Origin of the sequence: Chromobacterium aquaticum (genome assembly GCF_021129195.1) — a bacterium.
Lineage (GTDB): Bacteria > Pseudomonadota > Gammaproteobacteria > Burkholderiales > Chromobacteriaceae > Chromobacterium > Chromobacterium aquaticum.
The window spans coordinates 1-56346 of sequence record NZ_JAJOHW010000092.1 but is presented as its reverse complement, the minus strand read 5'-3'; the positions used below and the strand labels follow the sequence as shown (position 1 = coordinate 56346).

General features: G+C 65.0%; 50 protein-coding genes and 4 tRNA genes. 26 read left to right on the top strand and 28 right to left on the bottom strand.

Annotation, left to right across the window (positions count from 1 at the left end; all coding sequences use genetic code 11):
- Positions 1–23: 23 nt before the first annotated feature.
- From LQT98_RS14705 to LQT98_RS14695, 3 genes are all read left to right on the top strand, one after another.
- Entirely contained in the window at positions 24–1352 is a 1329-nt protein-coding gene (locus LQT98_RS14705) for a sodium-dependent transporter (protein ID WP_048410485.1), read from the top strand.
- Positions 1353–1562: 210 nt separating this feature from the next.
- Positions 1563–2675, top strand: a complete 1113-nt coding sequence (locus LQT98_RS14700; protein ID WP_231463194.1) for a DUF1615 domain-containing protein — start codon at positions 1563–1565, stop codon at positions 2673–2675.
- A gap of 215 nt (positions 2676–2890) precedes the next feature.
- Positions 2891–4735 carry a methyl-accepting chemotaxis protein gene (locus LQT98_RS14695; RefSeq protein WP_231463191.1) on the top strand — a complete coding sequence of 615 codons (1845 nt, stop codon included), beginning with the start codon at positions 2891–2893 and terminating at the stop codon, positions 4733–4735.
- Here LQT98_RS14695 and LQT98_RS14690 read toward each other — a convergent pair.
- The 4 genes from LQT98_RS14690 to LQT98_RS14675 form a co-directional block, all read right to left on the bottom strand.
- Positions 4732–5733: an ABC transporter ATP-binding protein gene (locus tag LQT98_RS14690; RefSeq protein WP_231463190.1), complete on the bottom strand. Its 1002-nt coding sequence runs from the start codon at positions 5731–5733 to the stop codon at positions 4732–4734. The two genes, LQT98_RS14695 and LQT98_RS14690, sit on opposite strands and share 4 nt — an antisense overlap.
- A 20-nt stretch (positions 5734–5753) precedes the next feature.
- Positions 5754–6569 (bottom strand): ABC transporter permease, encoded by an 816-nt coding sequence (locus LQT98_RS14685; RefSeq protein ID WP_231463188.1) that lies wholly within the window; start codon positions 6567–6569, stop codon positions 5754–5756.
- Complete coding sequence (locus LQT98_RS14680; RefSeq protein ID WP_231463186.1) at positions 6566–7477, bottom strand: ABC transporter permease; 912 nt, start codon at positions 7475–7477, stop codon at positions 6566–6568. Before LQT98_RS14680 ends, LQT98_RS14685 begins: the two co-directional genes overlap by 4 nt.
- A gap of 67 nt (positions 7478–7544) precedes the next feature.
- Positions 7545–8639 carry an ABC transporter substrate-binding protein gene (locus LQT98_RS14675; RefSeq protein ID WP_231463185.1) on the bottom strand — a complete coding sequence of 365 codons (1095 nt, stop codon included), beginning with the start codon at positions 8637–8639 and terminating at the stop codon, positions 7545–7547.
- Positions 8640–8848: 209 nt separating this feature from the next.
- On the opposite strand from LQT98_RS14675, the gene LQT98_RS14670 reads away from it, so the two are divergent.
- The 11 genes from LQT98_RS14670 (at position 8849) to LQT98_RS14620 (ending at position 17409) form a co-directional block, all read left to right on the top strand.
- Entirely contained in the window at positions 8849–9565 is a 717-nt protein-coding gene (locus LQT98_RS14670) for a UTRA domain-containing protein (protein WP_231463183.1), read from the top strand.
- Between the two features lie 199 nt (positions 9566–9764).
- Complete coding sequence (locus tag LQT98_RS14665) at positions 9765–10274, top strand: hypothetical protein (protein WP_231463181.1); 510 nt, start codon at positions 9765–9767, stop codon at positions 10272–10274.
- Positions 10275–10447: 173 nt separating this feature from the next.
- The gene (locus LQT98_RS14660; RefSeq protein WP_231463179.1) at positions 10448–10951 is read left to right on the top strand and encodes a hypothetical protein; all 504 of its coding nucleotides are present in this window, start codon (positions 10448–10450) and stop codon (positions 10949–10951) included.
- Between the two features lie 185 nt (positions 10952–11136).
- Positions 11137–12135, top strand: a complete 999-nt coding sequence (locus tag LQT98_RS14655) for an asparaginase (RefSeq protein WP_231463177.1) — start codon at positions 11137–11139, stop codon at positions 12133–12135.
- A gap of 491 nt (positions 12136–12626) precedes the next feature.
- Positions 12627–13190, top strand: a complete 564-nt coding sequence (locus LQT98_RS14650; protein WP_231463175.1) for an AAA family ATPase — start codon at positions 12627–12629, stop codon at positions 13188–13190.
- 200 nt (positions 13191–13390) lie between these two features.
- Complete coding sequence (locus LQT98_RS14645) at positions 13391–13606, top strand: RNA-binding S4 domain-containing protein (RefSeq protein WP_231463173.1); 216 nt, start codon at positions 13391–13393, stop codon at positions 13604–13606.
- The gene (locus LQT98_RS14640; protein ID WP_019101808.1) at positions 13603–13791 is read left to right on the top strand and encodes an oxidoreductase-like domain-containing protein; all 189 of its coding nucleotides are present in this window, start codon (positions 13603–13605) and stop codon (positions 13789–13791) included. Before LQT98_RS14645 ends, LQT98_RS14640 begins: the two co-directional genes overlap by 4 nt.
- Positions 13792–13793: 2 nt before the next feature.
- Positions 13794–14663 (top strand): 3',5'-nucleoside bisphosphate phosphatase, encoded by an 870-nt coding sequence (locus LQT98_RS14635; RefSeq protein WP_231463171.1) that lies wholly within the window; start codon positions 13794–13796, stop codon positions 14661–14663.
- A gap of 6 nt (positions 14664–14669) precedes the next feature.
- Positions 14670–15290 carry an L-threonylcarbamoyladenylate synthase gene (locus tag LQT98_RS14630; protein WP_048410477.1) on the top strand — a complete coding sequence of 207 codons (621 nt, stop codon included), beginning with the start codon at positions 14670–14672 and terminating at the stop codon, positions 15288–15290.
- A 196-nt stretch (positions 15291–15486) separates the two neighbouring features.
- Positions 15487–16128, top strand: a complete 642-nt coding sequence (locus LQT98_RS14625; protein WP_231463170.1) for a site-2 protease family protein — start codon at positions 15487–15489, stop codon at positions 16126–16128.
- A gap of 84 nt (positions 16129–16212) precedes the next feature.
- Entirely contained in the window at positions 16213–17409 is a 1197-nt protein-coding gene (locus tag LQT98_RS14620) for a tryptophan--tRNA ligase (RefSeq protein ID WP_231463168.1), read from the top strand.
- A gap of 671 nt (positions 17410–18080) precedes the next feature.
- On the opposite strand, the gene LQT98_RS14615 is transcribed toward LQT98_RS14620, so the two are convergent.
- The 3 genes from LQT98_RS14615 to LQT98_RS14605 all read right to left on the bottom strand — a co-directional run bounded on the left by LQT98_RS14615 (position 18081) and on the right by LQT98_RS14605 (position 20362).
- Positions 18081–18548 carry a YbaK/EbsC family protein gene (locus LQT98_RS14615; protein ID WP_043641076.1) on the bottom strand — a complete coding sequence of 156 codons (468 nt, stop codon included), beginning with the start codon at positions 18546–18548 and terminating at the stop codon, positions 18081–18083.
- Positions 18549–18620: 72 nt separating this feature from the next.
- The gene (locus LQT98_RS14610; RefSeq protein WP_231463166.1) at positions 18621–19748 is read right to left on the bottom strand and encodes a methyl-accepting chemotaxis protein; all 1128 of its coding nucleotides are present in this window, start codon (positions 19746–19748) and stop codon (positions 18621–18623) included.
- A 125-nt stretch (positions 19749–19873) separates the two neighbouring features.
- Entirely contained in the window at positions 19874–20362 is a 489-nt protein-coding gene (locus LQT98_RS14605; RefSeq protein ID WP_048410473.1) for a winged helix-turn-helix transcriptional regulator, read from the bottom strand.
- Between the two features lie 136 nt (positions 20363–20498).
- On the opposite strand from LQT98_RS14605, the gene LQT98_RS14600 reads away from it, so the two are divergent.
- The 4 genes from LQT98_RS14600 (at position 20499) to LQT98_RS14585 (ending at position 29993) form a co-directional block, all read left to right on the top strand.
- On the top strand, positions 20499–21806 hold the full coding sequence (locus tag LQT98_RS14600; protein WP_231463164.1) for a D-amino acid dehydrogenase: 1308 nt from the start codon (positions 20499–20501) through the stop codon (positions 21804–21806).
- A gap of 2 nt (positions 21807–21808) precedes the next feature.
- On the top strand, positions 21809–22876 hold the full coding sequence (alr, locus tag LQT98_RS14595) for an alanine racemase (RefSeq protein ID WP_231463162.1): 1068 nt from the start codon (positions 21809–21811) through the stop codon (positions 22874–22876).
- A 226-nt stretch (positions 22877–23102) separates the two neighbouring features.
- Entirely contained in the window at positions 23103–24809 is a 1707-nt protein-coding gene (locus tag LQT98_RS14590; RefSeq protein WP_048410500.1) for a ShlB/FhaC/HecB family hemolysin secretion/activation protein, read from the top strand.
- A gap of 246 nt (positions 24810–25055) precedes the next feature.
- Positions 25056–29993 carry a hemagglutinin repeat-containing protein gene (locus tag LQT98_RS14585; RefSeq protein ID WP_231463160.1) on the top strand — a complete coding sequence of 1646 codons (4938 nt, stop codon included), beginning with the start codon at positions 25056–25058 and terminating at the stop codon, positions 29991–29993.
- A gap of 68 nt (positions 29994–30061) precedes the next feature.
- Here LQT98_RS14585 and LQT98_RS14580 read toward each other — a convergent pair whose 3' ends face one another.
- The 7 genes from LQT98_RS14580 to LQT98_RS14550 all read right to left on the bottom strand — a co-directional run bounded on the left by LQT98_RS14580 (position 30062) and on the right by LQT98_RS14550 (position 33168).
- Complete coding sequence (locus LQT98_RS14580; protein ID WP_231463158.1) at positions 30062–30922, bottom strand: pirin family protein; 861 nt, start codon at positions 30920–30922, stop codon at positions 30062–30064.
- Positions 30923–30948: 26 nt separating this feature from the next.
- Positions 30949–31797 carry a pirin family protein gene (locus LQT98_RS14575; RefSeq protein WP_231463156.1) on the bottom strand — a complete coding sequence of 283 codons (849 nt, stop codon included), beginning with the start codon at positions 31795–31797 and terminating at the stop codon, positions 30949–30951.
- A 130-nt stretch (positions 31798–31927) separates the two neighbouring features.
- Complete coding sequence (locus tag LQT98_RS14570) at positions 31928–32611, bottom strand: GntR family transcriptional regulator (protein WP_231463154.1); 684 nt, start codon at positions 32609–32611, stop codon at positions 31928–31930.
- Positions 32612–32756: 145 nt separating this feature from the next.
- Positions 32757–32832, bottom strand: a tRNA-His gene (locus LQT98_RS14565).
- Between the two features lie 47 nt (positions 32833–32879).
- Positions 32880–32955: transfer RNA gene (locus LQT98_RS14560), tRNA-His, on the bottom strand.
- Positions 32956–32991: 36 nt separating this feature from the next.
- A tRNA-Arg gene (locus LQT98_RS14555) sits at positions 32992–33068 on the bottom strand.
- Positions 33069–33091: 23 nt separating this feature from the next.
- Positions 33092–33168: transfer RNA gene (locus LQT98_RS14550), tRNA-Pro, on the bottom strand.
- A gap of 229 nt (positions 33169–33397) precedes the next feature.
- Here LQT98_RS14550 and folD point away from each other — a divergent pair.
- The 3 genes from folD to LQT98_RS14535 all read left to right on the top strand — a co-directional run bounded on the left by folD (position 33398) and on the right by LQT98_RS14535 (position 35870).
- Positions 33398–34249, top strand: a complete 852-nt coding sequence (folD, locus tag LQT98_RS14545) for a bifunctional methylenetetrahydrofolate dehydrogenase/methenyltetrahydrofolate cyclohydrolase FolD (RefSeq protein WP_231463152.1) — start codon at positions 33398–33400, stop codon at positions 34247–34249.
- A 167-nt stretch (positions 34250–34416) separates the two neighbouring features.
- Positions 34417–35280 carry a formyltetrahydrofolate deformylase gene (gene purU / locus LQT98_RS14540; protein WP_048410466.1) on the top strand — a complete coding sequence of 288 codons (864 nt, stop codon included), beginning with the start codon at positions 34417–34419 and terminating at the stop codon, positions 35278–35280.
- An 8-nt stretch (positions 35281–35288) separates the two neighbouring features.
- Positions 35289–35870 (top strand): hypothetical protein, encoded by a 582-nt coding sequence (locus LQT98_RS14535; RefSeq protein ID WP_048410465.1) that lies wholly within the window; start codon positions 35289–35291, stop codon positions 35868–35870.
- A gap of 71 nt (positions 35871–35941) precedes the next feature.
- Here LQT98_RS14535 and LQT98_RS14530 read toward each other — a convergent pair whose 3' ends face one another.
- The 3 genes from LQT98_RS14530 to LQT98_RS14520 form a co-directional block, all read right to left on the bottom strand.
- Positions 35942–36412, bottom strand: coding sequence for an NUDIX hydrolase (locus tag LQT98_RS14530; protein ID WP_048410464.1), 471 nt, complete (start codon positions 36410–36412; stop codon positions 35942–35944).
- A 165-nt stretch (positions 36413–36577) separates the two neighbouring features.
- Entirely contained in the window at positions 36578–37399 is an 822-nt protein-coding gene (locus LQT98_RS14525) for an undecaprenyl-diphosphate phosphatase (protein ID WP_231463150.1), read from the bottom strand.
- Between the two features lie 93 nt (positions 37400–37492).
- Positions 37493–38110, bottom strand: coding sequence for a UPF0149 family protein (locus tag LQT98_RS14520; protein ID WP_048410462.1), 618 nt, complete (start codon positions 38108–38110; stop codon positions 37493–37495).
- Positions 38111–38253: 143 nt separating this feature from the next.
- On the opposite strand from LQT98_RS14520, the gene cysS reads away from it, so the two are divergent.
- From cysS to LQT98_RS14500, 4 genes are all read left to right on the top strand, one after another.
- Entirely contained in the window at positions 38254–39627 is a 1374-nt protein-coding gene (gene cysS, locus LQT98_RS14515) for a cysteine--tRNA ligase (protein WP_231463147.1), read from the top strand.
- A gap of 122 nt (positions 39628–39749) precedes the next feature.
- Positions 39750–39965 (top strand): 50S ribosomal protein L31, encoded by a 216-nt coding sequence (gene rpmE / locus LQT98_RS14510; RefSeq protein ID WP_043593861.1) that lies wholly within the window; start codon positions 39750–39752, stop codon positions 39963–39965.
- A 150-nt stretch (positions 39966–40115) separates the two neighbouring features.
- Positions 40116–41042 carry a hypothetical protein gene (locus LQT98_RS14505; protein ID WP_231463144.1) on the top strand — a complete coding sequence of 309 codons (927 nt, stop codon included), beginning with the start codon at positions 40116–40118 and terminating at the stop codon, positions 41040–41042.
- A 90-nt stretch (positions 41043–41132) separates the two neighbouring features.
- On the top strand, positions 41133–42782 hold the full coding sequence (locus tag LQT98_RS14500) for an ArnT family glycosyltransferase (RefSeq protein WP_231463141.1): 1650 nt from the start codon (positions 41133–41135) through the stop codon (positions 42780–42782).
- A 70-nt stretch (positions 42783–42852) separates the two neighbouring features.
- Here LQT98_RS14500 and LQT98_RS14495 read toward each other — a convergent pair whose 3' ends face one another.
- The 8 genes from LQT98_RS14495 to LQT98_RS14460 form a co-directional block, all read right to left on the bottom strand.
- Positions 42853–44811 carry an acetoacetate--CoA ligase gene (locus tag LQT98_RS14495; protein ID WP_231463138.1) on the bottom strand — a complete coding sequence of 653 codons (1959 nt, stop codon included), beginning with the start codon at positions 44809–44811 and terminating at the stop codon, positions 42853–42855.
- A gap of 53 nt (positions 44812–44864) precedes the next feature.
- Positions 44865–45776, bottom strand: a complete 912-nt coding sequence (locus LQT98_RS14490) for a hydroxymethylglutaryl-CoA lyase (protein ID WP_231463135.1) — start codon at positions 45774–45776, stop codon at positions 44865–44867.
- A 12-nt stretch (positions 45777–45788) separates the two neighbouring features.
- Positions 45789–46301, bottom strand: a complete 513-nt coding sequence (locus LQT98_RS14485) for a GyrI-like domain-containing protein (protein ID WP_231463133.1) — start codon at positions 46299–46301, stop codon at positions 45789–45791.
- Positions 46302–46306: 5 nt separating this feature from the next.
- Positions 46307–48274, bottom strand: coding sequence for an acetyl/propionyl/methylcrotonyl-CoA carboxylase subunit alpha (locus LQT98_RS14480; protein ID WP_231463132.1), 1968 nt, complete (start codon positions 48272–48274; stop codon positions 46307–46309).
- A 103-nt stretch (positions 48275–48377) separates the two neighbouring features.
- Complete coding sequence (locus tag LQT98_RS14475) at positions 48378–49163, bottom strand: enoyl-CoA hydratase/isomerase family protein (RefSeq protein WP_231463130.1); 786 nt, start codon at positions 49161–49163, stop codon at positions 48378–48380.
- 18 nt (positions 49164–49181) lie between these two features.
- The gene (locus LQT98_RS14470) at positions 49182–50780 is read right to left on the bottom strand and encodes a carboxyl transferase domain-containing protein (protein WP_166452547.1); all 1599 of its coding nucleotides are present in this window, start codon (positions 50778–50780) and stop codon (positions 49182–49184) included.
- Between the two features lie 14 nt (positions 50781–50794).
- Positions 50795–51139 carry a nuclear transport factor 2 family protein gene (locus LQT98_RS14465; RefSeq protein ID WP_231463128.1) on the bottom strand — a complete coding sequence of 115 codons (345 nt, stop codon included), beginning with the start codon at positions 51137–51139 and terminating at the stop codon, positions 50795–50797.
- Between the two features lie 103 nt (positions 51140–51242).
- Complete coding sequence (locus tag LQT98_RS14460) at positions 51243–52412, bottom strand: isovaleryl-CoA dehydrogenase (protein ID WP_081547845.1); 1170 nt, start codon at positions 52410–52412, stop codon at positions 51243–51245.
- 125 nt (positions 52413–52537) lie between these two features.
- Between LQT98_RS14460 and LQT98_RS14455 the strand changes: the two genes are divergently transcribed.
- Positions 52538–53002 (top strand): YaiI/YqxD family protein, encoded by a 465-nt coding sequence (locus LQT98_RS14455; RefSeq protein ID WP_231463125.1) that lies wholly within the window; start codon positions 52538–52540, stop codon positions 53000–53002.
- Between the two features lie 402 nt (positions 53003–53404).
- On the opposite strand, the gene LQT98_RS14450 is transcribed toward LQT98_RS14455, so the two are convergent.
- The 3 genes from LQT98_RS14450 to LQT98_RS14440 all read right to left on the bottom strand — a co-directional run.
- On the bottom strand, positions 53405–53926 hold the full coding sequence (locus LQT98_RS14450; RefSeq protein ID WP_231463124.1) for a hypothetical protein: 522 nt from the start codon (positions 53924–53926) through the stop codon (positions 53405–53407).
- A gap of 605 nt (positions 53927–54531) precedes the next feature.
- Complete coding sequence (locus LQT98_RS14445) at positions 54532–55746, bottom strand: L-lactate MFS transporter (RefSeq protein ID WP_231463123.1); 1215 nt, start codon at positions 55744–55746, stop codon at positions 54532–54534.
- A gap of 253 nt (positions 55747–55999) precedes the next feature.
- Positions 56000–56346, bottom strand: a 347-nt coding sequence (locus tag LQT98_RS14440) for a LytTR family DNA-binding domain-containing protein (RefSeq protein WP_231463122.1), incomplete at its 5' end; no start/stop codon positions are given.

Here is a 56346-nt window from a genome sequence, read left to right as displayed (position 1 = left end):
CGGACAAAGAAGCAGACAGTATTATGGCTAGATCACAATGGGGCTCACGCCTCGGTTTCATTCTCGCGGCAGCCGGTTCGGCCATCGGCCTGGGCGCGATCTGGAAGTTTCCCTATGTCGCGGCCACCAATGGCGGCGGCGCTTTCCTGTTCATCTACCTGGGCATCTGCCTGACGCTGGGCCTGGCCCTGATGTTGTCCGAGATGGCGCTGGGCCGGGCCTCCAAGGCCGGCGCGGTGGGCGCGTTCCGGCAGCTGGCCGGCGGCGCCTGGCCCATCATCGGCTATATGAGCGTGCTGGTGTGTTTCCTGATCCTGGCGTTTTACAGCGTGGTGGGCGGCTGGACCATAGCCTATATCGTCAAGGCGCTGGGCGGCAGCATCATGACCTCCGACGCCAAGGTGCTGGGCGGCATTTTCAGCGGCTTCATCAGCGACCCGCTGCAGCCCATCGCCTATCACGCCGGTTTCGCGCTGCTGACCCTGTGGGTGGTGGCCGGCGGCGTGCAAAAGGGCATTGAGAACCTGTCGAAATTCCTGATGCCGGCCTTGTTCGTGCTGATGCTGGTGCTGATCGCCCGCGGCCTGACGCTGCCGGGCGCGTGGGAAGGCGTCAAATACTTCGTCGCGCCGGACTTCTCCAAGGTCAGCGCCGCCATGCTGGTGGACGCGTTGGGCCTGGCCTTCTTCTCGCTGTCGCTGGGCCTGGGCATCATGATCACCTACGGCTCCTACGTGAGCAAGGAATCCAATCTGCTGGGGTCGGCGCTGTGGGTGATCCTGCTGACGGTGGCGACGTGCTTCCTCGCTGGTCTGATGGTGCTGCCGGCGGTGTTCGCCTTCGGTTTCGATCCGTCCGCCGGTCCCGGCCTGACCTTCATCACCATGCCGGCGGTGTTCGCCCATCTGCCGCTGGGCCAGCTGTTCGCGGTGATGTTCTTCTGCCTGCTGTTGCTGGCGGCGCTGACTTCCTCGGTGTCCCTGCTGGAAGTGGTGACCAGCTTCGCGATCGACGAATTCGGCCTCAAGCGTGGCCAGGCGGCCTGGGTGATGACGCTGGGAATCTTCTTGCTGGGCATTCCGGCGTCCCTGTCCCTGGGCGTGTGGAGCGAGTACCAGTTGTTCGGCATGGGCTTTTTCGATCTGCTGGACTACCTGACCTCCAAGCTGCTGATGCCGCTGGGTGAACTGCTGCTGGCTCTGTTTGTGGGCTGGAAGGCGTGGCCGGTGGTGCGCCGCGAGCTGGCGGGCGACGGCGCCGGCCGCCGCATGCGGCTGATGCGCGGCTTCTGCATGGCGATGGCGCCGGCTCTGATCGGCTGGATCATGGTGGCCAGCCTGCGCGCCGGCTGATCCGGCCTGAGCGCCCGCTCAGCACGAGCCCGCCGCGAGCCGCGGCGGGCTTTGCGCTACACTTGCGGTTTTATCGCCCCATCGCAAGGAGCCGGCGTGAAGTCCTCCCTTTCCCTGGTCCTGGCAACGCTGGTGTTGACCGGCTGCGCCGCGACCGCTCCCGCGCCGGTTTCGGCGCCCGTTTCCGAACTTCCCGCGCCAGTTCCGACAATGACGCCCGAAGCCAGCACGCCGTTGGCGACGCCGGCGCCGGCTGTCACGCCGCCTCCGCCCATCGGCAAGCCGGCCAGCCGTCCGGCGCTCACGGACGCGCAGGGCGGCGAACTGCTCAACCGCCTGCTGCCGGCAGGCATTCCGGACCGCAAGGGCTGGAACGCCGACATCATCGGCGCGTTCAGCCATCTGAAGATTCCCTATACGCCGAAATATTTCTGCGCGGTGCTGGCGGTGGCCGAGCAGGAGTCCGGCTTCAGCCCGGACCCGGTGGTGCCCAATCTGTCCAAGATCGTCTGGGGCGAGATCGAACAACGGCGGCAGAAATACCTGATTCCCGGCTTCGTGGTGGACGCCGCGATGCAGAAGAAATCCCCGGACGGCCGCAGCTATAAGCAGCGGGTGGACGCGCTGCGCACCAAGCGCGAAATGAACGCGCTGTTCGAGGACATGGTGCGCGAGCTGCCGTTCGGCCAGACCATCTTCGAACACAAGAACCCGATCCGCGATGGCGGTCCGATGCAGGTCAGCGTGGCGTTCGCGGAAACCCATGTCCGCGCCTGGCCCTATCCTTATCGCTACGCCGGCAGCCTGCGCGACGAAGTGTTCACCCGGCGCGGCAGCGTGTATTTCGGCAGCGCCATCCTGCTGCAATACCCGGCGCCTTACAGCCAGATGGTCTACCGCTTCGCCGATTACAACGCCGGCCGCTACGCCAGCCGCAACGCCGCCTTCCAGCAGGCGGTGGCTCGTCTCAGCGGCCGCAAGCTGGCGCTGGATGGCGACATCATGCTGTACCGCGACAAGATGAACCGGGCCTTGTCCGGCGAGGCCAGCGAAACCCAGAAAGCGCTACAGGCCTTGTCCGGCCGGCTAGGCATGAGCGCGGACGATATGTTGCGCGACCTGCGCCTGGAGAAGCTGTCCGGCTTCGCTCAGACCGCGCTGTACCAGAAAGTCTTCGCGCTGGCCGGCGCCAGGGCGCCGCGCGAAATCATGCCGCAGATCGTGTTGGTCAGCCCCAAGTTCACCCGCCGCCTGACCACGGAGTGGTTCGCCCGGCGCGTGGATGGCCGCTATCAAAGCTGTCTGGCGCGCGCGGGGGCTTAGAACGTGTTTACGATCTAGCGAGCAAGAGCGAGACACGAGAACCGCTGGGGTTTGGTTAGCGGGTCTTAATGCTTTTGGGCTTGCCTTGCCCGGCCACCTATAGTTAGAACGTGTTTGCGATCTCGCGAGCTCGCGCGAGGCATAGAACCGATTCCTCGAACAGCCCTCCGCTTCCAAGGCGGAGTCTTCGTCCATGCACGCGAACAGGAGTTCCGATGCGCGTACGTCTGAAGCTGGCGCACAAACTGGCCTTGTTGATCGCACCGCTGGTGTTGCTGTTGCTGGGCGGTGCGCTATGGCAGGCCCATGAGCAATGGCAGCTGGCGCGCGCGTTGCAGCGCGACGAGGCGCTGGCGGACAGTGTGCGGAGCGTGGGCGAACTGATCCAGGCCTTACAGATAGAGAGGGGCTTGAGCAACCGTTTCCTGAGCGCGCATCAGCCGCCGCCGCCGGGCTTGCAGCAACAGCGGCAGCGGGCGGACGAGGCGCTGGCGTGGCTGCGCCGGCAGCGGGGCGAGGATATCTCCGCCAAGCTGGCCGGCTTTCTGGATCAGCAGTTACCAGCCTCGGCCGCGCTGGCCAGCCTGCGGCGCGAGGTGGATGCGCGGCATGTTTCGCCCTTACCGGCTTTTGATCGCTACACCGACATCATCGAAAACCTGTCCCGGGTGATCACCCTGTTTTATTCGCAGAGCGACGAGGTGCGCGCGCTGGTGCAGCAATGGGCGGCGCTGCATTGCCAGAAGGAGTACACCGGCCGCGCGCGCGGCTTGATCGGCGGCGTGCTGGTGGTGGGCAACTTCAATCTCACCGATTTCCGCCTGGCCAGCGGCATGGTGTCGCAGGAAGCCTTGTGCCGCGGCCTGTACCGGCAGAGCGGCGGCGACGAGGCCCTGCTGGCTCGGGCGCTGAACGCCAGCTCGCAATACGAGACCGCGCGCGACGGCGTGCTGGCGCGCGGTCCCGGCGCGATGCAAAGCCTGGGCAGCGAGGAGTGGTTCCAGCTGGCCAGCGCGCGGATCGACGCCTTGTTCGGGGTGCAGGGCCAGTTGCTGGACCGCATCCGCCAGGCGCTGGCGCGACAGGCGGACGCGGCGCGCTGGCAAAGCTGGCTGGCGATCGCGGTGTTGATCGGCGTGCTGGCGCCGATAGGCGCCGCGGTGTGGATGGCGCGCAATATCCTGAAAACATTGGGGGCGGAGCCGGATGAAGTGGCGCAGGGCATGCGCGAGCTGGCTGGCGGCCAACTGGACTTCCGCCTGCCGCTGGCCGCGGCCGACGACAGCAGCCTGGCCGCGCATATCCACCAGATGGGGCGGAAGCTGAGCGGAGTGATTCTGCAGGTGCAGCAGGACGCGGACGCGGTGGCCAATGCCGCGCTGCAGTTGAATAGTGCCTCACAGGGCTTGTCCGACAGCGCCTGCCGCACTTCGGCCGACATCGAGCAGACCAGTCACGCGGTGGACGAGATCGCCGGCCAGATGTTCGCGATGGCGCGCGACGCCGGCCGCAGCGGCGATATCGCCAGCGAGGCGGCGCGTCAGGCGGAAGAGGGCAAGCGGGTGGTGGGCGAAACCATAGCGGCGATGCATGTGATCGCCCAGCGCACCGAGATCATCGACGACATCGCCTACCAGACCAATCTGCTGGCGCTGAACGCCGCCATCGAGGCGGCGCGCGCCGGCGAACTGGGCAAGGGCTTCGCCGTGGTGGCCGACGAAGTGCGCAAGCTGGCGATGCGCAGCCAGGCCGCGGCCAAGGAGATAGGCCAGGTGGCCACCGGCAGCGTGCGCTTGGCGGAAGCCGCCGGCAAGAGCCTGGGCGCCATCGTCGAATCCAGCGAACTGACCCGGGAGCAGGTATCGGCCATCTCCAGGGAAGCCATCGTCCAGGCCCAGCACGTCGGCACCATCAATCAGACCATGCAGGGCCTGAGCCAGCTGTCCCAGGGCAATGCCGCCGCCAGCGAGCAACTGTCGGCCGCGGCGCAGGAAGTGTCGCAGCGGGCCGGCAGCTTGCGCCGGCAGATGGCCTATTTCCGCCGCCCTCCGGAGGTTTAGCGCACCTCGCGCATATCGTCGCGGCGGATGCGCAAGCGCACCGGCGCGCCATCGGCCAGCACGTCGGCCGGGCCGTGGTTGAGCCGGTCCACCTGCAACAGGGTGCCGGCGCTTTCCACCTGATAGCGGATGATATTGCCCAGCAACTGGCGCTGGCGCACCACCGCCGGCAGGCTGTCGCCGGCGTCGGCCTCGGTCAGCAACTGGATGGATTCGGGGCGGATCGCCAGGTGGCCCTGGATTTCCAGGCCCAGCAGCGTCCGGCTCTCGCTGGCCGACAGCAGATTGTAATTACCCATGAAGCGGGCGACGAACTCGGTGGCCGGCTGGGTGTAAATGGTCTCGGCGCAGCCTTCCTGCTCCACCTTGCCCTGGTTCATCACGAAGATGCGGTCTGACAGCGTCAGCGCTTCTTCCTGGTCATGGGTCACGAAAATGGTGGTCAGCCCCAGGCGGCGCTGGATGTCGCGGATCTGCTCACGCAGATTCTTGCGGATGCGCGCGTCCAGCGCCGACAGCGGCTCGTCCAGCAGCAGGATGCGCGGCTCCACCACCAGCGCGCGCGCCAGCGCCACCCGCTGGCGCTGACCGCCGGACAACTGGTGCGGATAGTGCGCCTCCTTGCCGGACAGCTCCACCAGCGCCAGCGCCTCCGCCACCTTGCGGCGGATGTCGGCGGCCGGCCGCTTCTGCATCTTCAGGCCGAAGGCGATGTTCTCGCCGGCGTTCATATTGGGAAACAGCGCATAGCTTTGAAACACCATGCCGATGCCGCGCTTCTGCGGCGCGCAGGCGGTGATGTCCTCGCCCTGCATGCGGATCACGCCGCCGCTGGGCGTCTCGAAGCCGGCGATCATGCGCAGCACCGTGGTTTTGCCGCAGCCGGACGGGCCCAGGAAAGTGACGAATTCGCCGGCTTCCACGCGCATATTGAAGTCGTGCACCACGGTGTGCTGGCCGTAGCGCTTGTGCAGATGTTGGATATCCAGATAAGCCATGTATGAATGCGTTCCCAAGTTCAGTGAGAGGCCGCCTCGCGCAAGGCGCGGCGATGGCGGCCGGCCACCTGCAGCAGGCCCATGGCCGCCCAGGTGATCAAAAAGGCGATGATGGCCAGCGCCGCCGGCTCATAAGCGCGGTTGGCGCCGATCAATTGCAGATACGGTCCGAAGGCCGGCCGCGCCAGCAAGCTGGCCATGGTGAATTCGCCGATGACGATGGCGAAGGTCAGGAAGGCTCCGGACAGCAGCGCGGATTTGATATTGGGGAAGATCACCCGCAGCAGGATCACCCGCCAGCCGCCGCCCAGGCTTTGCGCCGCCTCGGCCAGCGAACGCACGTCGATGGCGGACAGGCCGGCGTCGATGGAACGGTACAGATAGGGCAGCGCCAGCGTCACATAGCTGCAGACCAGCAAGAGATCGGTGCCGCGCTCGCTGCCGGTCAAGGGCAGCCAGGCGTCGCTGCCGAACAGGCGCAGATAGCCGAACACGATGACGATGGCCGGGATCACCAGCGGCAGCAGGGTGATGAATTCCACCAGCGGCCGCAGCTGCGGCAGCTTGAGCTGGATCCAGAACGCGGTGGGCGCCACCAGCAGGATGCCGATGACGATGGTGAGCAAGGCCATCAGCACCGAATAGGCGAAGCTCTGCTGAAAGCCGGGGTCCTGCAGCACCGTCTGGTAGGCGGCGAAGCTATAGCCCTCGCGCAGCATCTTCAGGCTGAACTCGAAGGTAGCCAGCAGCGGCAGCAGGAAATACAGGCCGCCCACGGCGACGGCGATCCAGGCGCCCAGCCGCGACGGCGGCTGGTGGGCAGGTTGGTGTGTCATGAGCGGCTCCTTTCCGCGCGGCTGCGCAGCCAGATATAGGCGGCGTTGGACAGGCCGGTGACCACGATCATGCCCAGCGCCAGCGCATAGCCCAGGTTCTGATCGTGCAGCACGTCGCCGCGGATTTGCGCATAGAGCAGGATGGTGACGATGTTGAGCGAACTGCCGGTCAGCGCGTAAGCGGTGGCCACCGCGCCGAAGGCGTTGGCGAACAGCAGCAGCGCCGCGCCCAGGATGCTGGGCCACAGCACCGGCAGCGCGACGCGGCTCCAGTAGGCGAAGGCGGAGCCGCCCAGGCTGTCGCAGGCCTCGCGCCATTCGGTCTTGAGGCCGTCTATGGCCGGGCTGACGATCAGCACCATCAGCGGAATCTGGAAGTACAGATACGTCAGCGTCAGGCCGCTGAAGCTGAGCACGCTGAAGCCGCCGGCGTAGAGATCGAAATCCAGGTAGCGGCGCAGCAGCACCGTCACCAGTCCCATGCGTCCCAGCGTGGCCAGGAAGGCGAAGGCCAGCGGCACGCCGGCGAAATTGGACGCCACCCCGGAAAAGGTGGTCAGCGTCGGCCGTATCCAGCCGGGCAGCCGGCCGCGGATGGCGGCCAGGGCCAGCAACAGGCCGAAGACCGCGCCCAACAGCGCCGAGGCGGCGCTGATCTGCAGGCTGATCTTGTAGGCGTCGAGAATCGCCGGCTCGAACAGCCGGGCGATATTGTTCAGCGTGAAATGGCCGTCGGCGTCCTGGAAAGCGCCCAACAGCAAGCGGGCGGTGGGCAGGAGCAGGAATAGCAGCGCGAACAGAAAGAACGGCGCCACGCCCAGCCAGGACAGCGAGACGAAGCCACCGCCGGCGCGGCGCGACGACGCCGGGCCGGAACGGGCGGCGAGGGGATCGGAAGATGCGGACATGAGGGCGTGTTTCCAAAGAGAGCCCGCGCGCGGCGGAAGCGCCGCGCGCCAATCAGGGCGAAACGGCTTACTTGACGTTGCTGCCCACCACGCTGTCCCACTGCTTGGTGATCACCGCCTTGTAGGCTTCCTGCTGCTCCAGCGTCGGGAACAGGGCCTTCTTATAGGCGCTGGCGTCCGGCATCTTGCTCAGCAAGTCCTGCGGGATTTTCTTGCGCGCGGCCAGATCGTTGAAGCGGGTGGGGTGGCAATAGCCCTTGAGCCAGCCCAACTGGCCCTCGTCGGAGAAAAGATACTCCTGCCACAGCTTGGCGGCGTTGGGGTGCGGCGCGTAGGCGCTGATGCCCTGGGCGTAGACGCCGGCGACCACGCCGCTCTTGGGCACCACCACTTCCACCTTGGGGTTGCCCTTCAGGGTGTCGCGGTCGGCCAGCGCGTTATAGTCCCAGCGGATCACGATGGGGGTGCTGCCCTGGGCCAGCGAGGCGGCCTTGCCGATCACCGGCACGAAGTTGCCGCTCTTGTTCAATTGCGCGAAGAACTTGAGGCCGGCGTCGGCGGCCTTGGCCGCATTGCCCTTGGTTTGGGACAAGCCGGCGGCGAACACGCCCTGGATCGCCTGGTTGGCGACGCGCGGATCGCCGGCCAGCGCCACCGCGTTCTTGTATTCCGGCTTCAGCAGATCGCTCCAGTCGGTCGGCGTCTTGGTGACCAGATCCTTGTTCACCTCGAAGGCCAGCACGCCGTAGTAATCGCCGTACCAATAACCGTCCTTGTCCTTGACGCTGTCCGGAATACTCTTCCAGTTGGATACCTTGTACGGCTGCAACAGGCCGGCGGCCTTGGCCTGCGGGCCGAAGGACAGGCCGACGTCGATCACATCCGGCGCCTGCGGGCCCTTGTTGTTCTTGTTGGCCTTGATCGCCTCCAGTTCGTCGGCGGAGCCGGCGTCCGGATTCAGCTCGTTCACCTTGATGCCGTACTTGGCCTTGAAGCCGGCAATCAGGCCGCCGTAGCCGCACCAATCATGGGGCAGGGCGATCACATTCAGCTCGCCTTCCTTCTTGGCGGCCTGGATCAGCGCGCTCAGGTTGTCGGCGAAAGCGGTGTTGGCCAGCAAGGCCAGCGCGCCCAGCACGGCGCAGCGCAACGGTTTGTTCATGGCATCCATCCCTTTGGACTAGGTCAAATAAAGGCGATGCTGATGGTATGCCGCCTTGATGACATTCCGGTTTACGACACATGGCAGTTTGATTGCACAACAGTGACGAATCGGTTCCGGCCCGGTTTGCGGCGCGCGCGCGCATTCATTTCCTTGTCATTTTCGCTTGTTAAAAAGCCGGCATCGATCTGATTGCTGGACTAGTCCTGATGCTTGAAGCGAAACCGCTTTCCCAGGCCGCGCGCATCCGCGCCGCCTTATTGCAGCAAATCGACGGCGGCCTGCTGCGGCCGGGCGACCGCCTGCCGTCGGAGCGCGCGCTGGCCGATCTGTTCGCCACCACCCGCATCACCTTGAAAGAGGCGCTGAGCGTGCTGGAGGCCGAAGGGCGGGTCTACCGCGAGGAAAGACGCGGCTGGTTCGTCGCTTTTCCGCGGCTGGAATACGCGCCGCTGTACGGCAACCATTTCCAGCGCATGGCCGACGCCCAGCAGCGGACGGCGGAAACCCGGCTCTTGAGCGTGGAAACCGTGCTGGCCTCGCCCGAGCTGTGCCGGGCGCTGGAAGTGCCGCCCTTGAGCTCGCTGTGGAAAATCTGCCGTCAGCGCAGCCTGGACGGCAGAGTGGCGCTCTATGTCGAGCACTTCCTGCGGCCGGAGCGCTTCCCCGGCATCCAGGAGCAGGATTTGCGCCAATCGCTGACCGGCCTGTATCGCCGTCATTACGGCATCGAATACGCGGCGGCGGCCTTCGACATCCTGCCGGCGGCGGCGCAGGGCCGCGTGGCCCAGGCGCTGATGCTGGCCGAAGGCAGCCCGGTGCTGCTGATACGCCGCGTCAATCGCGACGCCGCCGGTGCCGCGCTGGACTGCGATTACGAATACTGGCGCCACGACGCGGTGCGCGTCAGCGTGCGCAGCGCATGAAACCGGCGGCTTCTTCATCGCTGTTTGCAATTCAGGCTGCCGGCTTCACGCCTGCTTAATCACTGACGGTTTTTTGCCGGTTTCCGGCTACAAACGCTTACATGCCGACACCAGATCGCTGCTGACAGCGCGGCGCCGCCGGGCGATGCTGAATGGATCAAGCCGTTGCCATAAACGGCGTTTTTACCGGAGAGGAAACATGCCATCCCTTACCCGCCGCCTCCTGCCCGCGGCCATCGCCTTAGCTTGCCTGGGCCTCAGCGCCTGCGTGGTGACGCCGCCGCGCACCCAGATCGTCTACCGCAACCCGCCGCCGGCGCCGCATGCCTGGCACCCGGCCGAGCATCCCTATTATCTGCACGCGATGAGCGACCTGCGCATGGCGCGCGCCTATCTGGCGCGGCCGGATTACGAGCCGGTGGCCAGCGATGAGCGCCGCGCGGTGGCGGAAATCGACGCCGCGCTCGACGAAATGCGCCGCGCGGCGATCGAAGACGGCAAGAACCCGTGGCAGGGCGAGCCGCCGGACGCCAATCTGCCCGCCAGCGACCGCTTCCACAAAGCGATGTCACTGCTGGATTCGGCGCGCCGCGACGCCAGCCACGCCGAGGACGATCCCTGGGTGCGGGACTTGCAACACCGCATCGTTCACCACATCGACGAAGCGAAGCGCGCCACTCAACAAGCGGTGGCCGACGCGCTGCGCTAAGAGCCTGTTTGCGATCTAGCGAGCTAAGGCGAGACAAGGCGAGACAAGGCGAAAACGGCTGAGAAAGTGAAATGTACGCGTGGTACATGAGTATTTTGAAGCCGTACACACCGTGTAATGCCCCACGACGCGCAGCAGATCGCAAACATGTTCTAAGCCAAAAGGAGCACATCATGCAATTCACGACCGCGCGCGGCCTGCTGGCCGCCTTGATCCTGTGCGCCGCCGCCAGCCAGGCGGCCCAGGCCGCCGACCCCTGGCGCGACGGCGATCCCTGGAGCTGGGAACAGCACCACTGGCAGCCGGAGCAACACCCCTACTATCTGCACGCGATGAGCGATTTGCGCATGGCGCGCGACCTGCTGGCGCGGCCGGATTCGCCGCAGGTGAGCAATGACGAGCGCCACGCCGTCGACGAAATCAACCAGGCGCTGCGCCGGATGCGCGACGCGGCGATCAACGACGGCAAAGACCCGTTCGAGCGCATGCCGCCGGACGCCAGCTGGCGGCCGGAAGATCGCTTCCACCAATCGCTGCTGTTGCTGGACAAGGCGCGTCAGGACGCCGGCCATCGCGAGGACGATCCCTATCTGCGCTCCTTGCAGCGCGACATCGTCTACCATATCGACGCCGCCAAGCGGGCGGTGAACATCGCCATTTCCGACGCGCTGCGCTGACGGCGTTCCGCGATCATTGCTCCCGCCGCGTCGTCGCGAACCACTGCAGAAATCCGCTTCGCGGCGGCGCGGCGCATTCGTTCCACCCCTCGTCCCTTGCGCCAGGTCTGCCGCCGTCGCCGCCGCGAGCGCGGAGAATTGCGCTACCATGCCATCCCTGACATTCGCCCTTCGCAGGAGATCGCATGAGCCGCGTTTTAGTGTTGTACACCGGTGGCACCATAGGCATGACCGAAACCCCGGACGGCCTGGCGCCGTCGCCTGGGCTGCTGCCCGGCCTGCTGGAGCGCTTCCGCCGTCCCGGCCTGGATTTCGACGTGGTCGAATTCGAGGAATTGATCGACTCCTCCGCCATCGAGCCACGCCACTGGAACCGCATCATCGCCGCGCTGGCCGAGCGTTATCACGACTACGACGGCTTCGTCGTCATCCACGGCACCGACACCATGGCCTATACCGCCGGCGTACTGGCCTTCGCGCTGCGTGGCCTGGCCAAACCGGTGGTGCTGACCGGCGCGCAACTGCCGCTGCTGCACCCGCGCTCCGACGGCTGGAACAATGTCGCCGACGCGCTGGAATCGGCCTGCCAGCCGGCATTGCACGAAGTCGCCATCGCCTTCGACCGCCTGCTGCTGCGCGGCTGCCGCGCCCGCAAGCTGGACGTCGAGCATTTCGCCGGCTTTGGCGCGCCCAATGCCGAGCCGCTGGCCCGCTTCGCCATCCACCCGCATTGGAACCAGGCCGACTGGCTGCGCGGGCAGGGCGAATTCCAGGCGCTGACGCTGCGCGAAGACCTGAGCATTGCCTGCCTGTTCCTGAGCCCGGGCCAGGGCGCGGCGCTGGCCGGCCGTCTGATGGCGGACCCGGCGCTGGACGCGGCGGTGCTGATGAGCTACGGCAGCGGCAACGCGCCGGCCGATCCGACGCTGCTGGCGGGGGTGCGGGCCTTGACCGCGCGCGGCGGCGCGGTGCTCAACATCACCCAGGCGCCGCGCGGCGCGGTGGAAGTGGGCGCTTACGCCGCCAGTCAGCCGCTGGCGCGCGCCGGCGCGGTGGCCGGGGCGGACCTGACGCCGGAAGCGGCGCTGGCCAAGCTGCATGTGCTGCTGTCCGCCGGCCTCAGCGGCCCGCAGCTGGCGGCGCAATTGGCCCGGCCCTTGCGCGGCGAGATGAGCGCGCATTAAGACGCCGTTCACTATCCAGGCTGCTCATTTTTTGAGCAGCCTTTTTTTGTGCCGGTTTTTCAGGGCCTTGCCGCGCTTGTCCACAGCTCGCCCACATGGCTTTACACCTTGGGTGTGGGCAAGCGGCGCTGGCGGCCAGCCATGGCCGGCCATGGCCGAGGTGGGCGTTTTTGTATGCCGTCATCCTGAAAAGGCGTGCTGTTTTGCCTAAAAAATAAGCGGTCGAAAATGCGCTTGGCGGAACAAGGACTTGGCGGCCTTATCCACAATTGTCCCACACGGCTTTTCACGCTGGATGTGAGTAATCCAATGAATTGCCTGTTTTTTGAGCAGGTCGAACAAATCCATTTCACGGCAAGGGCTTAGCGTCATTGTCCACAGCTGGCGCACAGGGCTGTCCCCCTGGCTTGTTGAGAACAGCGGTCCGGCTGTTGATAGCGCGGCAAGCGGCGTATAATTGAACGCTTTTCCGTATGTTCGAGAGCAGCAGGATGTCAGAAGGCGCGGCGCGGCCGTTGAAGATCGCCATCGTGGGGCCGGAGTCCTGCGGCAAGACCACGCTGGCGCGCGCGCTGGCGGAAGCGTTGAACGCGGCCGGCATTGCCGCCGCCTGGGTGCCGGAATACGCGCGCGATTATTTCGCCACGCGGCCGTACCGCTCCACGCCGGAGATCATCGAGGAGGTGGCGCGCGGACAGTTGGCGGCGGAACAGTCATTGGCTGGCGGCGTCCAAGTCTTGTTGTGCGACACCACGGCGTTGAATTGCAAGATCTGGAGCGAGGTGGCGCACGGGCATTGCAGCCCCGGCTTGCTTGCGCTGTACCGGCCCGGCGATTACGCGCTGACCCTGCTGGCCGAGGCTGACATCCCCTGGGAGCCGGACCCGCTGCGCAGCCACCCGACCCAGCGCGACTGGCTGTTCGGCCTCTACCGGCAGGCGCTGCAAGACGCGGGCGTGAACGCGACGCGGGTGCATGGCGCGCACGCGCAGCGGATGGCGCAGGCGCGGACGGCGCTGGCCGCCATCTGGCCGGGCGAGTTGCCTAAATTTTGAGCGGCAAGAATAAAGCGCTGGAAATTCAGCAAATTGCCGCAATTATCCACAACAGGCCCACAAGCTTGTCCTGCCAGCGCGTGGATAGTTGTCGGCGGTAGATTAAAAAATAAGCGACAGTAAAAAGGCGTGAAAAATGAAGGCGCTGCGGCTCTTGTCCACAGCCCGCTCACAGCCCTGTCCCAATCGAGTGTGCAAAAATGAACGAAACCTTTGAATTGAGCGGCGAATACATCGCCTTGTGCGACCTGCTGAAAGCCTGCAATGTCTGCGATTCCGGCGGCGCCGCCAAGCATTTCATCGCCGAAGGCAATGTGCGCGTGGACGGCCAGGTGGAACTGCGCAAAACCTGCAAGATCCGCGTGGGCCAGCAAGTCAGCGGCGATGGCTTTGCCATCCGCGTCGTGGCGCCATGAACGACGACGACTTCGACCCGCCGCCGGAAGCGCCCGAGCCCCCGCCGGACGACGCTTGCTGCGGCAGCGGCTGCGACCCGTGCATCTGGGACAGCTATAACGCGCTGATGACGGAATACCGCGCCAAACTGGCCGCCTGGGAGTTGCGCGAAGCCGCGCGCCAGGCCGCCGCCAACGGACAATGAGCATGGCCAGCATCGATCTGCACTTTCATTCCCACGCCTCCGACGGCGCCTTGCCGCCGGAGCAGGTGATCGCGCGCGCCGCCGAGCGCGAAGCCACCCTGGTGGCGCTGACCGACCACGACTGCACCCACGGCCTGGCCGCGGCGCGGGCCGAGGCGGCGCGGCAGGGCCTGGCCTTCCTCAATGGCGTCGAAGTCTCGGTCAGCTGGGGCAAGCACACCGTGCACATCGTCGGCCTGGGCATAGACCCGGAACAGCCGACGCTGGCCGCCGGCCTGCAATCGATACGCGACGGCCGCGTCAACCGCGCGCGGCAGATGTCGGACGAACTGGTCAAGGCCGGCATTCAAGGCGCGTTCGACGGCGCGATGGCCTTGTGCGACAACCCGGAAATGATAGGCCGCACCCATTTCGCCCGCTTCCTGGTCAACAGCGGCCAGGTCAAGGACGTGCGCACCGTGTTCCGCAAATTCCTGACCCCGGGCAAGCCCGGCTATGTGGCGCATGAATGGGCCAGCCTGGAAGACGCGGTGGGCTGGATCCGCGCCGGCGGCGGCGAGGCGGTGATCGCCCATCCCGGCCGCTACGATATGGGCCGCACCCTGATCGAGCGGCTGATCAACGACTTCAAGCAGGCTGGCGGCCGCGGCATCGAAGTGGCCAGCGGCAGCCACAGCCTGGACGATATGCACAAGTTCGCGCTATTGGCGGACCGCCACGAGCTGTACTCCAGCGCCGGCAGCGATTTCCACGCGCCGGGCGAGGGCGGCCGCGACGTCGGCCGCACCGACGACCTGCCGCCGATCTGCAAACCCATCTGGAACGCGCTGGCCGCGCGCATCATCCGGCCCGCGGACCTGGCACAAGGCTGACCTTACATGGCACAGTTTTTCATGATCCACCCGGACAATCCGCAAGCGCGGCTGGTGCGCGAAGCGGTGAAGATCCTGCGCGAGGGCGGGGTGGTGGTCTATCCCACCGACTCCTGTTACGCGCTGGGCTGCATGCTGGGCGACAAGCCGGCGATGGAGCGCATCCTGGACATCCGCCAGCTGGACCTGCGTCATCACCTGACCCTGGTCTGCCACAATCTGTCCGAACTGGCCAACTACGCCAAGGTGGACAACAGCCAGTTCCGCATGCTGAAAGCCGCCACCCCCGGCAGCTACACCTTCATCCTGCAAGCCACCCGCGAAGTGCCGCGCCGCACCCTGCATCCCAAGCGCTCCACCATAGGGCTGCGGGTGCCGGACCACAAAGTGGCGCTGGCCTTGCTGGAAGAATTGGGCGAGCCGATTCTGTCCTGTACCCTGATGCTGCCCGGCGACGAGGAACCGTTGACCGATCCGTATGAAATCCGCGAGCGGCTGGAGCACGCGGTGGACGCGGTGATAGACGGCGGCTGGTGCGGCACCGATCCCACCACCGTGATCGACATGACCGAGGGCGTGGAGCTGTTGCGCCGCGGCAAGGGAGATCCGGCGCCGTTCGGTCTGTAAGAACCTGTTTACGATCTCGCGAGCTAAGGCGAGACAAGGCGAAAACGGCTGAGAAAGCGGAATGTACACGTGCTACATGAGCATTTCGAAGGTGGACTCACCGTGTCACGTTTCACGACGCGCAGCAGATCGTAAACAGGTTCTAAGCACCGCCTTTGCCTCATCACTACACTGTTTTCAACCCACAAGAGACATCATGGGCGACATTAATCTTCTGATTCAGAAAATCACTATTTACGCGCTGCCGGTGCTGTTCGCCATCACCCTGCACGAGGCCGCCCACGCTTACGCGGCGCGCCGTTACGGCGACAGCACCGCCTATATGATGGGACGGATGACGCTGAACCCGCTCAAGCACATCGACCCGATCGGCACCGTGCTGCTGCCCTTGTTGTCGGTGACGCTGGGCGGCTTCATCTTTGGCTGGGCCAAGCCGGTGCCGGTCAACTTCGGCGCGCTGCGCAAGCCGCGCGAGCATGGCCGGCTGGTGGCCGCCGCCGGGCCGGCCTCCAATCTGCTGATGATGCTGCTGTGGGTGCTGCTGTTCAAACTGGCCATCGGCATGGATACCAGCTATAGCGAGCCGCTGGCGCTGATGAGCCAGGCCGGCATCAGCATCAATATCTCGCTGATGCTGCTCAATCTGCTGCCCATTCTGCCATTGGACGGCGGCCGCATCGTGGAGAGCTTCCTGCCGCCGGGCATGGCCTGGAAATATTCCAGGCTGGAGCCCTACGGCATGTGGGTGTTGCTGGCCTTGATTTTCACCGGCCTGCTGTCCACCATTTTGCGGCCGTTCTATGGCCTGATGTACGGGCTGGTGCGCGCCCTGATTTAAAGCGGCCTGGTTCATCCCCATCCTGACGCGCCGGAAATTCGTTTCCGGCGCAGTCGCGCTCATTACCTGAAACGGAATTCACATATGTTCGCCAACCGCATTCTCTCCGGCATGCGCCCCACCGGCAGCCTGCACCTTGGCCACTACCACGGCGTGATCAAGAACTGGGTGCAATTGCAAAGCACTCACGACTGTTATTTCATGGTGGCGGACTGGCATGCGCTGACCACCAATTACGACGACGTCTCCATCATCGGCAAGAGCGTGTGGGACATGGTGATAGACTGGCTGGCCGCCGGCGTGGACCCGGAGCAGGCCACCGTCTTCATCCAGTCCAAAGTGCCGCAGCACGCGGAACTGCACCTGGCGCTGTCCATGGTGACCCCGCTGTCCTGGCTGGAGCGGGTGCCCACCTACAAGGACCAGATCGAAAAACTGTCCACCAAGGACCTGGGCACTTACGGCTTCCTCGGCTATCCGCTGCTGCAAGCCGCCGACATCCTGATCTACAAGGCCGGCCTGGTGCCGGTGGGCGAAGACCAGGTGCCGCATATCGAACTGACCCGCGAAGTGGCGCGCCGCTTCAACAACCTGTTTGGCCGCGAACCCAACTTCGAAGAACTGGCCCGCGCCGCGGTGAAGAAGATAGGCAAGGCCGGCAAGGAATTCGACCGCCTGCGCACCGCCTATCTGCAAGACGGCAACGCCGAAGCCTTGGCCGGCGCGCGCGAAATCCTGGCCGCCAGCCAGAACCTGGGCGCGGCGGACCGTGAGCGGCTGTTCGGCTGGCTGGAGAACAAGGGCAAGAGCATTCTGGCCGAATGCGAGGCGATGCTGACCGAGGCGTCCAAGATGCCGGGCCTGGACGGTCAGAAGATGTCGAAGTCCTACGGCAACACCATCACCATGCGCGAAGACCCGGCCACCGTCACCAAAAAAGTGCGGGCGATGCCGACCGATCCGGCCCGCGTGCGCCGCACCGATCCGGGCAGCCCGGACAAATGCCCGGTATGGCAGCTGCACCAGGTGTACAGCGACGCGGATACCCGCGAATGGGTGAAGCAGGGCTGTACCAGCGCCGGCATCGGTTGCCTGGACTGCAAGCAACCGGTGATAGACGGCGTACTCCGCGAACAGCAGCCGATGTTTGAACGCGCCGAGCAGTATCTGAGCAATCCCAATCTGGTCAAGGAAGTGGTGGCCGCCGGCAACGCCAAGGCCGAGCAAGTGGCGCGCGCCACCATGCAGGACGTCAAGGACGCGATGGGGCTGGGCTACTGAGCGCCGTTGTCTGGATGGATGCGAAACGCCCGGCTTGCCGGGCGTTTTTCTTGGCATGGCGGACGCCGGCGGCGCGGACCACGCCGTCTTGACTTATCCATCCGCCTCGCCAACAATCCCCGCGTGCCGTCGCAATCTCGGCACAAGTGGGTTTGACAGCTCCTAAAACATATCGGCAGACTTGCCGCCATCGTGCGACATTGTCTGTGTCGGCGCACGCATAGATGGCAGGCGCTGGCGGGGAGCCCCTCGTGGGCTGCCGGTCCCGATATGCCGGTCTGTCAACCCTGTCAGGTGCCTGCCGCTCCCGTTTGACAGCGGGAAGCAGGCTTAACCCATATCGGAGACATCATCATGATTGATTCGAATCGCGTTCCGCGAACCTTGTTTTCCCTTGATCCTGATAGGCTGAAAGCCGGCTACCGCCGCGCCTAAGCGCTGACTGCTGGCTGCGCCTGTCCGGCCTGTATGTCGCCGCGCCGCATGGGAAGACGGTGGCGGCGCCTTGGCCGGGGTGCGCGGGCGTCTCAATAGCGCGCCGGCCTGGCGTGGCAGGCGGCGGGGATTCCGCCGCGGGAAAGCTTGAGCCGTCGTTTGGCGACAAACGGCGGCTTTTTGCATCGCTTCGGCCGCGCGGCTCGGGACTAGGCGCAGCGGAGCGTAAATGGTTTCTAGGCAAAAGCCTGGCACACATCCACCCAGTCGGCCTGGGTGATGTGGTGCAGCTGCTGCGGCGATAGCCGCACCGCGCTGTGGACGGCGCCGGCGGCCGGCAGCACTTCGTCGTAGGCTTGCAGCGACACGTCCAGATAGATGGGCAGCTCGGTGGCGAGGCCAAACGGGCAGACGCCGCCCACCGGATGGCCGGTGATGGCTTCCACCTCGTCCGGCGGCAGCATCTTGCCCTTGCCGAAGGCGTCCTTGAACTTGCGGTTGTCGATGCGGGCGTCGCCGCGCGCCACCAGGATCACGTCGCGGCCGTCGTTCAGGCGGAAGGCCAGGGTCTTGGCGATGCGGCCGGGCTCCACGTCGTGGGCGGCGGCGGCTTCCGCCACGGTGGCGGTGCTGACTTCCAGCTCTATGATGGGGATGTCCAGCTGACGGGCGGCGAAAAACGCCTGGACGGACGCTAAGCTCATGTCTGGCCTCGAAGCGAAGGGTGGGGCGTTTCATTATTCCGCCCCATCCTTTGCTTGTGAAGCGTTTTTACTTCAGTCCTGCCGGGTGATGTCGCTGAGCTTATCGGCGATGTCCTGCGAGGTGGCGGCCTGTTCTTCCGCGGCGTTGGCGATTTCCACCACGAAATTGCGCATGGTGTTGATCTCGCCGACTATGGTTTGCAAGGCGCCCTCGGCGCGCTGGAAGTCGCTTTCCGTGGTCTGCACCTGTTCGCGGCCTTGCTCGATGGCGCGCACGTTTTGCTGCACCTCGCCCTGGATCGCGCGGATCATGTCGCCGATTTCCTGGGTGGCCTTGGTGGTGCGCTCGGCCAGCTTGCGCACCTCGTCCGCCACCACGGCGAAGCCGCGGCCCATCTCGCCGGCGCGCGCCGCCTCGATCGCCGCGTTCAAGGCCAAGAGATTGGTCTGGTCGGCGATATCCTTGATCACGTTGACGATGTGGCCGATGGCTTCCGAGCGTTGGCCCAGCGAGACCAGGCTGTCCGCGGTCTGGCGCACCATGGCGCCCACCTGCAGCATGCCCTGGTTGGTGTCGCTGACGATGGCCATGCTTTTCTTGGCCTCGCCCAGCATCAGCTCGGAGGATTCGGAGGCGGAGGCGGTTTGCACCGCCACGTTCTGGATGGTGGCGCTCATCGCCTGCATGTTTTCCGACAACTCGTTGATGCGGACCTCCAGGAATTCGCGGCGCTGATTGCCTTGATCCTGCAGCTGCTGGGCGCGCACTTCGGCGGACACGTCCTGAAAACTGGCCATGAAGCACAGCAGTTGATCGGGATGGGCGGTGTCCCAGATTGGAAACACCTTGGTCTTGAACATGACCTCGCCCACCGGAATCATCGCGATATGCTGGTCTATCTTGCGGCTGGCCAGATCGGCCAGGATGCGGCGGTTGTGCTCCGGGTCGCGGTGGAATTGGTGGATGCTGTGGTCGTGGGCGTTCTTGACGTCGACGCCGGCGCGGAATTTCTGGTTCATCATTTCTCGATGCCGGCCCAGAATCTCGCGCGCGGTCTTGTTCATGTAAAAGATTGTGTTGTCGCGGCTGGTGTCGCACAGCATGATCAGATTGTCGGCGTGGTCCAGCACGCTTTCCAGTTGGCGCACCTGGCGCGCCGCGTCCGCGGTCTTGTCGACCGCCTTCATGAAGCCGAACATCCTCATCTCCCGCCTAGGTAGTTTCACTCAAGCAACAGCTGCTTGTGGTTTGGCTGAGACGGAAGGGGAATGCAAGCCTTTTTTGATTTAAATCAAGTGCAATCGCATGATTTTAAAGGGTTAATTTATTCTCCCAGCGGTAGTTGCAGCGTCTCCTTGACCTCTTCCATCACCACATAGCTCTTGGATTCCTTGGCCGAGGGCAGTTGCAGCAGGATGTCGCCCAGCAGCTTGCGATACATCGACATGTCCGGGATGCGCGCCTTGATCAGGTAGTCGAATTCTCCGGACACCAGGTGGCATTCCAGGATTTCCGGGATACGCATGATTTCGCGGCGGAAGGCGTCGAAGATATTGCCGGATTTGGCTTCCAGCTTGATCTCCACGAACACCAGCAGCGCCGCGCCCATCGCATGCGGATTGAGGCGGGCGTAATAGCCTTCGATGATGCCGTCGCGCTCCATGCGGCGTACCCGCTCGGTGCACGGCGTGGTGGAAAGTCCCACCTTTTCAGAGAGTTCCGTCATCGAGATGCGGCCGTTTTTCTGCAGCAGGCGCAGGATTTTCAGGTCGGTTTTATCCAGCGCTTTGTCGCTGCTTGAACTTTTCTTCATGTTTTCACTATGTATATAAAAGTTTGCAGTTTAAAAATCTGTAGTCTGACGCTACTTTGGTGAAAAAACCCAGTGTTTCATTAATATACTACGCAAAATCACTATAGCCATGTAGTGCTGCAAACGGAGAGAGAAAATGAAGGTGATCGTGCTGGGCGGCGGTGTTCTGGGTGTGTCCACGGCTTGGTATCTGGCCAAGGCGGGCTGCGATGTGACGGTGCTGGAGCGCCAGGAAGGCGTGGCCTTGGAAACCAGCTTTGGCAATGCCGGCCAGATTTCCCCCGGATATTCCACCCCCTGGGCCGCGCCGGGCATTCCGCTGAAGGCGGCCAAATGGCTGTTCCAGCGTCACGCGCCGCTGGCGGTGAAGCCGGACGGCAGCCTGTACCAGCTGCAGTGGATCGCCAAGATGCTGGCCAACTGCAATGAAGATGCTTACGCGGTGAACAAGAGCCGGATGATGCGTCTGGCCGAATACAGCCGCGACAAGATGAAAGAGCTGCGCGTCGAAACCGGCATCGGCTACGAGGCGCGCCAGGGCGGCACGCTGCAGCTGTTCCGCAGCCAGGCCCAGGTCGATGGCGTCAGCAAGGACATCGCCGTGCTCAAGGAATGCGGCGTGGATTTCAAGGTGCTGGACCGGGACGGCTGCGCCGAGGTGGAGCCGGCGTTGGCCAGCGTCAAGCACAAGCTGACCGGCGGCCTGCAACTGCCCAATGACGAAACCGGCGATTGCAATCTGTTCACCGCCAGCCTGGCCGAGATGGCGCGCGCCAAGGGCGTGAAGTTCCGTTTCGGCGTGAGCGTGGACGGTATCGAGAGCGACGGCAAGCGCATCACCGGCATCCGCATCGGCGACGATTTGCTGACCGCCGATCACTACGTGGTGGCGATGGGCAGCTTCTCCCGCGACATGGTCAAGTCGCTGGGCATCGATATTCCGGTTTACCCGGTCAAGGGCTATTCGCTGACCGTGCCGATCACCAATCCGGCCGGCGCGCCGGTGTCCACGGTGCTGGATGAAACCTACAAGGTGGCGATCACCCGCTTCGACGACCGCATCCGCGTCGGCGGCATGGCCGAGCTGTCCGGCTACGATTTGTCGCTGAACCCGCGCCGCCGCGAAACGCTGGAAATGGTGGTGGGCGATCTGTATCCGAACGGCGGCGACATCCCGGCCGCCAGCTTCTGGACCGGTCTGCGCCCGATGACGCCGGACGGCACGCCCATCGTCGGCGGCACCCGCTTCGCCAATCTGTCGCTGAACACCGGCCACGGCACCCTGGGCTGGACCATGGGCGCCGGCTCCGGCAAGGTGCTGGCCGACATCATCACCGGCGCCAAGCCGGAGATCAGCCTGGACGGTCTGTCCATGCAGCGCTACGCCAAACAGGGCGAGACCCTGGTGGTGCCGGCCGCGCGGCCGGCCGTGGCGGGCGCTTGAGCATGCGGCCGCTGATCGCCACCATCCGCACTCAATACCTGCGCGACAACTACCTGCTGGCCAAGCGCCAGCACGGCGGGCGGGTATTGGCGGTGCTGAAGGCCAACGGCTACGGCCACGACGCGGCGCGTTGTGCCCAGGCGCTGGCCGATGTCGCCGACGGTTTCGCCGTCGCCTGTCTTGAGGAAGCGCTGCACCTGCGCGCCGCCGGCGTGAGCGCGCCCATCCTGTTGCTGGAAGGGGTGTTCGAGGCCGCCGAACTGGCCGAGGTCGAGCGCCACCGCTTGTGGCTGGTGGTGCAGAGCGAAGAACAGCTGCGCATGCTGGAGGAGTCCCAGCCTGCTGCGCCGTTCCGCGTCTGGCTGATGCTGGACAGCGGCATGCACCGCGAGGGCTTTCTGCCGCGGCATTACCGCGCGGCCTGGGAACGCTTGCAGGCCAGCGGCAAGGCGGAGAGCATCGTCAAGATGACCCACTTCGCCCGCGCCGACGAGCCGACGGTGCCGATGACCCTGGCGCAGATCGAAAGCTTCGACGCAGCCACCGCCGGCCTGCCGGGGGAGGAGAGCGTGGCCAATTCCGCCGGCATCCTGTGCCATCCGCGCGCGCGCCGCGACTGGGGCCGCGCCGGCATCCTGCTTTACGGCGCCAGCCCGCTGCCGGCGGGTTTCCCGCAGGGCGATGAGCTGAAACCGGTGATGCGGCTGAGCAGCCGCATCTTCGGCGTGCGCGAGCTGGCCGCCGGCGAGCCCATCGGCTACGGCAACAACTTCGTCACCGAACGGCCGACCCGGGTGGGCCTGATTGCCGGCGGCTACGCCGACGGCTATCCGCGGCTGGCGTCCAGCGGCAGCCCGGTGGCGGTGGACGGCCGCCGCTCGCGCATCATCGGCCGGGTGTCGATGGACATGATCACCGTGGACCTGAGCGAACTGCCCGCCGCCGGCATCGGCAGCGAGGTGGAGCTGTGGGGCGACACGGTGTCGGTCAACGAGGTGGCCGCCGCCGCCGGCAGCATTTCCTATGAATTGCTGTGCAATATCAAGCGCGCTCGCTTTATATTCGAATAAGTTTTTTCTGATCTTCTGAAAGATATTTCAGAATCAAACGACTAAGGGATAAGCCCGGCCATTGGCCGGGTTTTTTTATTCGTATTGAATTTTCTGTTGCGTTAAGGCCGCAAGGCTGGCATCAAGTCTGGGTAATAGTGTCATTATTTGATAATTATTCTCATTAGTCTGGACGCGTCATGGAATTTCTGTTTTCCTTTATTTAAAAATAGTTACGAATCCGATGATGATTAAATACAAAAAACCATCGCCAGCTCAGTTCTGGCAGATGGCGGGGATCGTCTGCTGGGGCGTGGCGGCGCAGGCCGCGGAAGTGCCCGGCATGTCTGGCAGCATGCATCAGCAGATGGAAAACGATTCGCGGCGCCTGTTGCAGGACAACAGCCGCCGTTTCGACGCCATCATCCAGCAGCAGCGCTTGCGGCAGATGCTGCCGGACAGCAATACCATGCACCGGCCGGAAGCGGCGGAGATGGGCGAGATGGACTGCCTGCGCGTCAAGGGCGTGCGCCTGGCCGGCATCAAGCTGCTGAGCCGCAAGGAAGTGGCGTCTCTGGGCGAACTGGCCAGCGACTGCCTGAACAACGAAGAGTTGAACCGCTATAGCCGCGGCTTGACCCAGCTCTATCTGAAGAAGGGCTATATCGCCGCGCGCGTGGCGGCCGAAGGGCCGGACGAGCAGGGCGTGCTGATCTTGCGCGTGCACGAAGGACGGGTGGAGAAGATCGTCAGCGACGACCGGCGCAGCAATCCGGCCACCTTGTTTCCCGGCGTGATCGGCCGGCCGCTGAACATACACGACGCCGACCAGGGGCTGGACCAGGCCAACCGCCTGCCGTCCAGCAAGGCAACGCTGGACATCCTGCCCGGCGAGACCGTGGGCGGCTCCATCCTCAGCCTGCGCAACAATAAGGACGCGCCCTGGCGCTTGAACTTCAACGCCGACAACACCGGCCGCGACAGCACCGGCCGGGTGCAGGCCGGCGTGGGCCTGTCCTGGGACAGCCCGCTGGGTCTGTCCGATTTCGTCAGCGTGTCGGCGCAGCGCACCAGCAACGACAACGCGGTGCGGCATAGCCGCAGCGAATCGCTGTTTTATTCCCTGCCTTACGGCTATTGGACTTTCAGCGCCTTCGCCAGCCGCGCCGATTATCTGAACCCGCTGCAATTGCAGTACAGCGCGGTGAATTTGTCCGGGCGCACCGCACAGAGCGGCCTGCGCGTGGACCGGGTGCTGAGCCGCGGCCAGGACCAGACCACTTCGCTGATGGCGCAACTGACGCATAAGCGGGTGCGCAATTATTTTCTCGACAGCGAGATCGAGATCACCAGCCCGACGCTGAGCGTGGCCGAACTGGGGCTGTCGCGCTTGCAATTGCTCAGCGGCGGCGTATTGATCGCTGACGCCGGCGTGCAGCGCGGCACGCGCTGGCTGGGCGCCAGCGCGCCGGACCCGCGCGCGCCGGACGGTCCCAATCCGCAGTTCACCAAGTGGAAGGCGTCGCTGAACTGGTTTCAAAGCCTGGGCCTGCCTGGCGGACCGTACCAGCTCAATAGCGCGCTGACTGGCCAGACCAGCCGCGATTATCTGCCCGGCGTCGAACAGATGGATGTGTCCGACGCCAGCGCGGTGCGTGGTTTCCGCCGCAACACCCTGGCCGGGGAAACCGGCTGGTCCTGGCGCAATACCTTGTCGCGCCGCTTCGAACTGGCCGGCATCGGCGTGACGCCGCGTATCGGTCTGGACGGCGGCCGGGTGTTGCCGCATCGCTCGGTTCAGCAATGGCAGAGTATTGCCGGCGCCAGCCTGGGTCTGGCTTTCAGCTACCGCAAGGCCAGCCTGGACCTGGAGTACAGCCGGCCCTTGTACAAGCCGGCCGGCTGGCAGCAGGAAGGACATCAGCTATTCGCCAAACTGGCGCTGTCCTGGTGATGTCGTTGTGATTTATTTTTTGACGTGAACTTTTTTTGAAAGAAATTCGCCGCGAAGGCGACTAAGCGATATTGGCAGTATTTCATTTGAATTGATTTAAAAAGAGACGTAGATTCGAAATCAAACGTATGTTTCATCGTGGACGAATCCGGCTGGCAGGCTGGAAAGGCCCACGGAACATGGGTTGTCTGGATAGACGGTTTTGGACCGAATCTGCTTGTTCTCTGAATGAACGGGACTCAAATCATGAAGAAAAAAATAAATTTCGGCTTATCGGTAACGGGGAAAGTGGCCGCGGCGCTGACCCTGGCGTTTTGGGCGGTGGAAGCCGCGATGGCGGCCGGCATCGTCGCCGGCGGCAGCGGCGCGCAGCCGCAGGTGAGCAACGCCGCCAACGGCGCGGCGGTGGTCAATATCGTGGCGCCCAGCGCCGCGGGCCTGTCGCATAACCAATACCAGGATTTCAATGTCGGCAAGCCCGGCGCGGTGTTCAACAACTCCACCGCCGGCGGCCAATCGCAACTGGCCGGCCAGTTGGGCGCCAATGTCTTGCTGGGCGGGCGCGAAGCCAGCGTGATCTTGAACGAAGTGATCAGCCGCAACCCGTCCTTGCTGCTGGGCAAGCAGGAAGTGTTCGGCAAGGCCGCCGACTATGTGCTGGCCAACCCCAACGGCATCACTTGCAGCGGCTGCGGCTTTATCAACACGCCGCGTGCGTCGCTGCTGGTGGGCAACGCCAATATCGAAAACGGCGCCATCACCTCCTTGCAGGCGGCGATGAACGGCAACGCGCTCAGCGTCAACGGCGCCGGCCTGAGCGGCGTCAATGTGCTGGACCTGATCGCGCCGCGCATCGATGTGCGCGGCAATGTCGCCGCGCGCGAGCAGTTGAATGTCCGCGCCGGCTTCAACCTGGTGGATTACCAGGGCAAGGACGCCAAGGTGTTGCGCAGCGATAAGGCGCCGGAAGGCGTGGGCTCGCTGGACAGCGTGTTCCTGGGCGCGATGCAGGCCGGCCGCATCAATATCATCAGCACCGCCGATGGCGCCGGCGTCAATGTGGGCGGCAGCCTGAACGGCACGCAGGAAGTGTCGGTGGACGCGCGCCAGGGCAAACTGGCGCTGGAAGGCGCGCAGATCCGCGCCAGCGAAGGCAAGGTGGCATTGGCCGCGCGCCAGATCGACAGCCGCGGCAGGGCGGAGACTTCCACCACTCAGGACAGCGGTCACGACGAGAGCTGGTTCATCTGGAAGACCGGCGAAACCAATACCGCCAGCAACAGCAGCGACACTCGCATCAAGCGCAGCGTCATCAGCGCGCGCGACGATGTGAGCCTCAGCGCCGGCGACGTGGCGACCTTGGCCGCCACCGACATCAATGGCCGCAATGTGGCGCTCAGCGGCAAGGATCTGACACTGGACAGCCAAGTGGCGGACAGCGCGTCCAGCAGCAGCAATCACGCCTGGAAAAACTCCTGGGCCTATAACCGCGACCAAAGCGAAACCAGCCAGCGCCAGGAAGGCGTGCGCATCCGCGCCGAGCAGGACGCCACGCTGACCGCGGCGGCGACCGCGGCGGACAACCAGGCGGTGGACGGCGCGCAGCCGCGCGGCCAGATCGCCATCCGCGGCGGCAGCGTCAGCGCCGGCCAGGACATCCGCCTGCAGGCCGACGGCGGCGTGAAGCTGAGCGGCGTGACGGAAACCGATACCCGCAGCGACCGGGGCAATCGCAAGAACGACGGCGCCAGCCTGGAAACCGGCTCTTGGAACCATGCTTCCAGCGAGCAGCGCCTGGCGCAAAGCCAGCTGCGCGCCGGCCGTGATCTGGATATCCGCGCCAGCGGCGATATCGACGCCAAGGCGGCCAAGCTGGCCGCCGGCCGCGACGCCTCCCTGGACGCGGGCGGCGCGCTCGGTCTGGGCGTGCAGCAGACGACGAACCAGAACAGCCAGCGCAACGACCAAGTGTATTGGGGCGGCATTGGCGGCGGCGGCAACCGTGACAACGGCAAGACCGACACCGTCAACAACGGCAGCGATCTGACCGCCGGCGGCAAGCTGACGCTGCGCGGCGACAGCGTGGCGATCGCCGGCAGCCGCGCCCGCGGCGGGCGGGACGCGGTGGCGATCAGCCGCAACGGCGACATCAGCATCGACAGCGTGGTCAACCAATCGCAAACCCGCACCGATCAGCGCAGCGGCACCGCCTTCAACATCACCAAGAGCAGCAGCAAGGGCAATGCCAGCCAGCAGCAGGCGGTCAACGCCGAGCTGAAGTCCGACACCAATTTGACCATCCAGTCCGCCAAGGACGTGGCGATCAGCGGCAGCCAGGTGCGCGCCGGCGGCGAATTGAACGTGGCCGCCAACGGCGACATCAAGGTAGCGGCGTCGCAGACCCGCGACACGGTGAAGAGCAAGGACACCGAGCTGGCGCTGCGCGGCGTCGGCGAAATCACCGGCGATAAACAGTACCGCGGCGGCGTGCGCATCGAGCACAGCAGCAGCAGCGTGGACCGCGACGCGACCCAGAACCAGGCGGCGACGCTGTCCGGCGACAAGGTGGCGCTCAATGCCCAGGGCGATCTGACCGTGACCGGCTCCAAGCTGAACGCCGGTGCCGGCGGCGCGGCCCTCAGCGGCCAGAACGTCAGCCTGAACGCGGCGCAGGACACGGTGAAGGAAAGCAAGAGCAGCAGCGTCACCGGCGGCGGCATCTATATCGACGCCGGCCTGGACAAGACCGGCGTGGCGCTGGGCGTGGACCAGAAGAACAGCCGCAGCCAGTCCGACAGCAGCACCGCCCAGGTCAGCGCGATCAACTCCAAGGGCGGGGTCAGCATCGTCGCCGGCAATGGCGAAGGCGACATCCGCAACCAGGGCACCCAGGTCAAGGCGGATGGCGACATCAAGCTGGCTGGCGGCCGCATCGACAACCAGGCGGCCAACAGCACCCAGAAAACCACCACCGACAGCAGTCATTGGGGCGTGGAAGTGGGCGTCAACGCCGATTACAGCGGCGTGACCCGTCCGCTGGTGGCGGCCGGTGAAAAAGTGGTCAAGGGCGATGTGATCGGCGCGGCCGGCGCCGCCGGCGATCTGGGCGCAGCCAATCTGGGCGTGGATGTCGGCGTCAAGGCCGGCGTCGGCTCGGAAACCCGCCAGTCCAGCACCGCGCAGGCCAGCAGCCTGAACGGCGGCAATATCAAGGTGGATGCCAAGGCCGGGCTCAGCGATCAAGGCACCCAGTACCAGGCCGGCAACACGGTGGAGATCAAGGCTGACAGCCACCAGTTCAGCGCCGCGGCCAATACCCAGAGCCAGAGCGGCAGCAAGACCGAGGCCGATGTCGGCGTGCGCGTCTACACCACCACCGGCGAGGACGTGAACGTCAAGGCGGCCGGCAGCGGCAGCACGGTGACCAGCGCTTCGTCCAGCTCCACCGCGGTCACCGGTGGCATCCGCGCCGGCAACGGCGTCAAGGTGGACGTGGACAACAACGCCGCTTACCAGGGCGTGGCCATCTCCGGCGGCAAGGGCGCGGCCAGCGTCAACGCCGGCGGCGACCTGAGCTTCAGCCAGGCCAATAACACCAGCAGCAGCGAGCAGCGCACCGTGGGCGGCAAGGCCAATCTGGCCATCACCACCAGCCCGATCGAGAGCGGCGGCAAGAATGTCGGCGGCAGCGGTGGGGTGGCGGTGAACGTGGACAAGCAGCAAGCCAAGTCCAGCAGCGCGGTGACCGGCGGCGTGGACGCCGACGCCGGCGTGAGCTTGACGGCCGGCGGCAAGCTGGGTCTGCAGGGCGACAAGATCGCCAGCCGCGGCGATGTGACCTTGCAGGGCGACAAGGTGGAGTTCAAGGCCGCCGAATCCAGCGCCGACAAGTCCGGCAGCCAGTGGGGCTTCGATCTCAAGGCCGGCGGCAGCCAGAGCAATGGCCAGGACAAGGCGAGCAAGGGCTTTAATGTGGGCGCCGGCGGCAATTACGCCAGCACCGACGAGTCCAGCCGCAGCCAGGCCGGCGGCAGCGTGGTCAGCGGCGGCAAAGCCAGCATCGAGTCCGGCAGCGGCGGCATCCGCCTGAGCGGCACCCAGGTGCAGGGCGACAGCGCCAAGCTGGACAGCCAGGGCGATATCCGCCTGGAGTCGGCGCAGTCCAGCAGCCAACGCAACAACTGGAGCGTGGCCGGCAATATCGGCGGCGGCAACAAGGCCAGCAGCGACAAGGAAAACGGCCAGATCAAGCCTGACAGCACCAAGAACGTGCATGACATCAAGGCTGGCCTGGAGGTGAAGGTGGATCAGCAGGACAAGCTGAGCAACGCCAACGCCAGCGTGACCGCCAAGCAGCAAGTGGAACTGAACGCCGAGGGCAACGCCACCCTGGCCGGCGCCAACGTCAGCGGCAAGACTGTCACTGGCCAGGTGGGCGGCAAGCTGGCGCTGGAGAGCCGTCAGGATCGCGACAATAGCGTGAAGGTGGACGTGGCGCTGGGCGTCAACAGCTCCAACGGCAAGGAGGATGGCCTGGTCGATCAGGTCGCCGACAAGGCCGGCCCGCTGAAGGACAAGGTGAAGGAGAAGGGCACCGAACTGGTCAACGCCGCGTCCGACAAGGTGAAGGAGAAGTACGACAGCTTCGCCTTCAACAAGGGTCTGAAGGAAGACACCACCAATGCGGTGAGCTTCAACGCCAACAGTGAAACCGTCACCCTGCCCGAGCAGCCGACTTCCGGCCCGGCCAAGTCCGGCACGCTGGACACCCTGGCGCGCAAAGGCGGCAACACGTTGAAGGACAAGCTGCTGAACGCCCAGGACAAGGGCACCGAGCTGAAGGCCGACGTGGACGTTAGCGTCAAGCGCGACAATTCGGTGGGCACGGTCACCGGCATCGCCGGCGCCGACGGCGTGACGCTGCAAGTGGGCGGCAAGACCCAGCTGACCGGCGCGACCGTGTCGTCCGCCAACGGCAAGGTGGACTTGGGCGATTCCAAGGTGGAAGCCGCCGACATCGCCACCGAGCGCTACAACGGCGGCGGCGGGGTCAAGCTGAACAGCACCCCGTCCGGCATCCTGAAGCAGGCGGTCAGCGATGTGACTTCCGGCAAGGCGCCGCTGATCCGCGCCGAGCATGAGAATACGCCGACCGTGGTGAAGGGCGGCATCCAGGGCAAGTAAGACGCTTGGTCAAAAGCGAAAACCCCCGTCGGGCAACTGGCGGGGGTTTTGTTTTGGAGTGGCTGCTATTACAGGGGAATGAACTCGGTCTCGCCCGGCACCATCGGGAAACGCTGGGCGATCCAGTCCGCGCGCGCCTGGGCCAGCCGCTCGCGGCGGCTGGACACGAAATTCCAGTCCAGATAGCGCGGGCTGGCCGGCGGCGTGCCGCCCAGCAGCATCACCCGGCTGTCGCGCCGCGCGATCAGTTCGCCGCCCTGACCGGTTTGCAGCAGGCCCAATTCGTTGACGTTCAGCGTGGCGCCGTCCACGTCCAGTTCGCCGGCGGCGACATAGGCGGCCAGTTCATCCACGCCTTGCGGCAGCGCCAAGCGCGCGCCGGCCGGCATGGCGGCGCTGGCGTAGAACACCGGCAGCGGATAGGCGACCGGCGAGCGATGGCCCCAGCCTTCGCCGATCAGCAGGTTCAGTTCCACCCCGTCCTGGTTCCAGCGCGGCAAGTCCTCGGCCGGGTAATGGGCGAAGGCCGGCTCGCATTCCTCCAGTTCATCCGGCAGCGCTAGCCACAACTGCATGCCTTCCACCGCCACGCCTTGCTGGCGGATGTCGGCCGGCACCCGCTCGGAGTGGGTGATGCCGCTGCCGGCGGTCATCAGATTGACCGCGCCGGGCGCGATGCGCTGCACCGTGCCCAGGCTGTCGCGATGCATCATCGCGCCGGAGAACAGATAGGTGACGGTGGCCAGGCCGATGTGCGGATGCGGCCGCACATCGCCGGCGCTGCCTTCGGCGGCGAAATGGGCCGGGCCCATGTGATCGAGAAACACGAAGGGGCCGACGCGGCGCGCCTGGCGGGTGGGCAGCAGCCGGCGCACCGGAAAGCCGATGTCGCGGTCCAGGCTGGCGATGGTTTGGGTGAGTAGCGGCATAATGCCTCCAGGCAATGGCATGCGGGTCAGAAGCGTCCGTCGCGGAAATCGCTGATGGCTTCTTCCACTTGTTCGCGCGTATTCATCACAAACGGGCCCCATTGCGCGATGGGTTCGCCCAGGGGCTTGCCGGCAATCAGCAGCAAGCGGCTGTCGGCGGAAGCGCGGAGACTGACGCCGTCGCTGTCGGCGCGGTTGTCCAGCACCGCCATCTGTCTCTCCTTGACGCCGCGCTGTTGCGCGCCGACGGCGATCTCGCCCTGGTAAACATAGAGGAAGGCATTATGGCCGGCCGGGATTTCCAGCGTCTCTTCGCTGCCGGCGTCCAGATGCAGGTCCAGGTAGAGCGGTTCGGTAGCTTCGCGTTCCACCGCGCCGGCCTGGCCGCGCCACTGGCCGGCGATCAGGCGGGCCTCGCCTTGGGCTGGCGCAGACGGAATCTCGGCGGCGGGGATGTCGCGATACCACGGCGCGCGCAGCTTGCGCTCCGCCGGCAGGTTCAGCCACAGTTGGAAGCCGTGCATCAGCCCATCCTCCTGCTCCGGCAGCTCGGAATGGACGATGCCGCGGCCGGCGGTCATCCATTGCACGCCGCCGGGGCCGAGCAGACCTTCGTTGCCGCTATTGTCGCGGTGGCGCATGCGGCCGGCCAGCATATAGGTGACGGTTTCGAAGCCGCGGTGCGGATGGCTGGGAAAGCCGGCGATATAGTCGTCGGGATTGTCGGAACGGAATTCGTCCAGCATCAGGAAAGGGTCCAGCCGTCTTTGCAGATCGGAGCCGAGCACGCGCAGCAGGCGTACGCCGGCGCCGTCCGACACCGCCTGGCCGTTGACCAGGCGTTCCGCTTCCCGGCTGATGAATGGGTGTTGCATGACCATGTCTCCCGGTGGGGCCGGACTGGCGTCCGGCGGTTTACATGGCCGGATTATTGCGCGCCGTCGCCGCGCTTGATAGCGCAAAGAACTGCGCGTCAGATTCAAAAAATCTGAACGCGCGGCGGTCTCAACTCAGGGCGGCTTGCTGGCTCTGTCCGCGCAGATAGTCTTCCAGCGCGTGGCCGGCGGACAGGATATGGAAGCGGATGAATTCCGCCGCCTCGTCGGCCTTGCCCTGGCGCGACAGCTCCAGCAACTGGCTGTGCTCTTCGTGCGCCCGTTCCATGGTGCGGGTGAACAGGATCTGCATCCGGGTGTAGCGGTCGGTCTTGTTGTGCAGTTGCTCGATCAGCGCCAGCGTGTTGGGCCGCTTGGCGGCGCGGTATAGCGCCAGGTGGAAGCGGGAGTTCAATTCGCCCCAGTGGCGCACATCGTTGTTGCGCAGCGCTTGTTCGAATTCGCGCAGGGTTTGCTGGGCCAGATCGTGATCGGCCCTGGTGTGACAGGGGATGGCGGCTTTGAGCACCGAACCTTCCAGCATCGCGCGGATTTCCAGCAGTTCGAGCACGTCTTCCAGCGACAGCTTGGACACCAGCGCGCCTTTGTGGTCGATGATCTGGATCAGGCCTTCGGCTTCGAGCTGGCGCAGCGCTTCGCGCACCGGCACCCGGCTGACGCCGTATTCATTGGACAGCGCTTCTTGGCGCAGCTGTTGGCCATCGGCGAATTCTCCGGAGAGAATGCGCTGGCGCAGGGATTCGGTTACGGCACTGGTGAGCGTCTGGCGCTTGATTGGCTGCAAGGTGGTCATGGTGGTGGGTGTCTTAGGTCAGTCAAGCGGTGTCATGCGAATGTATTCGATTATACGGAGCTTGAACTGTCAGACAAGGCCCAAAACTGACCTTAGGGGTCGCCAAAATGAAAAAACCCGGCGTTTAGGCCGGGTTTTTAAGGCTTGGGGTGGATGATGGGGCTCGAACCCACGACAACAGGAATCACAATCCTGGACTCTACCAACTGAGCTACATCCACCGCAGAAAGCGGTGAGTCAACGCCCTAGGGCGGTAACTTGAATAGGGTGGGGTGGATGATGGGGCTCGAACCCACGACAACAGGAATCACAATCCTGGACTCTACCAACTGAGCTACATCCACCACTGAAACAACGACTGCATTGTACTACAAAAATCTTGGCGCGCCCGACAGGACTCGAACCTGTAACCCCCGGCTTAGAAGGCCGGTGCTCTATCCGGTTGAGCTACGGGCGCTCGGTCGGGCTCCGTCTTACTGCTGGTCGGGGCGGCGGGATTCGAACTCGCGACCCCCTGATCCCAAATCAGGTGCGCTACCAGGCTGCGCTACGCCCCGACGACAGAGAACGCAACTATACGGATGGCGATTTAGGCTGTCAACACCCGTTTGCAATTAAATTGCGGTCGCTGAGAGGCGCAATATCGGGAAAGTGGAAGGCTGGATGGCGGTTTTCTTTATTTATCTTGATGTTAAGTAAGTTTTGTTGCGCAGCGCCATTTCGGAGGCGGCGGAAAAATGCGAGAATATGCGCCTTCTTTTTCAGCTTCTTTTATGGAATCGGCCCATGGCAGCACAACGGATTGACGGTAAAGCGGTAGCGGAAAAACTGATCGCCAAGGTGGGCGAGGGCGTGCAGGCGCGCGTGGCAGCGGGCAAGCGCGCCCCGGCGCTGGCGGTGATCCTGGTGGGCGAGGACCCGGCATCCGCGGTCTACGTGGGCAGCAAGAAGCGCTCCTGCGAGAAAGCCGGCATCCGTTCGCTGGCCTATGACCTGCCGGCCGGCACCAGCCAACAGGAGCTGCTGGACATCATCGACCGCTTGAACGCGGACGCGGAGGTGGACGGCATCCTGGTGCAATTGCCGCTGCCCAAGCAGATCGATCCGCAAGCGGTGATCGAGCGCATCGACCCGAAAAAGGATGTCGACGGCTTCCATCCCTATAATATGGGCCGGCTGGCGATCAAGATGCCGCTGCTGCGGCCGTGCACGCCGCGCGGTGTGATGACGCTGCTGGAAGAGTACGGCATCGATCCCAAGGGCAAGAAGGCGGTGATCGTCGGCGCGTCCAATATCGTCGGCCGTCCGCAAGCGCTGGAAATGCTGCTGGCGCGCGCCACGGTGACGGTGTGCCACAGCGCCACCGCAGACCTGGCCGCCGAAGTGGCCGCGGCCGATATCGTGGTGGCGGCGGTGGGCATCCCCAACTTCGTCAAGGGCGAGTGGATCAAGCCGGGCGCGGTGGTGATCGATGTGGGCATCAACCGCCTGGACAGCGGCAAGCTGTGCGGCGACGTGGAATTCGCCACGGCGGCCGAGCGCGCCGGTTTCATCACCCCGGTGCCGGGCGGCGTCGGTCCGATGACGGTGGCCACCCTGCTGCAGAACACCTTGGATTCCGCCAATATGCACGCTTGAACGGCTTGCCCGTTCGGCCGAAAGCGCCATCGTCGCCACTGCGGCGGTGGCGTTTTTGTTTCTCCGCGCCATTTTGGTGGCAGGCGCTTGCAAACAAAGCGAGACGCTGGCGGCCCGGCTATCGTAAAATCGACAGTTTTAGTTTGCAGTAACGACAGAATTCAATCATGAGTCAAGACAAGCAATCGGCCACGCTGTTGATCAGCGCGCCGGACAAAAAGGGCCTGGTGGCGGCGATCGCCAACTTCCTGATGACCTACAACGCCAACATCATGCACGCGGACCAGCATCAGGACACCAGCGAAAACCTGTTCCTGATGCGGGTGCAGTGGGATGTGGACGGCTTCACCCTGCCGATGGAGAACTTCGCCGCCGCCTTCCAGCCGATTGCCGACGAGCACGCGATGAACTGGAAGGTGTCGCTGTCCACCCGCAAGCCGCGGATGGCCATCTTCGTGTCGCAGTACGAGCATTGCCTGGTGGACCTGATGCACCGCTGGCGCATCGGCGAGCTGGACTGCGAGATCCCGCTGGTGATTTCCAATCACGAAACCTGCCGCCGCTTGGTGGAGTTCAACGGCATTCCCTTCCATGTGATCAAGGTCACCAAGGACAATAAGGAAGAGGCCGAGGCCGAGCAGTTCCGTCTGCTGGAAGAGGCCGGCGTCGATTTCATCGTGCTGGCGCGCTATATGCAGATCCTGTCCCAGGGCTTCGTCGAGCGCTATCCGGACCGGGTGATCAACATCCATCACAGCTTCCTGCCGGCCTTCGATGGCGCCAAGCCCTACCATCGCGCGTTTGCGCGCGGGGTGAAGCTGATCGGCGCCACCAGCCACTATGTGACCGAGGACCTGGACGAAGGCCCGATCATCGAGCAGGAAGTCACCCGCATTTCTCACCGCGACGAAGTGGACGACCTGATCCAGAAAGGCCGCGACCTGGAAAAAGTGGTGCTGTCGCGCGCCGTGCGCTGGCATATGGACAACCGCGTGCTGTCCTATAACAACAAGACGGTAGTCTTTGACTGAGAGCGGACATGCGCCTGCTGATTGACGATGTGGTGGATTTGCTGCGCTTCCGGGTCAAGCCCCTGGATGCCTATCAGTATCCACGCTGGCAGACCCTGGTGTTTCTGATCTTGCTGGGCCTGGTGGCGAGCGCCGACACCGCGGAGCTGGGCGACAACCTGACCGGCCGCATGCTGTTCATGGTGCTGTTCACGCTGGCGGAAACCCTGTGTTTCGCTGCTTTCATCGGCCTGTGGCTGCGCTTCGCCAAGTGGGAGGGCCGCGAGTCCCTGTTTGGCCTGGTGGCGGTGGCCAGCGGCCTGCAGTTCATCGAGCCGCTGACCAGCTGGCTGCCGGACGATGTGGCGCTGGCGGTCAACGCGGTATTGTCCATCTTTGGCATCCTGGTCTTGGTGAATGCGCTGGCCGTGGTGTCCGGCATCCATCGGCTGCGGGTGGCGCTGGGGGTCTTGCTGTTCGCGCCGGTGGCCATGGTGTTGCTGGCCGGCGCCTTGTCGCTGGGCTCGGCCGCGGGCTGGGTGGATCTGCCCGCAGGCGTGGCGGACAGCGCGCGCGGGGCGGAGAGTTCGGCGCCGATTACCGGCATCTGAGCCGTAGCCTGAGCCGGAAAATGAAACAGGACATGCCAAGGCATGTCCTGTTTTGCATCGCGGCGGTGGCGTCAGTCCACTTTGGCGATATAGCGCGCCAGGCCCAGCAGCGCGCGCAGCGCGTCGCCCTTGGCGGTGACTTCGCCGCGCAAGCGCGCGTAGCGGCGCAGGATGGCGCGGCCCTCGATGAACAGATCCATGTCGGTGTCCGGCGAGGACACCAAGGCGATGCGTTCGATTTCTCCCTGCGGGCGCGGTTGGCCCTGAGCGATGCACAGATAGACCTTGTGCGCGTTGAACGGGGTGATGTGATCGAACAGATACAGCATGGAGTTGATGCGCAAGCCGGTTTCTTCCCGCACTTCACGGATCAGCGCCTGGGAGCGCAATTCGCCGCGGGCGGCCTTGCCGCCAGGAAGATTGTACCGGCCTCCTCGGGCCGCCGTGACCAGCACGCCATCGGGCAGTTCGATGATGGCGGTTGCGCGCCTGGCCAGGTCGGCCGGCAGGCGCTCGTTTCTTTTTTCTTCCAAAACACTCATTCTTCAAAAAAATTAGTTAGGGCCACCGCTATGGAGTGGCCCTGGATCTTATTTTTTCATTCTAAAGCACTAGACCGATCAGTCCAACACGCTGTGGTCAAGTTTTGCCCAGATATCTGTTTTGAATGGTGTTTGCGCGCGACTCATGCATAACGGCATGTGGCGTCACAGCAGCTTGACGAGCAGGCCGCCCACACCGACCAGCAGGCAGTAGTAGCCAAACGGGCGCAAGGATTCGATTTCGCTTTTCTTGAAGTAGCGCATCAGGAACCAGGTGCTGGCGTAGGCGCAGGCGCCGGACAGCAGGCCGCAGGCCAGCAGCAAGCCGGTCGGCGCCTGGCTGTGCGCCAGCTTGGGTACTTCCAGCACGCCGGCCGCGGCGATGATGGGGGTGGCCAGCAGGAAGGAGAAGCGCGCGGAAGAGGCGTAGTCCAGGCCATGGGCGAGGCCGGCCACCAGGGTGGCGCCGGAGCGGGAGAAGCCGGGCAGCAAGGCCAGCGCCTGGCCGGCGCCTATCTTGATCGCGCCGGACAGGCTCAGCCGCTCCAGATCCAGGTGGGCTTGTTTCTTTTTCAGGCGGTCGCCCCACAGCAGGAGCAGGCCGTTCAGGCTGAGGAAGATCAGCACCGCGGTGGCGCTGGTGAACAGCGCGCGCAGCTGCTTCTCCAGCAGCAGGCCGAGCAGGCCGGCCGGAATGGTGCCGGCGATCAACAGCCACAATAGCCGGGCGTCCGGGTTGGACGCCTTGCCGCCGGCCTTGAGGAAGCCGCTTATCAGTTGCAGCCAGTCGCGGCGGAAGTACAGCAGCAGCGCGGCGGCGGTGCCCAGATGCAGCACCACCATGAAGGGCAGGAAGTCCGGGCTGGTGCGGTTGATGGACCAGTGCAGCCAGTCCGGAATCAGCACGCCGTGGCCCAGGCTGCTGACGGGGAAAAGTTCGCTGATGCCTTGGATGATGGCGAACAGCAGGGCTTCGATGGCATTCATGGTGGGTCCTGTGGCGGTGGGAGGCGGCGTGAGCCGGCCTGCTTATCAACGTCGCCGCCGCCATCCGGTTGACCAGGCGCGCCCGGCGGCGGCTCAATGCCTTTGTTGCCGCTCCAGTGCTTCTTCTTCCTGCTCCAACTGCTGGCGGATGGCGGCGAAGAAGCGGTAAATGCCGTGCACGGCGTCGGACAGCGCCGCCAGGCATTGCTCGCGCTGTTCCGGCGTCAAGGCCGGCACTTGCACTTCCGGGTCGGGATTGCGCTCAAAGGCCAGGGTCAGGATGGGTTCCAGCAGCGGCGCCTGTTCCGGATCGTCGAACAGCAGGCCCCAGTCCTCGTTCAGCAACTGCATGCCCTCGGCGAAGCCCTCGGCCCAATCGTTGCCGCGGATCTCGCCGGCGGCATCCGCGTCCAGCCACGGTTGAAAGCCGCTGTCCTCGCGCAGCGTGGCGGCGATGTCCAGCCAGTGGCCGCCCAGTAGCCGGACAAACTGTTCCAGCGCTTTGTCGCTGGTGAAGGCTGCATCGTCGTCGAAGGCGTCGCCGATGATGGCGGGCAGGCATTCGGTCGGCTTGATCTGCTCGGGGCCGCAGAGCAGGGCGGCGAAAAAGCCGTCCAGGCGCTCCAGGTTCATGCCTTGCTGCGGCAGGAAACGATTCAGCGTGGCGGCCAGGCGTTGGTAGTCGGCGTCGGAAAGCGGAGTATGGCTCATGGCGGGCGGAGGCTAGGGTAAAAGCCCATTATCCGCGATCTGGCCGCCGTGCGCATGGGCGTCCGCATAATCGCGGTGCGGAGGGCTTGACGGCTCTGTTACAATTGTCCTTTTTTGACCCAACCTCATAATAGGTTTCCATCATGTTGACCGTGTATAACACCCTGACCCGCCAGAAAGAAGAGTTCAAACCCATAGAGCCCGGCAAGGTGTGTATGTACGTGTGCGGCATGACGGTGTACGACCTCTGTCATATCGGCCATGCGCGCATGCTGACGGCCTTCGACGTGATCTACCGCTGGCTGGACGCGTCCGGTTACGACGTCACCTATGTGCGCAACATCACCGATATCGAGGATAAGATCATCAAGCGCGCCGCCGAGCGCGGCATCCTGCCGCAGCAGCTGGTGGAAGAGACCATCGCCGACATGCACCAGGACGCCGCCGCGCTGGGCCTGCTGCCGCCCACTTTCGAGCCGCGCGCCACTCAGCACGTGCCGGGCATGGTGGCCTTGATCGAGAAGCTGATCGCCAACGGCAAGGCCTATGCCGCCGACAACGGCGATGTGTATTACGCGGTGCGCGAATTCGAAGGCTACGGCAAATTGTCCGGCCGCACCCTGGACAAGCTGCGCGCCGGCGAACGGGTGGAAGTGGACCCGCACAAGCGTGATCCGCTGGACTTCGTGCTGTGGAAGGCGGCCAAGCCGGGCGAGCCGTCCTGGGACAGCCCGTGGGGACAGGGGCGTCCGGGCTGGCATATCGAATGCTCGGTGATGAGCTGTCATCACCTGGGCGAGCATTTCGACATCCATGGCGGCGGTGAGGATCTGCAGTTCCCGCACCATGAGAACGAAATCGCCCAGTCCGAGGGCGCCCATGGCCACCAGTACGTCAATTACTGGCTGCACAATGGCTTCATCAATGTCGACGGCGAGAAAATGTCCAAATCGCTGGGCAATTTCTTCACCATCCGCGACGTGCTGGGCCATTTCGACGGCGAGGTGATCCGTTTCTTCATCGTGCGCAGCCATTACCGCAGCCCGGTGAACTATACCGACAGCATCCTCGCCGACGCCAAGCACGGCCTGACCCGGCTCTACACCGCCTTGCGCGGCCTGGAGCTGCCGGCCTCCGCCGGCATAGACTGGAAAGACCCGTTCGCCGCGCGTTTCCAGGCGGCGATGAACGACGATTTCAACTCCTCGGAAGCGGTGGCGGTGCTGTATGAACTGGCCGGTGAAGTCAACAAGAGCCGCGACCCGCTGCAGGCGCGCCTGCTGAAGGATCTGGGCGGCGTGCTGGGCCTGCTGCAGCGCGACCCGGAGGACTTCCTCAAGGGCGGCGTCAGCGCCGGCGAATTGTCGGCAGAGGAGGTCGAAGCGCTGATCCAGGCGCGCAAGGACGCGCGCGCCGCCAAGAACTGGGCCGAGTCCGACCGCATCCGCGACGAGTTGACCGCCAAGGGCATCGTGCTGGAAGACGGCGCCCAGGGCACCATCTGGCGCCGCGCCTGATCCGTGGCCGCCGCCGTTGACAGTGGATTTGGCACTTGTCAAGCGGCGGCAAAGCGCGGATAATCGATAGTTTCGCAAGCAGTACAGGCAAATCCCCTGTACCCGATTTGAAAGGAAGACACATGAAAACCGATATTCACCCGACTTACAAAGACCTGACTGTTACCTGCTCCTGCGGTAGCCAGTTCGTGACCAAGTCCACCATGTCCAAGGACGCGTTCGGCATTGAAGTTTGCTCCAACTGCCACCCGTTCTACACCGGCAAGCAAAAGATCGTCGATACCGCCGGTCGCGTTGACAAGTTCAACCAAAAGTTCGGCGGCTTCTTCAAGCGCTAAGCGCCGAGGATACGTTGGACACCCAGAAAAAGGCAGCTCAGGCTGCCTTTTTTCTATGAGTCTGTTTACGATCTGCTGCGCGCCGGCGGCGGCAGGGCCTGGCAGCTCCCGGCCGGCGGCGCGCGCATCCCTATCTGCAAGGTTGAGGCCATGGCGATTCACATCGTTTACCTGTCCCACGGCGGCAAGAAATACTACGACCAGACCCGCTTTTCCGTGTTGAGCCTGTTGCACCTGTTGCTGAAGCAACAGCGGCAGGACGTGAAGATCATGGTGTACACCGACGCGCCGGACAGCGTGCCCGCGCATCCGCTGGTCCGCACCGAGACCCTGAGCCGGGCGCAGTTGCAGGCGTATCGCGGCCAGTTCGACTATGTGCACCGCATCAAGCTGGAAGTGATGCTGAAAGCGGCGCGCGAACTGGGCACCGCGGTGCTGTACGTGGACTGCGACACCCGCTGGCTGCGCGTGCCGGACGACTTGTTCGCCCGGCTGGAAGCAGGAAACGCCAGCTGCATGCACGTCAACGAGGGCGTGTTCGGCCCCGGCTTCTTCCCGGACTATCTGGCCGCGGTGGACAAGCACGGCGCCGAGCTGCGCAAGATGGGGGTGGCCGACACCCAGGGCCTGGCGATGTGGAACGCCGGCGTGGTCGGCGCCTCCGCCGGCATGGTGCCCTTCTTTGAAACCGCCTTGCGCATCAACGATTTCCTGCTGCCGCGCGTGGAAGCGCGCAACTGGACCGAGCAACTGGCGTGGTCGCTGGTGGCCTGCGACGGCCGCCAGCCGCTGGCGCTGGGGGATGCGCTGCACCACTACTGGAACTACAGTTACGAGGCACCGCTCTACCTGGCTGAGGTGTTCGCCGGCATGGCGCCGGACTGGGATGTGGCGCGCCAGGCCGAGTTCTGTGGCGAATTCGCCTGGGACGAGGCGCGGCTGAAGACGATACAGGCCGATCCCGAGCATAAGCGCCAGCGCCGCCGCAACAAGCTGCGCAATTCCATCGCCAAGCGCAAGGTGGATTGGCGCATCCTGCTGGCCCGCCTGTGCGGCACGCTGCCGTCCGCCGACTGAGGGGAAGCTCGAACGCCAACGGCGCCCGGCCGCGATCGGGCCGCGCTCCAGGCCGGTTCGAGCTCTCCTGAAACCGTTTGAACGAGACTCATGCTTACTTATTCGGAACAATCGCAAACCCTGGCCAAGCCGACGGAAAAGCCGTGGATCTTGCTGCTGCTGTGCTTCGTATGGTTGTGGCCGGGCATCATGGGCCACGACCCGTGGAAGCCGGACGAGCCCTTCGTGCTGTCCGCGGTGCAAGGCATGCTGGACACCGGCAACTGGCTGCTGCCGACGGTGCAGGGCGCGCCTTACCTGGATAATCCGCCGCTGTATTACTGGGTGGCGGCCTTCATGGTCAAGCTGTTTTCCCCCTGGCTGCTGGCGGCGCACGACGCCGCGCGGCTGGCCACGCCGCTATTCATGTCGCTGGCCCTGCTGCTGGCCGGCATGGCCGGCCGCGACCTGATCGGCCGCCGCCACGGCCGCAGCGTGGTGATGGTGCTGATAGGCTGCGTCGGCCTGGTGGAAACCGGCCACCAACTGACTTCGGTGGTGGCCAGCTTCGCCGGCTTCGCCGCCGCCTTTTACGCCTTGTCGCTGACGCTGCGCTCGCCCGGCCTGGCCGGTGCCTTGCTCGGCACCGCCAGCGCGGTGATCTTCCTCAGCGCCAGTCTGATGGAGCTGATGCTGGTGTGGATGGTGGTGCTGTTGCTGCCGGCCTTTTCCGCCTGGCGCTGCAAGCAATACGCGATCACCGTGCTGCTGGCGCTGCTGATCGCCGCGCCCACCTCCCTGGTGTGGCCGCTGGCGCTGGCCAAGAGCCATCCGGACGCGTTCAGCCTGTGGTGGAACGACTACTCGCTGGGCCAGCTCAACGGCTTTGGCCGGGTGCAGCTATTCCACGACTTCGGCTATTACAGCATCAACGCCTTGTGGTTCGCGTTTCCGGCCTGGCCGCTGGCCGGCTGGACGCTGTACCGCAACTGGGGGCGCTTGGACCAGGCGCGGCTGCAACTGCCGCTGATGTTCTTCGCCGTGGTGCTGATCCTGCTGACCCTGTCCAGCCGGCCCAATATGACTTACGCGATGCCGCTGCTGCTGCCGCTGTCCCTGCTGGCGGCGGTGGAGCTGGACAATCTCAAGCGCGGCGCGGCGGCCTTCCTGAATTGGTTCGGCCTGATGACCTTCGGCTTCTTCGCGCTGCTGGTGTGGGCCGGCTGGGCGGCGATGAACTTTGGCTGGCCGCAGGGCCTGGCCGGGCGCGCCCAGTACTTCAGCCCTTATTACCAGGTGCAGGTGTCCAGCCTGGCCGCGGTGTGCGCGGTGATCGCCACCCTGGTGTGGCTGTGGGCGCTGACGCGCAAGCATCTGCGCGGCCGCCAGGCCATCAGCAACTGGGCGGCGGGCCTGACCCTGCTGTGGGGCCTGGGCATGACCTTGTGGCTGCCGTGGTTCGACGCCGCCAAGAGCTATCGGCCGGTGGTGGAACGGATGATGAAGGCGCTGCCGGCCAATGCCGCCTGCGTGGCGACGGAAAGCCATAACCAGCTGGCGCTGATCAGCTGGCGCTATTACGCCGGCCTGGACCTGGTGTCCTATCCGGCCGGCAATGCGCCGCCATGCGATTATCAGCTGGTGGTGCGCGCCGAGCGCGAGGGCCTGGCCGAACCGGGCTGGGAAGTGCTGTGGTACGGCTCGCGCCCGCGCGAGGACAATATGAAGTTCGCGCTATTGCGGCGCGTCCATCCGCGCTGAGCGCGGAGGGAATGGACAAAACCCCCGAATCGGTTCCGATTCGGGGGTTTTTCTTGGGCCGCGCGCCGGTTCAGCTTTGCAGTTCGTCCAGGTTCTCGAACAGTTTCAGCGCTTCCGGATTGGCCAGCGCGGTGAGGTTGCTGACCGGTTGGCCGTGGATCACGTTCTTCACCGCCAGCTCGACGATCTTGCCGCTGATGGTCTTGGGGATGTCGACGACGGCGATGATCTTGGCCGGCACGTGGCGCGGGCTGGCACCGGTCTTGATCTGCGCCTTGATCCGCTGCTGCAGGTCCTCGTCCAGCCGCGCGCCGGCGCGCAGGCGCACGAATAGCACCACGCGCTCGTCGTCCAGCCATTGCTGGCCGACGGCGATGCTTTCCAGCACCTCGTCGAACACCTCCACCTGGCGATAGATCTCCGCGGTGCCGATGCGCACGCCGCCGGGGTTGAGCACCGCGTCGGAACGGCCGTAGATGATCATGCCGTCGTGGGCGGTGAGCTCGGCGTAGTCGCCGTGGCACCAGATATTGTCGAAACGGCCGAAATAAGCCTGGCGGTATTTGCCGCCGTCGGCGTCGTTCCAGAAGCCCACCGGCATCGACGGAAACGGCCGGGTGCACACCAGCTCGCCTTTTTCGCCGCGCACCGGCCGGCCGTACTCGTTGTAGATGTCCACCGCCATGCCCAGGCCGCGGCATTGCAGCTCGCCGCGGTAGACCGGCAGGCTGGCGCAGCCCAGCGCGAAGCAGGACACGATGTCGGTGCCGCCGGACACCGAGGCCAGATTGATGTCGGCCTTGATGTTGGCGTAAACCCAGTCAAAGCTTTCCGCCACCAGCGGCGAGCCGGTGGAGAACACCGCGCGCAGCGAGTCCAGCTTCCATTCCCGCATCGGCACGATGCCGCTCTTGCGCAAGCCGTCTATGTATTTGGCCGAGGTGCCGAAGTGAGTGAAGCGCTGCTGTTCGGCGTAGTTCCATAGCGTGCGGCCTTCGCCGACGAAGGGCGAGCCGTCGAACAGCATCAGCGCCGCGCCGGACGCCAGGCCGGAAACCAGCCAGTTCCACATCATCCAGCCGCAGGTGGTGAAGTAGAACAGGCGGTCGCCGTGGTGCACATCGCCGTGCAGCTGCTGTTCCTTCAAATGCTGCAGCAGAGTGCCGCCGGCGCCGTGGACGATGCACTTGGGCTTGCCGGTGGTGCCGCTGGAATACAGGATGAACAGCGGGTGCCGGAACGGCAGCCGTTCGAAGCTCAGCGCTTGCGCTTGATACGCGGCGGTGAAGTCCGCCAGGGTGATGGCCTTGGGCACGTTTTCCGCGAACACGCCGGTTTCGCCCAGATACGGCACCACGATGATTTGCCGCACCGAGGGCAGCGCCTCCGCCAGCGCCGCCATCTTGGCGCGGATGTCCACCGCCTTGCCGGCGTACCAATAGCCGTCCGGGCAGAACAGCAGCTTGGGCTCGGTCTGGCCGAAGCGCTCCACCGCGCCGTCCACGCCGAAGTCCGGCGAACAACTGGTCCACACCGCGCCCAGGCTGTTGGCGGCCAGCATCGCGGCGATGGTTTCCGGCATATTGGGCATGAAGCCGGCCACGCGGTCGCCGGACTGGATGCCGGCGCCGCGCATCGCCTGCTGCAGCAATGACACCTGGGCGCGCAGCTCGCGCCAGCTCCAGTGCCGCTGCAGCTTGTCCTCGCCCCAGAACAGCAGCGCGTCGCCGTCGTCGTCGCGGCGCAGCAGGTTTTCGGCATAGCTCAGCCGCGCTTCCGGGAAGAAGCGGGCGGCCAGCATATTGTCGCCGTCGCTCAGCGCGGTGGCGCCTTTGTCGCCGATCACGCCGCAGTAATCCCAGACCAAGGACCAGAAGCGCGCCGGATCGGCCACGCTGGCGCGCCACAGCTCGGCGTAGCCGTTCAGCTTGCGGTCGTAGGACAGTTCGGCCAACTTGGTGAAGGCGGTCAGATGAGCGCCGGCCAGGCGGCCGGGGGAGGGGCTCCAGATGGGCGTGTCGGGGGTCATGCTTTCTCCTGATATTTTCTCCGCGCGCCAGCCCATGGACGGGCGGCGGCTTGTTATCGTTCCAGCCCGGCGGCGCGTTTTCCGCCGATGGCGTGCGCCAGCTTGGAGGCCGGCGGCTTGCCCAGCGCGTCGGCGATGAACCAGGCGGTGTCCACCAGCGCGGCCAGGTCGATCCCGGTGTCGTGGCCTTCGCCGTGCAGCAGATAGACCACGTCCTCGGTGGCGACGTTGCCGGAAGCTCCCTGAGCATAAGGGCAGCCGCCCAGGCCGGCAACCGAAGAATCGAATGTCATCATTCCGGCGCGCAAACACGCATGAATATTGCTGATCGCCATGCCATAAGTGTCGTGAAAGTGGCCGGCCAGCTGCGCCATTGGCACAGTCTTGCTCACCGCGTCCAGCATCGCCAGCACGCTGGACGGCGTGCCCACGCCTATGGTGTCGCCCAGCGAAATCTCGTAGCAGCCCATGTCCAGCAGCCGCGCGGCCACTTCCGCCACCTTGGCCGGCGCGATGCGGCCCTCGTAGGGACAGCCCACCACGCAGGACACATAGCCGCGCACCGGCACGCCGGCCGCCTGCGCGCGCGCCATCACCGGCGCGAAGCGCTGCAGGCTTTCGGCGATGCTGGCGTTGATATTGCGTTGGCTGAAGCTTTCGCTGGCGGCGCCGAACACGGCGATTTCGCGCGCGCCGGCCGCCAGCGCCGCGTCTAGTCCCTGCTCATTGGGCACCAGCACCGGGTAGGACGCCGGCCCGCTTTGGTCCAGGCCGGCCAGCACCTCGGCGCTGCCGGCCATCTGCGGCACCCACTTGGGCGAGACGAAGGCGCCCGCTTCTATGGTGCGCAGGCCGCTGGCGGCCAGGCGGCGGATCAGCTCCAGCTTGACGGCGGTGCTCACCGGCTGTTTTTCGTTCTGCAGCCCGTCGCGCGGGCCCACTTCCACAATCTTCACTTGCGGCACTTCGGCTCTCCGTTAGCGGTGGCGCGGCTGCACCGGGATGTAGATGTCCATCTGGCGTTGCGGCAACTCCGGCGCGCAGCGACCGTCGTAGCGCTCGAAAGAGCCCAGCGGCGCTTGCTCCCATTGCTTGGAGGCCGGCAGCCAGTCCTGCATGATGTAGCGCCAGGCCGCCTGGATCGCCTGGCCGAATTCGGCGTCGCTGCCGGCCGGCTGGGTGGTGAACACCGCGTACTTGGCCGGCGGCGTGCTGCGCCGCGCGCAGCCGGGCGGCAGCGGCAAGGGCTGGGCGCACTCCATCCCTATCATATAGCCGAAGCGGCCGCTGTCCGGGTCGAAGTCGTGGATCAGCCCGTATTCGGCGGCGTCGGCGCGGCCCAGCGCCGCCAGCAGCGGCTGGCGCAGCGTGGCCGCGTATTCGCCCCAGAATTCTGGAATCTGGCGCAGATTGTCGCCGTTCTCCATCTGGGTGGCGATGCTGTAGCCGGCCAGATTCAGGCCGGGATGATTGATGATGATGGGGTCCATGGGGTTCACTCCGCTTCGAAGTCGACCAACTCGTCGCCGTCGTTGACCTGCTCGCCGCTGCCGAAATAGAAAGCCTTGACCACGCCGTCCGCCGGCGCGGGAATGGTGTGCTCCATCTTCATCGCCTCCAGGATCAGCAGCGGCTCGCCCTTGTTGAGCTTGACGCCGGTGGCGGCCAGCAGCGCGACGATGCGGCCCGGCATCGGCGCTTTCAGATGGGTTTCGCCGTGCACGTCCTCGGCGGCCACCGCCAGCGGGTCCAGCCACTGCGCTTCCAGCCGGCGGCCGGCGGCGAACAGCACCCGTTGCGGGCCGTTGCGGGCGACGACGGCTTCCAGTTGTTGATCGCCCAGCCGCGCGCGCAGCGTCGCGCCGTCCAGGCGACCGCTGGCGGAGAACTGCCTGCCGGCGGCGGTGATTTCGCAGCCGTCGCCCAGATGGCGCAGCGTCACCGGGTAGTCTTGGCCGGCGATGTGGAACACGAGCTTGCGGCTGAGCGCGCCGTTGAGCCGCCAGCCGGCGGCCACCGGGTAAGCGCCGGGCGCGGCCAGCGTCTCGGCCAGCGCCAGCAGCGCCAATTGCTCCGCGTCCGGCGCGGCGGGCGGCGGCAGCAGCGCGTCGTGATGACGGGCGATCAGGCCGGTGTCCACCTGGCCGCCGGCGAAGCTGGCGTGCTGCACGATGCGGCGCAGGAAGGGGATGTTGGTGGTGACGCCGGCCACCTGGTAATCGGCCAGCGCCGCGTCCAGTCTTTGCAGCGCTTGGCGGCGGTCCTCGCCCCAGACAATCAGCTTGGCGATCATCGGGTCGTAGAAGGGTGAGATGCTGTCGCCGGCGACGACGCCGGTGTCGATGCGCACGACGGCGGATTCCGCCGGCGCGCGCAGGTGGTAGAGGGTGCCGGTGGCGGGCAGGAAGCCCTTGTCCGGGTCCTCGGCGTAGATGCGCGCCTCGATGGCGTGGCCGTTGATGCGCAGCTGCTCTTGGCTCAAGGGCAGCGGCTGGCCGCTGGCGACGGCCAACTGCCAGGCCACCAGGTCCTGGCCGGTGATCATCTCGGTGACTGGGTGCTCCACTTGCAGCCGGGTGTTCATTTCCATGAAGAAGAAGCGGCCGGGGCGGCCGTCGGCCAGCACTTCCATGATGAATTCCACGGTGCCGGCGCCGACATAGCCCACCGCGCGGGCGGCGGCGCAGGCGGCCGCGCCCATCGCTTCGCGGGTGGCCGGCGGCAAGTCCGGCGCCGGCGCTTCCTCCAGCACTTTCTGGTGGCGGCGCTGCACCGAGCAATCGCGCTCGAACAGATACACGCATTGGCCGTGGCGGTCGGCGAACACCTGGATTTCCACATGGCGCGAGCGCGGCAGGTATTTCTCCACCAGCACCTTGTCGTCGCCGAAGCTGGCGCGCGCTTCGCGCTGGCAGGAGGCCAGCGCCGCTTCGAAGTCCGCGGAAGCTTCCACGATGCGCATGCCCTTGCCGCCGCCGCCGGCGCTGGCCTTGATCAGCACCGGGTAGCCGATGGCGTCGGCCTGGCCGCGCAGGAAGTCCGGCTCCTGGCGCTCGCCGTGATAGCCGGGCACCAGCGGCACCCGGGCTTGCTCCATCAGCGCCTTGGCCGCGGATTTGCTGCCCATCGCGGCGATGGCGGAGGCGGGCGGGCCGATGAAGGCGATGCCGGCGGCCTCGCAGGCGGCGGCGAAGTCCTCGTTTTCGGACAAAAAGCCGTAGCCGGGATGGATGGCTTGCGCGCCGCTGCGGTGGGCGATGTCCAGGATCAAGTCCCCGCGCAGATAGGATTCCGCCGCCGGAGCCGGGCCCAGCCGGTAGGCCTCGTCGGCCAGCTTGACGAAGCGGGCGTCGGCGTCGGCGTCGGAATGGACGGCGACGGTGGCGACGCCGAGCGCGCGCGCGGTCTTGATCACGCGGCAGGCGATCTCGCCGCGGTTGGCGATGAGTATCTTATTGAACATGGCGTTAAACCTGTTTTTTGCCACGGAAACACACGGAAGGGCACGGAATCCAAACGATGAATTTGTCCGTGTGTTTCGGTGTGCTTCCGTGGCTAATTGATCTTTAAATCCAGCTCGGCGCGCGTTTTTCGAAGAAAGCGGCCAGGCCCTCGCGCGCCTCGGCGCCGGCGCGCACGCTGGCGATCTGGCCGGCGGTGTCCTCCAGCAATTGATCGTCCCAGGGCGAGCCCTCGCGCAGCATGGCCAGCAAGTCCTTGGCCGAGGACAGCGCCTGCGGCGCGCCCTGGGCCATCGCCTCGGCGATGTCGGCCACGCGCGCGTCCAGCGCCTCGGCCGGCACCAGCTCATGCACCAGGCCGATGCGCAGCGCGGTGGCGGCGTCGATGCGCTCGGCGGACAGGAAATAACGCCGCGCCTGACGCCAGCCTATCGCGTCGGCCACATAGGGGCCGATGGTGGCCGGCACCAGGCCCAGCCTCACCTCGGTCAGGCCGAACTTGGCGGCCTCGGTGGCGATGGCCACGTCGCAGACCGCGGCCAGGCCGGTGCCGCCGGCCAGCGCCGCGCCGTGGATGCGGGCGATCACCGGCTTCTTGCTGCGGTAGATGCTCTTGAGCATGGCCGCCAGCCGCTGCGCGTCGGCCAGGTTCTGCTCCTCGCCGTAGCCGGCGGCGCGGCGCATCCAGTCCAGGTCCGCGCCGGCGGAAAAGCTCTTGCCGCGGCCGGCCAGCACGATGGCGCGGCAGTCCGCCTGCAATTGCAGATGGGTGAAGGCGGCGGTCAGCTCGGCGATCAGGGTTTCGTTCATCGCATTGTGAACGTCCGGCCGGTTCATCCAGATCGTCGCGGTCTTGCCGCTGTGTTCGATTTCAAGCGTGGTGTAGCTCATCGGTATCGCCTTTCGCCGTCACATCCGGAACACGCCGAAGCGGGTGCTTTCCACTGGCGCGGACAAGGCCGCCTCCAGCGCCAGGCTCAGCACCTCGCGGGTTTGCGCCGGGTCTATCACCCCATCGTCCCACAAGCGCGCGCTGGCGTAATAGGGGTGGCCCTGACGTTCGTACTGCTCGCGCACCGGCGCTTTCAGCGCCTCTTCCTGCTCGGCGCCGAAGGCGTCGCCCAGTTGTTCCTTCTTCACCTGGGCCAGCACGCCGGCCGCCTGTTCGCCGCCCATCACCGAGATGCGGCTATTCGGCCACATCCACAGGAAGCGCGGCGAATAAGCGCGGCCGCACATGCCGTAATTGCCGGCGCCGAAGCTGCCGCCTATCAGCACGGTGAACTTGGGCACGCGGGCGCAGGCCACGGCGGTGACCAGTTTGGCGCCGTCTTTGGCGATGCCGCCGTTCTCGTACTTCTTGCCCACCATGAAGCCGGTGATGTTTTGCAGGAACAGCAGCGGAATGCCGCGCTGGCAGCACAGCTCGACGAAGTGCGCGCCCTTGAGCGCGGACTCGGAGAACAGGATGCCGTTGTTGGCGATGACGCCGACGCGGTAGCCGTTCAGCCGGGCGAAGCCGGTGACCAGGGTGGCGCCGTAGTTCTGCTTGAACTCGTCGAACTCGGAGTCGTCCACCAGCCGGGCGATGATCTCGCGCACGTCGAAGGGTTTTTTCGGGTCCGCCGGAATCACGCCGTAGATTTCCTCGGCCGCGTAGCGCGGCGGGCGCGGCTCGGCGCGGTCCAGCTCGCCCTGCTTGCGCCAGTTGAGGCCGGACACAATGCGGCGGGCGATGGACAGCGCGTGGGCGTCGTTTTGCGCCAGGTGGTCGGCCACGCCGGACACGCGGGCGTGCACATCGCCGCCGCCCAGCTCCTCCGCCGTCACCACCTCGCCGGTGGCCGCCTTCACCAGCGGCGGGCCGCCCAGGAAGATGGTGCCTTGTTCCTTGACGATGACGGTTTCGTCCGACATCGCCGGCACATAGGCGCCGCCGGCGGTGCAACTGCCCATCACTACCGCGATCTGCGGAATGCCGGCGGCGGACAGATTGGCCTGGTTGTAGAAGATGCGGCCGAAGTGCTCGCGGTCCGGGAACACCTCATCCTGCAAGGGCAGGAAGGCGCCGCCGGAATCGACTAGATACACGCAGGGAAGACGGTTGTCGCGCGCGATCTCTTGGGCGCGCAGATGCTTCTTCACCGTCATCGGGTAATAAGTGCCACCCTTGACCGTGGCGTCGTTGGCGATGATCAGGCAATCCACGCCGGCGATGCGGCCGATGCCGCTGATCAGGCCGGCGCCGGGCGCGTCGTCGTCGTACATGCCGAAGGCGGCCAGCTGGGACAGCTCCAGGAAGGGCGCGCCGGGGTCCAGCAGCAGATCGATGCGCTCGCGCGGCAGCAGCTTGCCGCGGGCGGCGTGCTTGGCGCGCGCCTTGTCGCCGCCGCCCAGCGCGGCCTTGGCCACCTTGTCGCGCAGGTCGGCCACCAGCGCGCGCATCTTGTCGGCGTTGGCCTGGAAGTCCGCCGCGCGCGGCGAAAGCTTGGATTCGAGGATGGGCATGGCGTTTTACCTTGTCATTCGCCGTCGACGAACCATACGGCCGCGATCAGGCCTTCGGCGTTTACGTCGTAGATGGCGACCGCGCGCATGGAGCGCTCGGCGTCCAGCGTCACGTCTTCATGATCAATGACGCGGCGGCCCTGGACGATGCGGTGCAGCAGCGCGGCGTGCAGCCGGGGCAGATTGAAGCGCTTGCTCGCATAGTGCTCGGCCAGCGCTGCGCGGCCGTCCAGTGTCAGTTCCATGGATGGCAGGCGGTAAACCTTGACGCCCTCGGCGTAGCAGGCGGTGAAGGCGGCGAGATCGCGCGCGTTGTAGGCGTCCAGTTGAGCCTGGACGATGCGTTCGGGAGCTGTCATGTCTTGGTTTCCTGAGCGTTGCCGGAAAAGAATGGGGAGCGGCGGGAGAAAAGGCCTGAAGCAAGGCTGCGCAACGCGGCATCAGGCACTTCGCCACCGTGACTTACCGGGTTTCGGCCATCAGTTCGCGGCCTATCAGCCAGCGGCGGATTTCGCTGGTGCCGGCGCCGATCTCGTACAGCTTGGCGTCGCGCAGCAGGCGGCCAGTCGCGTATTCATTGATATAGCCGTTGCCGCCCAGGCACTGGATGGCGTCCAGCGCCATCTGGGTGGCGCCCTCCGCCGCGTACAGGATGGCGCCGGCGGCGTCCTTGCGGGTCTGGCGGCCGGTTTCGCCGCGGTCCAGCGCCTGGCCCACCGCGTAGACATAGGCGCGGCTGGCGGACAGCTTGACGTACATGTCCGCCAGCTTGCCCTGCATCAGCTGGAAATCGCCGATGGCCTGGCCAAACTGCTTGCGGTCGTTCAGATACGGCACCGTGATGTCCATGCAGGCCTGCATGATGCCCAGCGGGCCGGCGGCCAGCACCGCGCGCTCGTAGTCCAGGCCGCTCATCAGCACCTTGACGCCGTTGCCTTCGCCGCCCAGCACATTGGCGTCCGGCACGAAACAGTTGTCGAAGAACATGGGGTAGGTGTTGGAGCCGCGCATGCCCAGCTTGTCCAGCTTGCTGCCGTGGCTGAAGCCGGCGAAGCCGCGCTCCACGATGAAGGCGGTGATGCCCTTGGCGCCGGCGCTGACGTCGGTCTTGGCGTACACCACCATCACGTCCGCGTCGCCACCGTTGGTGATCCACATCTTGCTGCCGTTGAGCAGGTAGCCACCGTCGGCCTTGTCGGCCTTCAGCTTCATGCTGACCACGTCGGAGCCGGCGTTGGGCTCGGACATCGCCAGCGCGCCAACATGCTCGCCGGACACCAGCTTGGGAAGCAGCCGGCGCTTTTGTTCGTCGTTGCCGTTTTTGTGGATCTGGTTGACGCAGAGATTGGAGTGCGCGCCGTAGGACAGGCCCACCGAGGCGGAGGCGCGGCTGATTTCCTCCATCGCGATCATATGGGCCAGATAGCCCATCTGGGTGCCGCCGTATTGCTCGTCCACCGTCATGCCCAGCAGGCCCAGATCGCCGAACTTGCGCCACAGATCGGCCGGGAACAGGTTGTCGCGGTCGATGTCGGCGGCGCGCGGGGCGATTTCGCTTTGGGCGAAGTCGCGCGCGGTTTCGCGCAACATATCGTAGGTGTCGCCAAAGGCGAAGCGCAGGCTGCTGTACATGGTTTCTCTCCTCTGATGGGCGCGCGTGATTCGCGTGATATGCTCTATCATTACTTACGTTTACGTAAGCGTCAACATGGCAACGACGGAAACCGGCGCGAAACCGTTATCATGGCCGGGTTTGCATGCAGAGAACAGACATGACGATATGGGTGGACGCGGACGCCTGTCCCAAGGTGATCCGCGAAACATTGTGCCGGGCGGCGCAGCGCACCGGCGTGGAGCTGGTGTTCGTCGCCAATCAACTATTGACGGTGCCGAAGGCGCCCAATATCCGCGCCTTGCAAGTGCCGAAAGGCTTTGACGTGGCGGACAACGAGATTGTCCGCCGCATCGCGGCGAACGATCTCTTGATCACCGGCGACATCCCCTTGGCGTCCGAGGCCTTGGGCAAGGGCGCGCAGGCGCTGAACTGGCGCGGCGACGTGTATTCGCCGGACACCATCGCCGCGCAGCTGACGATGCGGGATTTCATGGACACGCTGCGCGCCAGCGGCGTGCAGACCGAAGGCCCGCCGCCCTTGAGTCAGGCGGACCGGCAGGCTTTCGCCCGGCAGTTGGATATCTGGTTGGCGAAGCGGCGGGGTTGAGGCGAGCTTGGCGCTCCGTTTTTGGGCAGCTTTACAAACGTATTTGCGATATTGAATCCGCTGCGCGGATGATGATTTTGATTGCCGGGGCTGCCCGGCGGGCAGGAAGGGGAATTTGCTCGGCCAAATTCCCCTTCACCCCAAAGGCCGCCCTGCAAGCCTGGCCTGCGGCTTCCCGCCGGTTCCCGTCAGGCCCGAGGCGCGGCTGAACTCTCTACGTGCGAATCTTCGATTCGCTCAGTGATGGCGCGCTAACGTCGCGCTGCTCGAACAAACAGCCGCTTAAGACCTCGGGCCTGCCACCCGTCGGCAGGCTTGAAGGGAGTTGGGGCGCATCGAATATGCGGTCTCCTCCGTATCTAACACTGCCGAACTCGTGGCTAAAAGATCATGAACACGGTCTTAGCCTTTCTTCTTTCTACGCGGCTTCCTCTGCAAGGTGTTCAATTCGTCCAGGCTGAGATGGAAGCGTTGCATCGCCTCCACATGCTTCGGCAGGTCGACCTGTTGCACTCCCAAGTTCAGCAGTATCTCCAGATAGTTGAAGAAGCTTTTGCACATGCTGCGGCGGTGGCCGCGCTCGCTGAAATCCATGTCGTTAGTGATGCGGAACAGCAGTCCGCGTCCGGAGTGTTGGCGGTTGAGCTTCAGCAACTGCGCCAGATGGGCGGCGTACTGGAGACCCAAGGCGCAGGCTTCGAACTCATCCTTGGCCTCGGCCGGCTGCCAGTAATGCGGATAGGTGCGGCCTTTGATGCGGCGGATGAAGGGCAGGCTGAGGTCTTTGGCGTGGGGACCGGCAAACCGGTAACGGGAGCGCGGCCCTAGCGGCGGGAGTGGAGAGGCGTCCTGATGGACGTCTTGGGTTTCAGTAGCGGACGGAGAGAGTTCGATGCCTAGCACCGGACGGACAGGCTTTACCATTTGCAACCTCCTGAGCAGAAGGGCCCAGCCGCAAGGCGGCAGGGCGGGCACATGACAAGAGTTGGTCTAACCGGTGAGTTCTTACGAAAGCCGGTGCGCCCGCGAGGGCGCCACTTGCCACGGCCCACCCGAATAGGCAAAGCAATGGCAACGGATACGCTGTGGAAACAGCGCATCCGCAGTAAGAACTCATAATCAGGAGACCAATCCCGAGCGCCGCGATTGCTGCGGCGCGGGGGCTATTGTTGGGGAGGAGCGGGAGGGCGTCAAGCCGGCGAAGTCTAGCAAAGAAAAGGACCGCCGAAATCAAGCTCTGCGCAGCCTAATACCGGACGGACAAGCTCTACCCTTTGTAAGCTCTTGAGCAGAAGGGCCATGCCGCAAGGCGGCAGGGCGGGCACATGACAAGGCTAGTCTCACCGGCTTTCAGCCCAGCGCACCCGAAGGCGCCCCTGCCAGGGCCCGCCCAGATTCAGGCAACACAATAACAAGTCGGACACGAAAAAGCCGCAAAACGCGGTGTGTCCGCTGAAAGTGCAATGGGAGGCTAACCCCCCAACAACAACGCCCCCAAAGAGGGGGCGTTTCAGTGAGCGGCGTGGGAATCAGGCCTTGCCCAGATGCGGCTCGGCTTCGAACTCCGCTTCCTTGCTGCTGCCCGGCTGACGGATGGTCAGCGAGAACAGCAGCGCGACGATCAACAGCGCCAGGATCAGGTGGAAGGTGGCCAGGAAGCCGCCGAACAGCGAGGCGACGATGGAGCCGACGATGCTGCCGATGCCGAAGCCCAGATAGATCACGCCGTAGTTCTTGGTCAGGTTGTTGAGGCCGAAGAAATCGCTGACCAGCGAGGGGTAGACGGTGATGGTGCCGCCGAAGCTGAAGGCGACGCAGGCGATGGCCAGGAAGAACAGGGTGGCGTTCAGCGGCACGAACAGCAGGGTCAGCATGCCGGCCAGCGCGGCAATCTGAGCGATGGTGATCACCCGGATGCGCGGCATCTTATCGGAGAGAATGCCCAGCACCAGGCGGCCGGACAGATTGGCCACCGCGATCACCGCCACGGCGTTGGCGGCGGTCAGCGCCGGCAGGTGCACATAGCTTTCGCCGATGTCCTTGGCCACGCCGATCACGTACAGGCCGCTCATGCACACGGTCAGGAACATCAGCGCCAGCATCCAGTACTGCGGTTGGCGCATCGCCTCGGCCAGGGTGTAGTCATGGCTGGCGGTTTGTTGAGCGGCGGCTTGTTGCTGCGGTGCGTCGCGCATCAGCAGGCTGCCGGCCACCACCATGGCCATGGCGATCAGGCCCCACAGCTCAAAGGTGGTTTCCAGGCTGAAGCGGGCCAGCAGCGCCAGATTGATGTATTTGAAGCCCAGGCTGCCCAGGCCGTAAGCGCCGATGGCGCAGGCGGATACCAGGCCCTTGCGTTCCGGGAACCATTTGACGCAGTTGGACAGCGTCAGCAGGTAGCCGGCGCCGTCGGCCAGGCCTACCAGCACGCCGGCGCACAGATAGAGCATGACCAGATTATTGGCTTGGGCGGTGAGGAAGAAGCCCAGGCCCAGCAGCAGGCCGGCGCCCAGGGTGACGCGCTGCACGCCGAAGCGTTCTTGCAGTTTGCCGGCCAGCGAGGAGGCCACCGCCAGCGCCAGGCTGAGCAGGCCGAAGGCGAAAGCCACCTGGCTGACCGGCTCGGACAGCTTGGCGGAGAGTTGGGCGTTGAACAGGCTCCAGGTGTAGACGGAGCCTAGCGCGAATTGGGTGAGGACGGTGCCGGCCAGGGTACGGTAGCGGATGGTGTTTGAGGCGTTCATGGCGCTGCTCGCTTAAAGTCATTACTGTTGGTGTGACTATAAGCCTGTGCTTATGTAGGGGGCGCGGCGGCGGCATGAGATGCAGGCGGCGCGGAATGAAGTGCAGACGGCGGCGAACCAGTTGCAGGCCCTGAAAATGGCGCGTGTGAGTGGATGGCATTTCCATTGTCAAGCCGGCTTGCCAATGGAATGTCTGGTCTTGTTCAGGAGCCGGCTGGCAGCCGGTTTGATGCGCCGCGCAGGCGACCAACGCTCAAAGATGCATCAACTGCCGGAAGGCCTTGATATTGCTGCGGCTGACCGGAATCTCGGCTTTCAGGTCGTACAGCTTGATGATGTAGGTGCTGTTGAGCCAGGGCGCGATCTCGCGGATTTTGTGGATATTGACGCAGTAGGAGCGGTGGCAGCGGAAGAAGCTGTCGGCCGGCAGGCGGGCGACGAATTCGCTGATGCTCATCGACATCACGTAGCGGTCGTGCGCGGTGTAGACCAGGGTGACTTTCTCGTCGGCCTCGGCGTAGTAGATCTGTTCGCAGGGGGTGACGATGATGCTGTCGCCCTTGACCAGGTTGACGGTGCGGCTGGCGGCCGGGGCTTCGG

Excerpts from the sequence above, each read along its gene's own strand:
- LQT98_RS14705 (WP_048410485.1), top strand. The coding sequence starts at position 24 with ATGGCTAGATCACAATGGGGCTCACGCCTCGGTTTCATTCTCGCGGCA.
- LQT98_RS14700 (WP_231463194.1), top strand. The coding sequence starts at position 1,563 with ATGACGCCCGAAGCCAGCACGCCGTTGGCGACGCCGGCGCCGGCTGTC.
- LQT98_RS14695 (WP_231463191.1), top strand. The coding sequence starts at position 2,891 with ATGCGCGTACGTCTGAAGCTGGCGCACAAACTGGCCTTGTTGATCGCA.
- LQT98_RS14690 (WP_231463190.1), bottom strand. The coding sequence starts at position 5,733 with ATGGCTTATCTGGATATCCAACATCTGCACAAGCGCTACGGCCAGCAC.
- LQT98_RS14685 (WP_231463188.1), bottom strand. The coding sequence starts at position 6,569 with ATGACACACCAACCTGCCCACCAGCCGCCGTCGCGGCTGGGCGCCTGG.
- LQT98_RS14680 (WP_231463186.1), bottom strand. The coding sequence starts at position 7,477 with ATGTCCGCATCTTCCGATCCCCTCGCCGCCCGTTCCGGCCCGGCGTCG.
- LQT98_RS14675 (WP_231463185.1), bottom strand. The coding sequence starts at position 8,639 with ATGAACAAACCGTTGCGCTGCGCCGTGCTGGGCGCGCTGGCCTTGCTG.
- LQT98_RS14670 (WP_231463183.1), top strand. The coding sequence starts at position 8,849 with ATGCTTGAAGCGAAACCGCTTTCCCAGGCCGCGCGCATCCGCGCCGCC.
- LQT98_RS14665 (WP_231463181.1), top strand. The coding sequence starts at position 9,765 with ATGCCATCCCTTACCCGCCGCCTCCTGCCCGCGGCCATCGCCTTAGCT.
- LQT98_RS14660 (WP_231463179.1), top strand. The coding sequence starts at position 10,448 with ATGCAATTCACGACCGCGCGCGGCCTGCTGGCCGCCTTGATCCTGTGC.
- LQT98_RS14655 (WP_231463177.1), top strand. The coding sequence starts at position 11,137 with ATGAGCCGCGTTTTAGTGTTGTACACCGGTGGCACCATAGGCATGACC.
- LQT98_RS14650 (WP_231463175.1), top strand. The coding sequence starts at position 12,627 with ATGTCAGAAGGCGCGGCGCGGCCGTTGAAGATCGCCATCGTGGGGCCG.
- LQT98_RS14645 (WP_231463173.1), top strand. The coding sequence starts at position 13,391 with ATGAACGAAACCTTTGAATTGAGCGGCGAATACATCGCCTTGTGCGAC.
- LQT98_RS14640 (WP_019101808.1), top strand. The coding sequence starts at position 13,603 with ATGAACGACGACGACTTCGACCCGCCGCCGGAAGCGCCCGAGCCCCCG.
- LQT98_RS14635 (WP_231463171.1), top strand. The coding sequence starts at position 13,794 with ATGGCCAGCATCGATCTGCACTTTCATTCCCACGCCTCCGACGGCGCC.
- LQT98_RS14630 (WP_048410477.1), top strand. The coding sequence starts at position 14,670 with ATGGCACAGTTTTTCATGATCCACCCGGACAATCCGCAAGCGCGGCTG.
- LQT98_RS14625 (WP_231463170.1), top strand. The coding sequence starts at position 15,487 with ATGGGCGACATTAATCTTCTGATTCAGAAAATCACTATTTACGCGCTG.
- LQT98_RS14620 (WP_231463168.1), top strand. The coding sequence starts at position 16,213 with ATGTTCGCCAACCGCATTCTCTCCGGCATGCGCCCCACCGGCAGCCTG.
- LQT98_RS14615 (WP_043641076.1), bottom strand. The coding sequence starts at position 18,548 with ATGAGCTTAGCGTCCGTCCAGGCGTTTTTCGCCGCCCGTCAGCTGGAC.
- LQT98_RS14610 (WP_231463166.1), bottom strand. The coding sequence starts at position 19,748 with ATGTTCGGCTTCATGAAGGCGGTCGACAAGACCGCGGACGCGGCGCGC.
- LQT98_RS14605 (WP_048410473.1), bottom strand. The coding sequence starts at position 20,362 with ATGAAGAAAAGTTCAAGCAGCGACAAAGCGCTGGATAAAACCGACCTG.
- LQT98_RS14600 (WP_231463164.1), top strand. The coding sequence starts at position 20,499 with ATGAAGGTGATCGTGCTGGGCGGCGGTGTTCTGGGTGTGTCCACGGCT.
- alr (WP_231463162.1), top strand. The coding sequence starts at position 21,809 with ATGCGGCCGCTGATCGCCACCATCCGCACTCAATACCTGCGCGACAAC.
- LQT98_RS14590 (WP_048410500.1), top strand. The coding sequence starts at position 23,103 with ATGATTAAATACAAAAAACCATCGCCAGCTCAGTTCTGGCAGATGGCG.
- LQT98_RS14585 (WP_231463160.1), top strand. The coding sequence starts at position 25,056 with ATGAAGAAAAAAATAAATTTCGGCTTATCGGTAACGGGGAAAGTGGCC.
- LQT98_RS14580 (WP_231463158.1), bottom strand. The coding sequence starts at position 30,922 with ATGCCGCTACTCACCCAAACCATCGCCAGCCTGGACCGCGACATCGGC.
- LQT98_RS14575 (WP_231463156.1), bottom strand. The coding sequence starts at position 31,797 with ATGCAACACCCATTCATCAGCCGGGAAGCGGAACGCCTGGTCAACGGC.
- LQT98_RS14570 (WP_231463154.1), bottom strand. The coding sequence starts at position 32,611 with ATGACCACCTTGCAGCCAATCAAGCGCCAGACGCTCACCAGTGCCGTA.
- folD (WP_231463152.1), top strand. The coding sequence starts at position 33,398 with ATGGCAGCACAACGGATTGACGGTAAAGCGGTAGCGGAAAAACTGATC.
- purU (WP_048410466.1), top strand. The coding sequence starts at position 34,417 with ATGAGTCAAGACAAGCAATCGGCCACGCTGTTGATCAGCGCGCCGGAC.
- LQT98_RS14535 (WP_048410465.1), top strand. The coding sequence starts at position 35,289 with ATGCGCCTGCTGATTGACGATGTGGTGGATTTGCTGCGCTTCCGGGTC.
- LQT98_RS14530 (WP_048410464.1), bottom strand. The coding sequence starts at position 36,412 with ATGAGTGTTTTGGAAGAAAAAAGAAACGAGCGCCTGCCGGCCGACCTG.
- LQT98_RS14525 (WP_231463150.1), bottom strand. The coding sequence starts at position 37,399 with ATGAATGCCATCGAAGCCCTGCTGTTCGCCATCATCCAAGGCATCAGC.
- LQT98_RS14520 (WP_048410462.1), bottom strand. The coding sequence starts at position 38,110 with ATGAGCCATACTCCGCTTTCCGACGCCGACTACCAACGCCTGGCCGCC.
- cysS (WP_231463147.1), top strand. The coding sequence starts at position 38,254 with ATGTTGACCGTGTATAACACCCTGACCCGCCAGAAAGAAGAGTTCAAA.
- rpmE (WP_043593861.1), top strand. The coding sequence starts at position 39,750 with ATGAAAACCGATATTCACCCGACTTACAAAGACCTGACTGTTACCTGC.
- LQT98_RS14505 (WP_231463144.1), top strand. The coding sequence starts at position 40,116 with ATGGCGATTCACATCGTTTACCTGTCCCACGGCGGCAAGAAATACTAC.
- LQT98_RS14500 (WP_231463141.1), top strand. The coding sequence starts at position 41,133 with ATGCTTACTTATTCGGAACAATCGCAAACCCTGGCCAAGCCGACGGAA.
- LQT98_RS14495 (WP_231463138.1), bottom strand. The coding sequence starts at position 44,811 with ATGACCCCCGACACGCCCATCTGGAGCCCCTCCCCCGGCCGCCTGGCC.
- LQT98_RS14485 (WP_231463133.1), bottom strand. The coding sequence starts at position 46,301 with ATGGACCCCATCATCATCAATCATCCCGGCCTGAATCTGGCCGGCTAC.
- LQT98_RS14480 (WP_231463132.1), bottom strand. The coding sequence starts at position 48,274 with ATGTTCAATAAGATACTCATCGCCAACCGCGGCGAGATCGCCTGCCGC.
- LQT98_RS14475 (WP_231463130.1), bottom strand. The coding sequence starts at position 49,163 with ATGAGCTACACCACGCTTGAAATCGAACACAGCGGCAAGACCGCGACG.
- LQT98_RS14470 (WP_166452547.1), bottom strand. The coding sequence starts at position 50,780 with ATGCCCATCCTCGAATCCAAGCTTTCGCCGCGCGCGGCGGACTTCCAG.
- LQT98_RS14465 (WP_231463128.1), bottom strand. The coding sequence starts at position 51,139 with ATGACAGCTCCCGAACGCATCGTCCAGGCTCAACTGGACGCCTACAAC.
- LQT98_RS14460 (WP_081547845.1), bottom strand. The coding sequence starts at position 52,412 with ATGTACAGCAGCCTGCGCTTCGCCTTTGGCGACACCTACGATATGTTG.
- LQT98_RS14455 (WP_231463125.1), top strand. The coding sequence starts at position 52,538 with ATGCAGAGAACAGACATGACGATATGGGTGGACGCGGACGCCTGTCCC.
- LQT98_RS14450 (WP_231463124.1), bottom strand. The coding sequence starts at position 53,926 with ATGGTAAAGCCTGTCCGTCCGGTGCTAGGCATCGAACTCTCTCCGTCC.
- LQT98_RS14445 (WP_231463123.1), bottom strand. The coding sequence starts at position 55,746 with ATGAACGCCTCAAACACCATCCGCTACCGTACCCTGGCCGGCACCGTC.